This window comes from Nonomuraea sp. GTA35, from assembly GCF_041950525.1.
Classification (GTDB): Bacteria; Actinomycetota; Actinomycetes; order Streptosporangiales; family Streptosporangiaceae; genus Nonomuraea.
On the sequence record NZ_JBGNUV010000020.1, the window covers coordinates 110,470 to 165,713 of the forward strand.

Sequence of the window (55,244 nt, forward strand, 5' to 3'; positions counted from 1 at the left end):
CCGTTGCTGCCATATGGCCATTCTTGCGCGGATCACAGGTCAGGCAAAGGAAAGAGGAAACCAAGGAATCGAGGGATCAGGGGCGATCGGGATTTCTGTTCGGGCGGCCGGGGAAGAGGCCGGCGGTTCAGGGGCGAGGGCGACCGTGCCGATCAGTGGTAGAGGGCTGATTCGGCGTTCTCTCTGATCGTCTGTGCCACCCGGAGCGCGACCGTCTCGAGTTCCTTGTCGATCGCCGGGCCGTCGCCGACCGGCACCCGCCCCTCCGTGTACGGCAACGCGGCCACCCACTCCATCCGCAGGTACGTGGGCGGATGGGTGCGATCGACCCGGAGTTCCTCCAGGCGGGCGGCGCGGCGGCGGCGCTCCAGCTCCGAGGCGGGAACGGCGTCGACGGAGGTGCGCAGGGCCGTCCACAGGTGCTCGGGCTTGGCGGTGTGCGCGCTGGTCTCCAGGAAGCTGATGGCGGAAGGCGCTCGGGTGTTCGTGGCGTCCAGGAGCGAGGTCATGGCGGACGTGCCCGCGACGCGGGCGCCCAGCTCGTCGGCGCGGTACTCGGCGCGCTGGGACGAGCGGTACAGCAGGAGTTCCATCGCCACCATGAGGCCGCGGACGGGGAGACCGAGCACGGCGAGCAGGGATTCGGCGACGAGGCCGGCCAGGCCGTCCCCTACCCGCCAGTCGAAGCGGGTCACGTCGGCCAGCACGGCGAGGGAGTGGTAGGCGCTGCCCACGACGAATCCGTGGCGGCTGTCGCCGTTGCTCGAATGGGCCATTTCGTGGGCAAGGAGGCCGATGCGTTCCTGCGGGGTGAGGATCAGCCACATCGGGTAGCCGATCTCGATCACCGGGCGGCGGCGCCAGCCGTACGTGCGGGATGAGGCGTTCACCTCGCCGCTGACGGCCACCACGTCGGTACGCGGGGCGCCCACCTCGGCGCCGATGCGGTCGAGCAGGGCGAACAGGTGTGGGGCCGTCTCCCGGGTGAGGGGCCGGGTGTCCGGCGGGAAGGGGGCGGCGCGGGGGCGCAGGAGCCAGGCCAGGTCGAGCGCCACGAGGGCCGGGAGGATGGCGAAGAGGGAGCCGCGGGTCAGGAGGTAGATGCCGAGGAGGAGGAAGGCCGGGGTGAGGAGGTGGGTCAGGAGGGCGAGGGTGTAGACGGCGGCGCGAGCGATCCCGGGTGAAGCGGCGGGGTCGTTGTTGTCGAGGGCAGCGGTGACTCCGCCCGAAGTGGCGACGTCCTGGCTGGTGTGGGTCTCATCCGTGGCGTGGCCGGGCTCGGGGACGTGTGCGGCCTCGCGGAGGTGGCTGGTGACGGGGGCGTGCCGGGCGTCGGTCGTATGCCCGGTCTCGGAAATGTGGCCGGTGGCCGGAAGGTGGCCGGTCGCGGGGAGGCGACCGGTGGCCGGAAGATGACCGCTCGCGGGGAGGTGGCCGGGGGTCGGGAGGTGGCCGGCTGTGGGGAAGGGGTCGGCGGTGGCAGGGGGTGTGGGGTGGGAGCGGAGCACGTCCTCGTGCAGCCCTCGGACCAGGCGAGCCTGTAAGCGGGCGAATCGAGCCCTCCGGGGAGCGACGACACCGGACGAGCCCGGACGGACGACGTTCCAGTCGCAGGACGAGCACCACTCGGGATAGGGCGGCTCGGCCGTGAGCGGCTGGTCGCACTCGGGGCAGGCGGACATGGCACAGCAAGATAGCCAGCCCCCGAGCCGAGCCACTACGTCCAGGTGAGAACCCGCTTGCGCCAGGCGTACAGGATGCCCAGCGCGATGAACCCCAGGAACACGAACATCTCCACCAGCGTGGTCATCCCGTAGCCGGGCGCGTCGAAGACGGTGGCCCAGGGAAACAGGAAGACGGCGTCCACGGCGAAGACGACGTACAGGTACGTGAAGACGTAGTAACGCACCTGCGACTGTGCCCAGCCCTCCCCCACGGGATCGACCCCGCACTCGTACGTGGTCAGCTTCTCCGGGGTGGGGCGGCTCGGGCGGAGGAGACGGTTGGCGAACAGGGCGCCGGCCACGATGGCGACGCCGAGGGCGAGGAGCGCGGCGACGAGCACGTAGGACCCGTAGTAGCCGTCCATGAGGCGATGGTAACCCGAGTCCCTCGGAGTACCCAGTGTGGTCAAAGTGTCCGGAGCTTTCACACAAAATCGGGGTAAATCGTAAGATCGGAGCCATACCCTGACAGGCATGCACAAATCGCGATTCTTCTCCGGAATCGCTCTGCTGGCCCTCTCGGCCTCAGGGTGCGCTCTGGCCGCCGCCTCCCCCGGGAGAGACGTGGTGGTTCCGGCAGAGCCGACGGCGATCGACTTCGTCGACCCCGCGACCGTCATCGGCCTGTCCACCAGGACCCTGACCGAGGGAGACTCCCCCGGCAGCAGGTACGTGCACATCGACTACCCGGAGTTCGCCGGCGCCACCGCGCTCAACCGCGAGCTGCGCGCCCAGGCCGAGCGCCAGTTGCGTGACTTCAGGGCCAGGAACCGCGGGATCGAGCCGGTGAGCCCGCGCCCCGAGCTGAACGTGGACTGGCAGCTGGCCGCCGCCTCTCCCGAGGCCGTCGCGGTGCGGCTGCGCACCGGCGAGTTCCAGGGCGAGAGCTGGGCCAACTCCACGCGTACGTTCTGGTTCGACCCCCGCACCCGCGAAGCGGCCGGCTCCACCGGGCTGCTGGAGGGGCACCCCGCGCTGGTCCGGCTGGCGGCGCTGGTCAGGGAGCAGCTCAAGGAGCGCGGCAACCACGTCGAGCACGACAGCGTGACGGCAGCGGACGACGAGTTCGACTCGATGGCGTTCAACCGCCGCGGGGACCTCGTCGTCGAGTTCGACGACTGCCAGATCGGGCCGTGCTCGCTGGGCCGGGTGGCCGTTGCGGTGCCCGCCGAGCAGGTGGCGCCGTTGCTGTCGAGGCTGGGACGGCAGGCGCAGGAGAGCGCGCGGGAGCCACGCACCGGCAGCGTGGACAGCCCCGACTTCGCCCCCGCGCACAGCCCCGACGCCGTCAGCAACCGGGCCGGCAGCGTGGACTGCGCGAAGGTCAAGTGCGTGGCGCTGACGTTCGACGACGGGCCGGGGCCGTACACGGGCAGGCTGCTCGACCTGCTCAAGGAGGGGCGGGCACGGGCCACGTTCTTCACCGTGGGCAGCAACGCGACGGCGCAGCCGGCGCTGCTGCGGCGGATGAGCGTGGAGGGTCACCTCGTCGGGAACCACACCTGGGCCCATAGGGACCTGTCGAAACAGGGCAGTAGCAAAATCACTGAAACGATCGCCAAGACCGGGGACGCGGTGTCGGCGATCATCGGGCAGACGCCGAAGCTGGTGCGGCCGCCGTACGGGGCGGTGAGCCAGCAGGTGGGCAACGTCGCCCGCGAGATGGGGCTGGCCCTGGTCACCTGGGACGTGGACGCGAAGGATCAGGACGGGGACAAGGCGAAAGACATCGCGGACCGGACCGTGCGCGAAGCGCATCCAGGTGCGATCATTCTCATGCACGACATTCATCGGGAAACCGTGGATGCGGTTCCGGACATCCTCAAAAGGTTGCGCGGGAAGGGTTACAGCTTGGTGACCGTTCCTGAGTTGTACGGCTCTGCGGGGATGCAGGCCGGACGCCTGTACAGGTCAGGGAACGAGCTGCCGGGTAAGCAGCCCCTGACGTAGCGCACGTGTTGGGGGGACGTATAGTTGGCGCTCGTGACCCGAACCGTCCTGTTCGCCCGCCTGCATGTAGACCTCTGCAGGCTCGCGTCCGGACTGTGTCGTCGTTCTCGCACCTCACCCTGACTGAACTCCGATCGCGTTTACCCGCTTTTGGCGGCATGCAAACGCGTGACCTTCCGAGGATCTAGCATGGAAACAGAGAACGCGCCCGAAGCAACCGCGCATCGGCGCGTCGAGGAGGACTGAGCTGTGACGAAGCAGGTCCAGCAACTCGACCGCGTGATCATCAGATTCGCTGGGGACTCCGGCGACGGCATGCAGCTGACCGGCGACCGTTTCACCGCCGGCACGGCGGAGTTCGGCAACGACCTGTCGACGCTCCCCAACTTCCCAGCGGAGATCCGCGCGCCCGCAGGCACCCTGCCCGGCGTGTCGAGTTTCCAGTTGCACTTCGCCGACCACGACATCCTCACGCCCGGTGACGCGCCGAACGTGCTCGTGGCCATGAACCCCGCCGCGCTCAAGGCCAACCTGGGCGACCTGCCCAGGGGCGCGGACATCATCGCGAACACCGACGAGTTCACCAAGCGCAACCTGCAGAAGGTCGGCTACGACGCCAACCCGCTGGAGGACGACTCGCTCAGCGAGTGGCGCGTGCACGCGGTGCCGCTGACCTCGCTCACCGTCAAGGCTCTCGAGGGCTTCGACCTGTCCAAGAAGGACGCCGAGCGGTCGAAGAACATGTTCGCCCTCGGCCTGCTGTCGTGGCTCTACCACCGGCCGACCGAGCAGACGATCAAGTTCCTGGAGCAGAAGTTCGCCAAGAAGCCCGATCTCGCCAAGGCGAACATCGCGGCCTTCCAGGCAGGCTGGAACTACGGCGAGACGACCGAGTCGTTCTCGGTCTCGTACGAGGTCAAGCCCGCGCAGCTGGCACCGGGCGTCTACCGCAACATCTCCGGTAACCAGGCGCTGGCCTACGGTTTGATCGCCGCGAGCGTGCAGTCGAAGCTGCCGCTGTTCCTCGGGTCGTACCCGATCACGCCGGCCAGCGACATCCTGCACGAGTTGTCGAAGCACAAGCGGTTCGGAATTCGCACGTTCCAGGCGGAGGACGAGATCGCCGGCGTCGGGGCGGCGCTCGGGGCCGCGTTCGGCGGCGCGCTGGGTGTGACGACGACGAGCGGTCCGGGTGTGGTGCTGAAGGGTGAGACGGTCGGCCTGGCGGTCATGACCGAGCTGCCCTTGATCATCGTGGACGTGCAGCGGGCGGGGCCGAGCACGGGCATGCCGACCAAGACCGAGCAGACGGACCTGTTGATGGCCATGTTCGGGCGCAACGGCGAGTCGCCGGTGCCGATCGTGGCGCCGATGTCGCCGAGCGACTGCTTCGACGCGGCGGTCGAGGCGGCCAGGATCGCGGTCAAGTACCGCACGCCGGTCATGCTGCTCTCGGACGGCTACCTGGCCAACGGCTCGGAGCCCTGGCGCCTGCCCGAAGTTTCCGACTTGCCTGACATTTCGCAGGAGTTCACAGCCGAGCCGAACGGCGCCGACGGCGAGTTCCTGCCCTACAAGCGTGACACCGAGACGCTCGCCCGCCCGTGGGCCATCCCCGGCACTCCCGGGCTCGAGCACCGCATCGGCGGCATCGAGAAGGCCGACGGCACCGGCAACATCTCCTACGACCCGAACAACCACGACCTGATGGTCCGCACGCGGGCCGCCAAGATCGCCGGGATCGACGTCCCCGACCTCGTGGTGGACGACCCCGACGGCGACGCGAAGGTGCTCGTGCTCGGGTGGGGATCGACGTACGGGCCGATCGCCGCCGCCGCGCGGCGCATCAGGCGCGCGGGCGGCAAGGTCGCCCAGGCTCACCTGCGCCACCTCAACCCGCTGCCCGCCAACACCGGCGAGGTGCTCAAGCGCTACGACAAGGTGCTGCTGCCCGAGATCAACCTCGGCCAGCTCGCGCTGCTGCTGCGGGCCAGGTACCTCGTGGACGTGATCAGCTACAACCGTGTGCGCGGGCTCCCGTTCAAGGCCGAGGAGCTGGCCGGAGTCATCCAGGACGTGATCGACAGTGACTGAGCTCGTCAATGGGAAGGGCCTGTCGCTCGTCCCGAAGACCGACGTGAAGCAGGGCCTGAAGGACTTCAAGTCCGACCAGGAGGTGCGCTGGTGCCCGGGCTGCGGCGACTACGCGATCCTGGCCGCGGTGCAGAGCTTCCTGCCCGAGCTGGGGCTCAAGCGCGAGAACATCGTGTTCGTCTCCGGCATCGGGTGCTCCTCGCGGTTCCCGTACTACCTGAACACCTACGGCTTCCACTCCATCCACGGCCGGGCGCCGGCGATCGCCACCGGGCTGGCGGCGAGCAGGCCCGACCTGAGCGTGTGGGTGATCACCGGTGACGGTGACGCGCTGTCGATCGGCGGCAACCACCTGATCCACGCGCTGCGCCGCAACGTCAACCTGAACATCCTGCTGTTCAACAACCGGATCTACGGTCTGACGAAGGGCCAGTACTCGCCCACCTCCGAGGTCGGCAAGATCACCAAGTCGACGCCGATGGGCTCGCTGGACAAGCCGTTCAACCCGATCTCGCTGGCCATCGGCGCCGAGGCGTCGTTCGTGGCCAGGACCATCGACTCCGACCGCAAGCACCTGCAGTCGGTGCTGCGCGAGGCCACCGCGCACCGCGGCACGTCGCTGGTCGAGATCTACCAGAACTGCAACATCTTCAACGACAACGCCTTCGAGCAGCTCAAGGATCCCGAGGTCCGCGACGACATCACGCTGCGCCTGGAGCACGGGCAGCCGATCGTGAGCGCCTCGAAGGCCGTCGTGCGCGGCGCGAACGGCGGCGTCGAGGTCGTGGCCCGTGACAGCGTGAGCGAGGGCGAGATCCTCGTGCACGACGCGCACAACCCCGACCCGTCGGTGGCGTTCGCGCTCAGCAGGCTCGACGAGCCGGCCTTCGAGCACGTGCCGATCGGCATCTTCCGCAGCGTGGACCGGCCCTCGTACGAGTCGCTGATGTCCGAGCAGCTGGAGGAGTCCGTGGCGCAGAAGGGCCCCGGCGACCTGAGCGAGCTGCTGCTGGGTGGCGACACCTGGCGTATCGGCTGATTTTTCGCGACTATGCCGGGGTGGCGAAGACGTGGTGGTATGTCATAGCCGCGGTCGCCGCCCTGGCACTGGTCGTGACCGCCGCGCAGCAGCTCGGCACCCCGAGCCGGCAGGCGGCCGAATCGGCCATCGCGCCTTCCGAGCAAGCGAGCACGCCTTCCGTACAGGCGAGCGCCCCTTCCGTACAGGTCCCCGCGAGCTTTCCCGGCGCTGACACGACCGGCGTGCCGCCCGGCACCCCGCTCACCGAGGTCGTCGGCGACCAGACCTTCGCCGAGGACGGCGAGGTCGTCGAGGGCAGGGTCTTCTACGGCTTCGTCGTGGTGACCGCCAGGAACGTGACCTTCAGGAAGTGCGTCTTCCGCGGCGGCCCCACCCAGGACGTACGCCCGCTGCTCGACACCGAGCACGCCCGCGGCACCGTGGTGGAGGACTCCGAGTTCCACCCCACCCACCCGTCCGCCTCGATCGACGGCATCTGGGCCGCGCACACGAAGATCTACCGCTCGGAGTTCCGCGGCACCGTGGACGGGATCAAGGCCCACACCGGCACCCTCGTGCAGGACTCCTGGATCCACGACCTGAGCTGGTTCGCCAGCGACCCCGACCAGGGCGGGGAGCCCACGCACAACGACGGCGTGCAGGCCTTCGCCGACCAGACCGGCGTCACGCTGCGGCACAACACGATCGACCTGTCCACCACGACGGACCCGAACGCGGCCGTGCAGTCCTCGGCCGACGAGCTGCGCGTGGAGGGCAACTATCTCGACGGCGGCGGCTGCGTCGTCAACATCGACCACACGCCGCTGGGCCGCCCGCTGACCGGCCAGCGCGTGACGGGCAACCGGTTCGGGCGCAACTCGGCGCACGACTGCCCGATCCTGCTGAGCACCCGGTCGCAGCTCAGGGCGACGGAGGGAAACGTCTGGCACGACACCGGCGATCCCATACCGGCACCCGAACGACACGACTGAAGGCAGGCCGTATGTGGCAGGGGACGCGGGCCCTGGTGACGGGCGCGACCGGTTTCATCGGAGCTCATCTCGTCCGGCGCCTCGACGACCTGGGCGCGCAGGTGCACGCGGTCAGCCGCGGGAGCACGGCCCGGGAGCGGTGGCACCAGGTGGATCTGAGCGACGCCGCCGCCACCGCCGAGCTGGTCGGGCGGGTCCGCCCCGAGGTGGTCTTCCACCTGGCCAGCGAGGTCACCGGGGTCCGCGAGCCGGCGGTCGTGGCCCCGACCCTGGCCGCCAACCTGGGCGCCGCGGTGAACCTGCTGACGGCGGTGACCGGCACCGGCGTGCGCAGCGTGGTGCTGGCGGGCTCGGTGGAGGAGCCACGCGACGGCGCGGCCCCCGGCTCGCCGTACGCGGCGGCCAAGGCGGCCGCGACCGGCTACGCCCGCATGTACCACGCCCTGTGGCAGGTCCCGGTTTCCGTGCTGCGCGTGGCCATGGTGTACGGGCCCGGCGAGCCGAACCTGCGCAGGCTGGTGCCGTACGTGACGGCGGCCCTGCTGCGCGGCGAGTCGCCCGAGCTGACCTCCGGCACCAGGCTCGTCACCTGGGTGTACGTCGAGGACGTCGTGGACGCGTTCGTCAGGGCGGGGGCGGGCGGCGAGGCGGCCGGGCACGTCCTGGACATCGGCACCCCCGAGCCCGTCTCCATCCGCCACACCGCGGACCTGATCGCCGGGATCGTCGGGGGCCCCGGCCGTCCGGTGTACGGGGCGGTGGCGGCCAGGCCGCTGGACCGCACGCAGCGCTCGGACATCGAGCCGGCCGCGCGGGTCCTGGGCTGGCGGCCCGTCACCTCTCTGACCGAGGGGCTCACAAAAACCGTCGAATGGCATTCAAAGCGCGTGTAACGGTCCATCCGGGACGGCGATAACACTCCTGGCGGCACTCTGATCGGGGGGCGGGATGCGTGCGGTGACGAATCTGACCGTGCACGGCATCGGAGAGACGACCCGGGAGCTGGATCGGGGCGAGGACACGACGTGGGTGTCGGTCGAGCAGTTCGAGCGGGTGGTGGACGCGGTGGCCGGCCGGCCGGACGTACGCCTCACCTTCGACGACGGCAACGCCTCCGACGTGGAGATCGCACTCCCCCGGCTGCTGGAGCGCGGGTTGAAGGCGGAGTTCTTCGTGCTGGCCGGACTGCTCGGCGAGCCGGGCAGGCTGGACGCCGACGGCGTGCGCGAGCTGGTCGGCAAGGGCATGCGCGTCGGCTCGCACGGCTGGGCGCACCGCGACTGGCGGACGATCAGCGCGAGCCAGGCCGCCGAGGAGCTGGAGCGGGCCCATGAGGTGCTCGGCGAGCTGACCGGCGCGCCGGTGTCGCGGGTGGCGATCCCGTTCGGCTCGTACGACAGGCGCGTGCTGCGCCGGTTACGCCACGCCGGCGTGACCAGGGCCTACACCAGCGACGGCGGCAAGGCCAGGCCCGGCTCCTGGCTGCAGGCGCGCAACAGCCTCAGGCACGACCTCGACGCCTCCTGGATCGGCCGGGTGCTGGACGGGCCCTCGCTCGGCCGCCGGGCGGGCAAGCTGGGCATGCGGCTGTACAAGCGGGTGCGTTGATGCGCAGGGCCGCGGTCGTCATCGTCACCTACAACAGCGCCGACGTGCTGCCGGGTTGCCTGGACTCGCTGCCCCGGGGGGCGGAGGGCGTGGAGCTGGCCGAGGTCGTGGTGGCCGACAACGCCTCCAGGGACGACTCCGCCGCCATCGCGGAGAAGGCCGGAGTCACCGTGGTGCGGGTGGGCAGGAACGCCGGGTACGCGGCGGCGATCAACGCCGGGATCGCCGCGCTCGATCTGGACCGCCTCGACGGCGTCTACGTGCTCAACCCGGACTGCCGCCTGCGGGCCGGGGCGATCGCGCCGCTGCTGGACTGCCTGCGGGAGCCGGGCAGGGGCATCGCGGTGCCGTACATGGTCAATCCCGACGGCACCTTGCAACCGTCGCTGCGCCGGATGCCGACCGTGGGCCGGGCGCTGGCCGAGGCCGTGGTCGGTGGCGGGCTGGCCGGGCGGATCGGGAAGCTGGGCGAGCTGGTGACCGATCCGCGCGACTACGCGGAGCCGGGCGCGTTCGCCTGGGCGACGGGGGCGGCCATGCTGATCTCGCCCCGGGTCATCCGCGAGGTGGGGCCGTGGGACGAGTCGTTCCTGCTCTACAGCGAGGAGACGGACTACTGCCTGCGGGCCGCCGACCTGGGCTACGCCACCTGGTACGAGCCCGCGTCGGTGATCGAGCACATCGGCGGCGACTCAGGGGTGAATCCGATGCTGGCCTCCATGCTCGTCGTGAACAAGGTCCGCCTGTACCGGCGGCGGCACGGGCCGGTGCCGGGGACGGCGTACTTCCTGGCGGTGCTGGCCGGTGAGGCCGTGCGGGCGCTGGCGGGCCGGCGTACGTCCAGGGCCAGCGTGGCGGCGCTGCTGCGGCCCTCCCGGCGGGTCACGGTGCTCCCCCGATGAACGTCAGGAGCTTCGACGCGCTCACCATGGGCGAGCTGGACACCTGGGAGGAGGTGCGGGCCGGCAATCCGGCGCTGGACAGCCCGTACTTCCATCCCGGCTTCTCGGCGGCCGTGCACGCCTGCGGCCGGACCGTGCACGTGGCGGTGGGCGACGGCGTGTTCGTGCCGCACCACAGGGACGGGCGGCTGCTGCGGCCGGTCGGCTGGCCCGGCGCGGACTTCCAGGGGCCGATCCTGGCCGCGGGCGCCCCGTTCCAGCCGCTGGACCTGCTGGGGAACGGCGCGAGCGGCTACGCGTTCGACCATCTGATCGAGCAGGCGCCCGGGTTCGAGCGGTGGGTGGTCACGCGCAGGCCGTCGCCGTACCTGGACGTCACCGGCGGGCTGGACGGCTATCTGGGCCGGGCCTCCAAGAGCGGCAAGGACAACATGGGGCAGGCCAGGCGGCGGGCCGCCAGGGCCGGGCGGGAGCTCGGCGAGGTGCGGTTCGAGGCCGACTCGACCGACGCGGAGGCGCTGGCGCGGGTGATCGAGCTCAAGCGCGCCCAGTACGCCGCGACCGGCGCGCAGGACTACTTCGCCGAGCCGGGGCGCGTCCGGCTGCTGGAGAGTCTGCTGAAGACCCGCGACCCGGGCTTCGGCGGCGTGCTGTCCACCGTGCACGCCGGCTCGCGGCTGCTGGCGGCGCACTTCGGGCTGCGGTCCGGCGGGGTGCTGCACTGGTGGTTCCCGGTCTACGACCCGGAGCTGGCGAAGCTGTCGCCCGGCTGGATCCTGCTGCGCGAGCTGGTCGCCGCCTCGCCGGCGCTCGGGGTCACCAGGATCGATCTGGGCCGGGGCGAGGACGAGTACAAGCGGCGCGCCAGGACCGGCGAGAGCGTGGTGTGCCAGGGGATCGTGACCCGCAACCCGCTGCGCCGCGCCGCGGTGACAGCCGTCGCCCGGGCCAGGGCGATGGCAAGAAACGGACGTTTACCGAGAAGTCGGTAACGTTCCAATACGCATGCCCGACATATCCCTTGGAGGCGGGGGGAATCACGCGCTGCCCTCCAAAGACGGTCCACGGTAGACGGTCCAACACGGAGGGCAGCTCATGCGGATCAGTGTCTTCGGGCTCGGTTACGTGGGGTGCGTCTCGGCGGCCTGCCTGGCCTCCATGGGACATCAGGTGACCGGGGTGGACGTGAATCCGGACAAGGTCGATCTGATCAACCACGGGCAGGCGACGATCGTCGAGGAGCGCATCGGCGAGCTGATCGCCAAGACGACCGCCGACGGCCTGTTGCGGGCCACCACCGACGCGGCCGAGGCGGTCGCGGGCAGCGAGGTGTCGCTGGTCTGCGTGGGCACCCCGTCGGCGCCGAACGGCAGCCTGTCCACGACGTACCTGGAGCGGGTGGCCGAGCAGATCGGCCGGGCGCTGCGGCCCGGGCACGTGGTGGTCTTCCGCAGCACGATGTTGCCCGGCACCTGCGCCGAGCTGCTGGTGCCGATCCTGGAGCTGTCGTCGGGCATGCGGGCGGGGGTGGACTTCGGGGTGGCGGTCAACCCGGAGTTCCTGCGCGAGGGCACCAGCGTGCGCGACTTCTTCGCGCCGCCCAAGACGGTGATCGGCGAGTCGGACGAGGTCTCGGGGGGCGTGGTGGCGGCCCTGTACGAGGGCCTGCCCGGCGAGGTCTTCCGGGTGCCGATCCCGATAGCCGAAATGACGAAATATGCGGACAACGCCTTTCATGCGGTCAAGATCGGCTTCGCCAACGAGATCGGCGCCATCTGCCAGGCCATGGGGCTCGACTCGCACCGCGTCATGGACGTCTTCCTGGCCGACCGCAAGCTCAACATCAGCCCCGCCTACCTGCGGCCCGGCTTCGCCTTCGGCGGCTCCTGCCTGCCCAAGGACCTGCGCGGCCTGGTCTACGCGGCCAGGAAGGCCGACGTGTCCGTCCCGCTGCTGTCGCACGTGCTGCCCGCCAACGACGCCCACCTGCAGCGCGCCTTCGAGCTGGTCACCGCGCCGGGCAGGCGCCGGATCGGCGTCTTCGGCCTGTCGTTCAAGCCCGGCACCGACGACCTGCGCGAGAGCCCGCTGGTCGAGCTGGCGGAACGGCTCCTCGGCAAGGGCTACGACCTGCGCATCTACGACGCGAACGTGTCCCTGTCGCGCCTCGTCGGCGCCAACAGGGCCTACATCGCCGAGCGCCTGCCCCACCTGGGCGACCTGCTCGCCGACTCGGTGGAGGAGGTGCTGGAGCACGCCGAGGTGTGCGTGGTCGGGTCCAAGGACGCGCCGGTGCTGGAGGCGCTGGCCCGCGCGGGCGACCGCGTGATCGTCGACCTCGTACGCCTTCCCGACGCGGAAACCCAACGGGGCAGAAGGGACTACACAGGCATTGGCTGGTAGAGCTGGTAGAGCGCTCATCCTCGTCGAGAACCTCTCCGTACCGCTCGACCGGCGGGTCTGGCAGGAGAGCACCGCCCTGCGCCAGGCCGGTTGGGAGGTGCACGTCATCTGCCCGAAGGGCAGCAAGCAGGACACCGAGGCGGAGGTCGTCCTCGACGGCGTCCACATCCACCGCTACCCGCTGCGCGCGGCCACCGGCGGGCCGATCGGGTTCGTCAAGGAGTACGGCTCCGCGCTGTGGCACACCTTCCGCCTCGCCAGGAGGCTGGGACGGTTCGACGTCGTGCACGGCTGCAACCCGCCCGATCTGTTCTTCCTGGTCGCGCTGGCCATGCGGCGGCGCGGCACGCGGTTCGTCTTCGACCAGCACGACCTGGTGCCCGAGCTGTACCTGTCGCGGTTCGGGCGGGGCAGGGACGTGCTGTACCGGGGGGTGCTGCTGGCGGAGCGGCTGACGTACCGGGCGGCGCACGTCGTCATCGCGACCAACGAGAGTTACCGGCAGATCGCGCTGAGCAGGGGCGGCAAGCGGCCGGAGGACGTGTTCGTGGTGCGCAGCGCGCCCGTGGTCGAGCGTTTCCACCAGGTGCCGCCCGACGAGTCGGTCCGGCGCGGGAAGCCGTACCTGCTGTGCTACCTCGGTGTGATGGGCCCGCAGGACGGCGTGGACTACGCGCTGCGCAGCCTCGCCAGGTTGCGGGAGGAGCACGGCAGGACGGACTGGCACGCCGTGTTCGTCGGCGGCGGCGACACGTTCGACGCGATGGTGGCGCTCTCGCGGGAGCTGGGCCTGGGCGACTGCGTCGAGTTCACCGGCCGCATCCCGGACGAGGACCTGATGCGCTACCTCTCGACGGCCGACGTGTGCCTGTCGCCCGACCCGCTCAACCCGCTCAACGACGTCTCCACCATGAACAAGGTCATGGAGTACATGGCCATGTCCAGGCCCATCGTCTCCTTCGAGTTACGCGAGGCCCGCGTCTCGGCGGGCGAGGCGGCGCTGTACGCGCCCGCCAACGACGAGTCGGAGTTCGCCAAGCTGATCGTCCGGTTGCTGGACGACCCGGACGAGCGGCGGCGGATGGGCGAGATCGGCCGCGAGCGCGTGGCGGGCCCGCTGTCCTGGGAGCACTCGAAGACAGCCCTGCTGGCGGCCTACGAGGCTGCCGTGGGGTCGCGGTGACGGCTGCCCGCGTCGGTGCCCCAGCCGGCCGGGCCGCGGCGGAGCCTGGTCAGCAGCCGGTCCATCGCGAGCACGGCCAGGTAGCAGGCGGCGTCGAGCGGGCCGACCTCGCGCGCTACCAGCAGCCGGCCGAGCGCCCCGAGCCGCAGGGGGCGCCCCTGCCTGCCGAGCGCCGCGAGTTGCCGGTTGCCCTGGCGGACCCGGATCCGCCTGCGCAGGTGGGCCCTGACCGTACGCGGGGGCCGCACCACGGACCTGGCCCCGGTCACGACGACGCGTTCGGAGCCGGTGAAGCAACCGTCCACCCAGCCGTCGTCGGAGATCACGTCGGGCACCGGGAAGGCCCGCTCGTGTCCCCGCTCGTTGAGCACGTACACGCCCACTCCGGCCAGCGCCCGGGTGGGCGCGATGAGCCGGTCGTGCACCCGGTGCACCCGGCGGATCACCGGCCCGGTGCCGCGCAGGTCCCACTCCGGCACCGGCGCGCAGGCCAGCACGCCCGGCCGGCCCGCCGCCCGCGCCAGCGCCCGTACGGAGTCCGCGTCGAGGCGCACGTCGGCGTCCAGGTAGACGCGCGGGAAGGCGCGGCAGGCGGCGTCGCCCAGGCGCAGCGCGCCGGCCTTGCCCGCGGCCGGCGTCTCCAGCACGCGCACGCCGGGCCGCGCCGCGGCCGTCGCCGTGCCGTCGGAGCAGCCGTTGGCCACCACCACGACGTCGAACTCCCCCGGCTCGGTCCCCGCGAGCAGCAGGTCCAGCCCCGCCGGGACCACGGCCTCCTCGTTGTGCGCCGGGATCACGACGCTGACCACAGGCTTCATCGGACGACGCCTTCCAGGAGGGACGGGACATGAAAGTGGAGCAGGGCGAGCTCGACGGGGTACTGCTGTTCACCCCGGTGCCGCACCGCGACAGCCGCGGCCTGTTCACCAGGACCTTCGACGCGGCCGTGGCCGCCGGCGCGGGCCTGGACCCCTGCGCGTTCATCCAGGACAGCCAGTCCAGGTCGCGCAAGGGCGTGATCCGCGGCCTGCACGGGCGCTCCGGCAGGGGCGAGGCCAAGCTGGTGCGGTGCGCGCGGGGCGCGGTGCACGACGTGCTGGTGGACGCCAGGCCGCACTCGCCCACGTTCGGCCGCAGCATGGCGGTGCGCCTGGACGACGAGGACTTCGTCACGCTCTACGTGCCCCCGGGCCTGCTGCACGGCTTCCAGGCGCTCACCGAGCAGGCCGACACGTGCTACCGCATCGACAGGGAGCACGATCCGAGCGAGGATCTGGCGGTGCGCCACGACGATCCGGACCTGGCGATAGCCTGGCCGCTCGCGGCGGCGGAGGTCAGCCGGCGCGATCTGGACGCGGGCTCCTGGGCCGAGCTGCTGCCCAGGCTGGGCGCCTGAGAGGTGGCGGCAATGCGCGGACGTGCTCTCCTGCTCCTCGTGGCGGCGATGACGCCGGTGGCCTGCCAGGCCGCCCCGGCCGATCCGCCGCCTGCGCCGCCGACCCGGTCGTCCCCGCCGCCCGCGATCGTCCGGCCCGACGGCTCCTCCTGCCCCGACCATCCGACGCCCGCCTGCACGGGCGCGCTGCGCGGGACCGCGCTGACCAAGGTCACGCTCAACACGGAGGACGTCGCCCTCCGCGTACGCAGGCCCGGCGCCGTGCTCGACGGCGTGCACGTCCCCGGCCACCTGCTGATCCACGCCGACGACGTGACGGTCAGGAACAGCGTGATCGACGGGGACGTGATCAACGCCGACGGGCCGCAGTCGTTCCGGTTCACGATCACCGACTCCACGGTGGGCACCACGGACAAGTGCGAGCCGCTGCCCGGGATCGGCCACGACAAGTACAAGGCGACCAGGGTGCTGGTGCAGGGGCACAGCGACGGCTTCCGCGTCTCGGGCGACGACGTGGAGATCCGCGACTCCTACGTCAAGCTCTGCTCGCGGCCGGGCGACCACTCCGACGGCATCCAGGCCTACAACGGCGGCAAGGGCCTGCTGTTCCACCACAACACCGTCGACCAGCGGGAGGCCAAGGACATCACCGCGCCGATCTTCCTGGTGGACGGGAAGTCGCGGGACGTGGTGGTGACCGACAACCTCGTCATGGGCGGCACGTACAGCATCCAGGTGCGCAACGCGGGCGGCAAGCAGGTGGTGCGCGGCAACAAGCTGGTGGACAAGTCGTGGGTGTACGGGCCGGTGGACTCCGAGTGCGCCAGGACGGAGTGGGCCGGCAACGAGCTGGTCATCATCGACGAGAACTATCGGGTCACCTCGATCGTCGGCCCGCTGGCCTGCGCGGGAGAGAGCTGACCCGGCTCGGCCCTGGCCGCGCGCAGCAGCGCGCCCGCCGCGCCGGCCAGGACGAACGCCAGGCCGGTGACGGTGTGGAAGGACAGCAGGTCGAAGGTGAACGACCCGACGAGCGGCACGAGCATGACGGCGGCGATGGTCAGGCCGAGGTCGCGGTCGCCGGCGTCGGTGCTGAGGTGCCGGGCCCGCAGGGCGGCGTAGCAGGCCACCGCGAAGATCGCGGCGAACGTGACGGTGCCGAACAGTCCGGTCTCGACCATCGACAGGATGTACTGGTTGTCGAAGATCTGGTGCTTGGGGGCGTACCAGGTGCCCAGGCCGCGGCCGAGCCAGAAGTGCCGGCCGATCTCCTGGCCCGCGACGGCGTAGTCGTGCGTGCGGTACTGGATGCTCTCGTCGTTGCCGATGTTGGAGAAGAGCCCGGTGATCGCCCCGAGCAGGCCCGGCACCGTGATCCTGATGACCACCAGGAACGCGGCGGCGATCAGCAGCGTGTACCCCCGCCGCCGCCACGACCACCCCGCGAACAGCACCGCCCCCACCACGGCGAGGCTGAGCATGGCCGAGCGCGACACGGAGAACATCAGGCCGCACCCGATCAGCGCCGTGCACACCCACCAGCGCAGCGCGGGCTCGCCCCGCAGCCGCGCCTGGCCGGCGTAGTGCACGGCCAGCGGCAGCAGGATGGCGCAGGTGACGCCGAACTCGATGGGATGCCCGGTGGTCGCGGCCACGCGGCGCAGGTCGGCCCGCTCCAGCACGAACGAGTCACCCTCGCTGGTGTAGCGCAGGATCGGCAGCTCCAGGAACCTGGTCAGGTCGATGGAGAGCAGGAACTGGAAGGCCGCGATCACGGAGATCACCGCGCCGCCGACCACCAGTGTCTGCAGCAGGAAGTCCAGCCGCCGCCGGTCGCGCACCCCGTCGCAGACCGCCAGCGCGATGCCGACCAGGGCGATCACCAGGACGAACGCGTGATCGCTCAGGTTCAGCTCGTCGGAGTCCAGGTATCCCCAGGTGGAGAACCCGTAGGTGGCCACCATCGAGGTGAAGTACGCGAACAGCGCCGTACGCACGGGGTTGCGCCCCTTGGCCACGCCCAGCGTGAGGGTGAACTGCGCGCACAACCACAGCAGCGCCGCGCCCAGGCTCACCACGTTGGCCGGGGTGAGCGAGAGCGGCAGCCCCTTCAGCACCAGCCGCGCGGGCACGATCAGCAGCACCGCCGCGAAGATCGCGGCGACCGTGGCCCCGTCGGCGCGGCCGGGCAGCGGCGGCGCGCCCGCGACGGCCATCGTCTACTCCCCCGTCTTCGACGAGGTGACCAGCTCCCGCTCCGGAGCCGGTGGCTGCCCGCGCCTGCGCAGGCGAGCCAGAGCGCCGCTCAGCGGCCCTGACAGGCTCTCCGCGGCGAACGCCCCGCACAGCGAGGCGATGACCCCAAGGCCCAGCGCCGAGGCGGCGGAGCGCAGCTTCCTGCCCTGCTGGGGGGCCGGCGTGGTCGGCGGCACGGCCTCGCTGATCGTGATGTACGTGCCCTCGGGCGCCTGCACCTGCCGCTGGCGCACGTTCAGCTCCTGCTCGATGCGGTCGATGGCCTTGCGCGCGATCCGCGTGGCCTCCTCCGGCGTCCGGCTCTCCCCCTCGACGAACACCAGCGGCCCCGTGGCCAGCGACTCCAGGTTGTTGGTGCCGTTCGTGACCGCGTACGTGGTGGGGCCGCCGCTCGTGACCCCCATCGCGGCCACCATGTCCGGCGTGCTCATGACGCTGATCAGGATGGAGGCGGCCACGTCGAGCCCGTGGTCGAAGTTCAGCAGCGGGTTGACCCTGGGGATGGGCTGGTCGGGGTCGGGCGGCAGGATGCCGCCGCTGGTGGGCGCGGTGAGCACGAGGACGGCGGTCGTGGTGTAGGTGACCGGGATCGTGGAGTAGGCGTAGAAGGCGGCTCCGACGGCCGCCAGGAAGGCGGGCAGGGCGACGTACCATCGCCGGAACAGCACGAGGATGGTCCCCCAGAAATCCACGCGCCCTCCCTCGCGAGTCCCGCCTCATACATGTCGCCCGGCTGGTGTGGAGCGTTACACAAAACCCTGTAACACCACCCATTACGGGGCGATATGGAGTACGAGGGGCGTCCTTACACCCGGCGGGGGACGGAGATCACTTTTCATGAGCGCACTGGCCGTGGTCACGCCCACGTACGCCCCTGACGCCGAGCTCTTCGCCCACCTGCACCGATCCGTGCTCGCGCACACCTCCGACGACACGGTGCACCACGTGGTCGTGCCCGGCTCTGACCGCCGGCTGTTCGCCCGGTACGCGGGCCCCCGCTGCCGGATCTGGACCTACGCCGAGATCCTGCCCCGCCGGATCGTCCGGGTGCCCGTGGCCGGCGTGTGGATCGATCCCGGACGGCCGTGGCCGCCGCTGCGCGGCTGGGTGGCGCAGCAGGCCGTGAAGATGGCGGTGACGGCGCGGCTCGACGCGAAGGTGGTGCTGGTCGCCGACTCCGACGTGGTCCTGGTCCGCGAGGCCACGCCCGACCTGTTCATCAAGGACGGCCGGGTCTGCATGTTCCGGATGGACGGCGGCGTGCACGACCTCATGACCGACCACGTCACCTGGCACCGGGTGGCCCGCGAGCTGCTGGGCCTGCCGGCGCCCGCGTCGCCGCCCCTGCCGGACTACGTCAGCTCGCTGGCGTGCTGGGATCCGGCCGTGGTGCGCGAGATGCAGCGGCGGATCACCGAGGCGACAGGGCGGGACTGGTTGTCCGCCTTCATCTCGCACCTGCAGGTCTCGGAGTTCATCGTCTACGGCGTGTTCGTGGACGAGGTGCTCGGGGCCGTACCTCCGGTCAACACCGCGATCTGCCACAACCGGTGGGATCGCACCCCTCTCGACCCTGCCGGAGCCATCGCCTTCGCCGACCTGCTGCCTCACGACGCGGTGGGGATGATGATCTCGGCCAAGTCGGACACGCCCATGGCGGCCAGGTTGGCGGCGATCGAGCGATGCTCCCAGATCACCGGACCCGACGGGAGTCATCCGTGAGCAAGCTGGCGGTCATCACGCCCTCCTACGCCCTGGACGCCGAGCTGTTCGCCGACCTGCACCGATCCGTGCTCGAGTACACCTCACAGGACACCATCCACCACGTCTTCGTGCCGCCCGGCGACCGCGAGGCGTTCGCCAGGTTCGAGGGGCCGCGCTGCCACGTGTGGGTGCGCTCGGAGCTGCTGCCGCGCAGGTACCTGCGCATGCCGGGCACCGACGTGTACGTCAACTACCGCCGCCCGTGGCCGCCGCTGCGCGGCTGGGTGATGCAGCAGACGGTCAAGATCGCCTCGGTGGGGCTGATCGACGCCGACGCCCTGCTCATCGTGGACTCCGACGCCGTGCTGGTCCGCCCGACCAGCGCCGAGTCCTTCACCAGAGACGGGCGGCTGTGCCTGTACCGGCTGGAGAACGGCGTGACGGCCGGGATGGAGCGGCACGTCATCTGGCACCAGGTGGCCCGCGAACTGCTCGGCCTGCCTCCGGCGCCGCCACCGCCGCTGCCCGACTACGTGACCGCGCTGACGTTCTGGGACCCGGAGATCGTCCGGGCCATGCAGCGGCGGATCTCCCAGGTGACCGGCCGCGACTGGCTCGACGCGTTCAACGCGCGGCTGCACGTCTCGGAGTTCATCCTGTACGGCGTCTTCGTGGACGAGGTGCTGAAGGCCGACCCGCCGATCAACACCTCGATCTGCCACCTGAGCTACAACCACGAGCCGTGGGACGAGGCCCAGGCCGTCGCCTTCGCCGACCGGCTGCCGCAGGAGGCGGTCGGGATGATGATCTCGGCCAAGTCGCACACCCCGATGGAGGCCAGGCAGGCCGCCATCAGGAGGTGCGCTCAGGTCGTCGAGTCGAGCTGACCGTCGCCGTCCTCGCCCTTCCCGGCCGGCTCGTCCTCGTCCTTGACCACTTGGATCGGTCCCGTCTGCTCCTGCGCCAGCTCCTCCACCGTCAGGGGGAAGCCCGCGGCGGTGGCCGGCGGGTGCGGCCGGGAGCCGTTGAGCGCCTGCCCGGGTTTCTCCCCGGGCACGCTCTCCGTTCCCGGCTGCTCGGCGACGACCTCGGCCCAGATCTCCGGCTCGGACCTGGGGCCGGTCTCGGGGCCTGGCCCTGCCTCAGGCCCCGGCCCTGGCCCTGTCTCGGGTCCAGGCCCTGTCCCTGACTCGGGCGCCGTCTCGGGCTGGGCGCGTGCCCAGCGCACCCGCTGGACGCCGTAGGCCACGCCGATCCCGGCGATCAGACCGAACACGCCGCCGGATACCGCGTACACCAGGCGGTCGCCGAGGGCGGCCCTGGGGCCCGAGGCGGGCATCACGTCCATGATCCCGATGTGCGTGCTGATCGGCGCGTCCAGCGCCGTCTGCCGCCTGGCCAGCTCCAGCCGCACCCGCACCTGGGCCTTGCGCATGACCTCGCGCACCGTGGCGGGATCGTCGCCCTCCACCTCGACGTAGATGAAGGGCCCGTTGGTGCTGATGCTCAGCAGGTCGGGGTTGGTCCGGCCGTCGTTGATGGTCACGACGGTGGGCCCGCTCTCGGGCGCGCCGATCTCCTTGTAGACGTCGGCCGTGTTGGTGGCCAGGATCAGGATGCCCGCGGTGGTCCGCAACGCGTCGTTGAACTGCAGCAGCGGGTTGGTCAGGCCGGGCTTGCTCGCCGGCTCGGTCTCCAGCGTGCCGCCGGTGGCGGGCACGGTGAGCACCATGGAGGCGGTCGAGACGTACCGGCTCGGCATCAGGAGGTACGCCGCCAGGGCGAGGCCGATGGCCGCGACGGCGACAGGCGGCCCCACGAACTTCTTCCGGGCCAGACCAAGGATGGCCTTCCAGAAGCGCACTATTTCCGCCCCCGTCGACTTTTGTATCGATGCAAACGGGAAATCGCTCTGCTCATCGGACGTGTTACACCAAACCGACCAGTGCCAGCAGTTTGCGGCTGCGGTGCGCCAGCGTGCGGCGCTGGCGCCGCGCGTACATGCGCATCACCTCGGTCCGCGCCCGCCGCCGCTGCTCCTCGGTCAGGTCCGCGTCGCGCACCCATCTCAGCAACTCCCTGCACTGCAGCGTGTTGGCCAGGTGGGACTGCCAGGACGGCACGTCCAGGCGGCGGGCGATCCGGCCGATCCGCTCCAGCCGCCAGTTGCGGTGCGAGAGCACCTCGGGGACGTGCGCCCACGGCCCCGCCAGCGCCAGCTTGGCCGCGAACACCTCGTCCTCGCGCAGCATGTTGCGCCGCGGGATGCCGATGGCGGGCCCGCGCCGCAGCAGCCCGTAGAGCGGGTCGATCAGGTACGGGCTCTCGTTGAGCAGCCTGAGCATCTCGGCGAAGCGCACGACCGGGTCGTCCGAGCCCAGGTCCGTGCCCGTGTAGGCAACCGTGCTGACCCGGCCGTCGGAGCCGGTGTAGGAGACCTGGTTGGTCACCAGGATCAGCCGCTCGTCCGCGGCGAAGGCGGCCAGGGCCGCCGAGACGCAGTGGGGCTCCAGCCGGTCGTCGTCGCCGATCCAGCGCACGTAGGCGCCCTTGGAGACGCGGGCGGCGTGCATGAAGTTGCCGAGCAGGCCGATGTTCTGCGGGTGCCGGTGGTAGACGATCCTGGGGTCGCCGGCCGCCAGGTCACGGCACAGCTCCTCGGTGCCGTCCGTGGAGGCGTTGTCGGAGATGACCAGCTCCAGGTGCGGGTGGTCCTGGGCCAGCACCGAGCGGACCACGGCCGCCAGGCGGCCGGCCCCGTTGCGCACCGGCAGCGCGATCGAAACGAGCTCAGAGTCGTGCATGCGCCCTCCCTTGGCGTACGAGCCGCTTGAGCACCGCGCGCGGCACCACGACCAGCACGAACAGCAGCAACCCCGCGCCTCCGGCCACGCAGAGCTCGAAGAAGGCCCCCTCGATCACCGTGGCCAGCCCGGCCATGACCAGGCCGGCCGCCGCCGCGCCCAGCAGTGGCCTGGCCAGCCCGGCGGCGAACAGCCCCACGGGCACCCCGGAACGGTGCAGGGCCACGCCCAGCAGCGGCAGCGCCACCACCACGGCGACGACCGCGTGCGCCACGGCCGCGCCCTGGATGCCGTCGAGGCGGGCGCCCACCAGGAGCGTGGGCACCAGCGCGACGGCCCAGCACAGGTTCACCCACATGGTCGCCTTGGTCCTGCCGAGCGCGGCCAGGATGTCGGTGACGAGCAGCGTCAGCATGCGCACGGCCATCACGATCGCCAGGAAGCGCAGCACCTGGGCGGCGGGCAGCCAGTTCGCGCCGTACAGGAACTCCACGACCGCGGGGGCGAGCGTGCCCATCAGCACCGCGATCGGCAGGACCATGCCGCCGAGCAGCGGGACGGCCTGCCGCACGCCTTCCCGTATCGCCTCGCCGCCCTCCTCGGCCAGGCGCGAGAAGCTGGGCAGCGCGACGTAGCGGATGGCGGTGCCGATCAGGCCGGGCACCCAGCTCGAGATGTTGAAGGCGAGCAGGTAGAAACCCAGCCAGGCCGGGCCGAGCACGTCGCCGACGATCACCGAGTCCACGTTGAGCAGCAGGCCCTCGATGCCGAGGCTGACGCACAGCGGCAGGCCGAACCGCAGCAGCCGCGCGGCCTGCGCGCGGTCGAAGCCGAGCTCGATCTTCACCCGCGCCAGCGCCACCACCAGCACGCCGGTGAGCACGCCGCCGCTGAGCTGCCCCCAGGCGAAGCTGTAGGCCCCGGCGCCGTTCGCGGCCAGGGTGATGGAGACGCAGGCGTTGGCGACGAACCCGCCCAGGTTGGCCCAGGCCAGCTTGTCCTGCTCGAACCGCCGCATGAGCGCGGCGCTGCGCACCGCGGTCAGCCCGTAGACGAGGTTGGTGGCCATGAGGATGCGGATCACCCAGATGGCGTCCTCGCTCCCGGCCAGCCGCGCGTAGAACGGCGCGATCACCCAGAACAGCGCGTAGAGGGCGAGGCTCGACAGGATCGCCACGACGGTGGCCGTGGGCGCGATCTCCTCCAGCCTGCCCCGCCACTGCACGGTCGCCGCGATCACCCCGGCGTCGTTGATGTAGATGACGAACTGGGTGGCCGCCAGCGCGATCGCGAACACACCGAAGTCCTCGGGCACCAGCAGCCTGGCCAGGACGAGGCTCATCACGAACGAGCCGGCCTTCATCACCAGGTTGCCCAGCAGGCTCCAGCGCAGGCCGCGACCGGCCTTGCGGCCGATGTCGCCGGCCTCACTCACGAAGTCTCGACCCTCTCCAGCCAGATCTCCCGCCAGAACGGCACGAACTCGCGCGGACAGTTGGCGTTGTAGACGCCCTCGCAGACGAGATCGTCGAGGATGATGCACGGGCTCTTCATGGTCAGCATCCGGCCCGTCTTCTCGTCCAGGCAGCGCTCGACCCTGGCCCGTACGCGCGCGGTCCTGCCGCAGTAGCGGGCCATCTCCTCCTCGAAGCCCATCCCGCGGTTGAGCAGGTCGTCGTTGAGCGTGTCGAGGATCTCCTCCTTGGACCTGATCCTGACCAGCTCGCCCACCTGGAGGTCCAGCGTGGCCGTCGGCGTCCTCTTGCCTGCCCGGCCCTCGATGAAGCCCCAGCGCAGCCCGCGCCTGATCCACAGGCGGCGCGGCAGCACCTTCTTGCTGAGGCCCTGGAAGCGGTTGAACAGCCCGACCAGGAAGGTGCCGACGGTCCGGCCGACGCCCACGTTGCCGCTGCGCACGTCGGTGACGTACTGGCCGAGGTCACGGAACGGCAGGCAGGTCGGCGCGGCCCGCAGCAGCTCGGTGGCCTGGCAGGAGTAGCCGTCCGGGCCCTTGCGCGTGTTGGCGTCGAGCAGCTTCAGCAGCCGCTCCTCCGGGATCCGGCGGGTGGCGGGCTCGTCCGGATCGACCCGCTTGAGCCAGTCCTCCTTCCAGTAGAGCGAGCAGGCCGTCTGGCAGCCGCCGTGCCCGCCGCCGTCGCACCGCGCGCCGGTCAGGTGCACCGCGCTGTCCATGCGCCGCATGCCGCTGCGGCTGATGGTGTCGCACAGCTTGTGCGCGACCTTGTGCACGGTGAGCCGCTGCCCGCAGAAGGCCAGCATCTCCGGCATGAACGGGAGGTTCTCCAGCTCGCCCCGCTCGTCCAGCGTGGCCAGGATCTCCGCCGCGCTCCGCACCTCGACGAGGTCCCCCACCCGCAGATTCATGCGCCCTCTCCCACCCGTTTGAGCAGGCCCGCGCCCTCCAGAGCGGCGGCCGCCTCGGCGACCGCGCGGAAGGGCAGGCCCGATCGGCCGGCAATGTCCAGCAGGCTGTGCTCGCCGTCCGACAGGTTCAACACCCATAACATCGCCAGCTGCGCCTGTTTCGTGTCACTGCGGCCGCCGAGAGATCCGTACAGGCCGCGCCTGCCGAGCTGCGGCTCGCCGTACGGACTCAGGTTCTGGTAACGGCCGTCGTGCTCCAGCACCTCCACCGCCGACCACAGCGTCTCCAGCGTGTCGGCCATGGCCTGCGGCGAGACGAAGCCGAGGTCGTCTCCCGAGGTGTGGTACTCGGGGTAGCCCGCGTACGGCGTCCTGGTCAGGCTGCCGACCGGCAGGTCGAAGCCGGGCGAGCAGAACTGCCGCTCGTCGTAGCCGTACGGCGAGAAGTCCACGATCGTGTGCGGCCGGTCGCGCAGCACGGCCGCCATCGCCCGGTCGACGGGCGCGTCGCCGCGCCTGCTCCGCTTGTACGTCAGCGCGCCCCGGTCGCCGGCGCAGGCCAGCGTGAGCCCGTGCCTGATGCGCCCGGTGCTCTCGCGGTTGCGCGCCAGCCAGGTGATCGCGCCGATCGTGCCGGGCGCGAACAGGAACCGGTAGGTGTGGCGCGGCCGGTCGAGCCGCCGGGCCAGCGCCGTGGCCACCGCGATCCCGGCCAGGTTGTCGTTGGCCAGCGACGGATGGCAGACGTGGCAGGAGATCAGCACCTCCTCCTCGGTACGCCCCGGCACGACGTGCTCGGCGTACGTCAGGTGTCCGTCGGCCAGCGTCGAGTCGATCACCACCTCGTACGGCCCCTCGCCCATCCCGTCGAGCGTGTCCTGGCTCAGGCAGAACCCCCACGTCCGCGCGTAGTACGAGGTCCGGTACGGCACCAGGTCCGGCTGGTCGGGCAGCGTGTGCAGGTGGGGCCGCAGCTCGGCCAGGGTCATCGTGGCCGACACCGGCACGCTGTAGCCCACGACGTGCAGGTTCGACCGCTGGAAGTCCACCACCCGGTTCCCCGCCGGATCCTTGATGTAGGCGTCGCGGACGTTCCACTCCTGGGGGATGGTCCAGTCGAGCACCTGGGTCCCGGTCGGCACCTCGTGCACGTCCAGCTCCAGCAGCTCCCCCACGATCCCCAGCGTGGCGCGCACGCCGTCGCCCGTGATGGAGCGGCACAGCGGGTAGAGCCGCTCCACCAGGGCGTGCATCTCCTCCCCGGTCACGTGCGCAGCTCGTCGGAGACGGTCCCGGCCTTGCGGCGGTCGGCCAGCCAGGCCAGCCGGGTGAACCGCTGGCGGAAGTCCTCGGCGGTCAGCCCGTGGTAGCGGTAGGCGTCGGCCAGCTCGACGGCGCCCGCCTTCACCGTCCAGCGGGCGTGGTAGCCGGGCAGCGCCTCGCGGATCCGCGAGAACGAGACCCGGTAGGAGCGCGGGTCGGCGCCGGTCTCGCCGGTGATCAGCAGCTCGGAGCCGGGCACCGCCTCGACGACGTGCTCGGCGATCTCGGCCACGGTCAGGTTGTTCAGCTCGCCGCCCACGTTGAACGCCCTGGCGTGCACGGCCTCGCGCGGCGCGGCCAGCGCGGCCAGGAACGCGTCGGCGATGTCGGCCACGTGCACCAGGGGCCGCCACGGGGTGCCGTCCGACAGCACGCGGACCTGGCCGGTCAGGTGGGCGTGGCCGACGAGATTGTTCAGCACGATGTCGGCCCGCAGCCGGGGCGAGAACCCGAACGCGGTCGCGTTGCGCAGGAACACCGGGGTGAAGTGGTCGTCGGCCAGGTCGACGAGCTCGTCCTCGACGCGCACCTTCGACTCGGCGTACGGGGTGACGGGCCGCAGCGGGGCGTCCTCGTCGAGCAGGTCGTCGCCCCCGGAGGCGCCGTAGACGGAGCAGGTGGAGGCGTACAGGAACCGGCGCACGCCGGCCTCCCTGGCCAGCCTGGCCAGCCGGACGGAGGCGTGGTGGTTGATGTCGTAGGTCAGCTCGGGCGCGAGCGCGCCGAGCGGGTCGTTGGAGAGCGCGGCCAGGTGGATCACCGCATCGCAGCCTTCGAGCAGGCTCGCCGGCACGTCCCGCAGGTCCACGCGGTGGCCTGGCGGGTCGTCCGGCACCGGGCCGAGCACGCACGCGGCGAACAGCCCCGAGTCCAGGCCCACCACCTCGTGGCCGGCCTTGGCGAGCATGGGTGCCATGACCGTGCCGAGATAGCCCTGGTGCCCCGTGAGTAAGACACGCATGTCGATCAGCCTCCAGCTAGATCTAGAGCGAGTTTGTGCAGGTGGAACGCCTCCGCGTAGCGTGCCTGGCACTCGATGCCGCGGATCCTGGCCAGCCCGAGGAACGCCTCCCTGTCGAACCAGGGGCGGTGCCGCTGTGAGGGGTAGTGCTCCCAGAGCAGGGAGACCTTGCGCTCGGCCAGCGCGAGGTCGAGCGGCTGGTACGCGTTGGGCCGGCCGAGGTCGCCGTCCCACTTGACGATCTCGTACCCGAGCGTGAGGTGGTCGCGGAACGCGGTGGGCACCAGCCGCGCCAGGCCCCGGTGGTCCTGGTGCGCGTCGCCGGCCTGCGGCGCCAGGATCAGGTCGGGCTCGGTACGCATCCGCAGCTCCTCGACCGCGTTCTTGGCCTCGTCCCAGTGGGCGGGAAGCCGCCCGTCGGGCACCTTGGCCACGGTCACCCGCAGGTCCGCGCCGGGGCAGAAGGCGGCCAGCGCGTTGCGCTCCTCCTCCTCGCGTGCCGTCCCGCCGCCGGAGAGCACCAGGGCGTCCGCCTGGAGGCCCGGGTGCGCGGTGCACATGACCAGGAGGGTGCCGCCTGCCCCGATCGCCAGGTCGTCGCAGTGGGCGGCGAGCAGCGCGATGCGGCTCAGGCCGCTGGGGAAGAGCCGGTTCACGCCCGCTCCCACAGGGCCCAGGGGCGGTCGCCGCGGGAGTAGGCCTGATCCAGCTCCATGCGCTGGTTGATGGTGTCGGTGGGCCGCCAGTAGCCGCGGTAGGGGTAGGCCATCAGCCGCCCGCGCTTGGCCAGCTCCTTGCAGCCGTCAACGAGCAGGTCCCCGTTCTCGGGGATGTGGTCGAAGATTTCCTGACGTAAGACGAAATATCCCCCGTTTACCCACAGCGGCATCTCGGTGACGGCGGTGATCTGGCCGACCAGCCCGTCCTCGGCGATCTCCACGCAGTGGAAGGTCCCGGGCGGCGGCACGGCCATCAGCGCACCGCCGGCGTCCGACTTCTCGAACCTGCCGATGATCTCCGGCAGCGGCGCGTCCGTGAGCACGTCGGCGTAGTTGGCCAGGAACATCTCCTCGCCCTGGAGATGGTCGCGGACCCGGCGCAGCCGCTCCCCGATCGACGACTCGACGCCGGTGTGGACGAACGAGATCGTCCAGTCGGAGATGTCGGCGCCCAGCAGCTCGACGTTGCCGCCGCGCAGGACGAAGTCGTTGGAGGCGGTCTCCTCGTACCGGAGGAAGAAGTCCTTGATCTGCTCGGCCCCGTAGCCGAGGCAGAGGATGAACTCCCTGTGGCCGAAGTGCGCGTAGTAGCGCATGACATGCCAGATCAACGGCCTGGGGCCGACGAGCTGCATCGGCTTCGGCGCGTCGCCGGCGGCGCCCGTACGCATGCGGGTGCCGTAACCCCCGCAGAAGAGCACGACCTTCACACGACCTCCAGCGTGGGGATGGGGAAGACCAGCCGGCCGCCCCAGTCGCGGATGTAGGAGAGCTGGTCGATCAGCTCGTCGCGCAGGTTCCACGGCAGGACGAGCACGTAGTCCGGCCTGTCGGCGGCGATGCGCTCGGGCTCGAAGATCGGGATGCGGGCGCCGGGGGTGAACTTGCCGTGCTTGTACGGGTTGCGGTCCACGGTGTACGCCAGCAGGTCCGGCCGGATGCCGCAGTGGTTGAGCAGCGTGTTGCCCTTGCCCGGAGCCCCGTACCCGACCACCGTGCTGCCCTCCTCGGCGGCGGTGATCAGGAAGCTCAGCAGGTCGCGCCGGACCTTGGCCACCCGCTCGGTGAAGTCGATGTAGCCGGAGATCTCGTGCAGCCCGGCCGCCTTCTCCATCGCCAGCACGTCCGACACCCGCCGCGACGGGGCCCCGGACGGCGCGGCCCAGAGCCGGATCGAGCCGCCGTGCGTCGTCAGCAGCTCCACGTCCACCAGCGTGAGCCCGCCACTGGCCAGCGCGCGCTGCGCGGAGGCGACCGTGTAGTACTGGAAGTGCTCGTGGTAGATCGTGTCGTACTGGTTGAGCTGCATCAGCGTGAGCAGGTGCTGCACCTCGACCGAGACCAGCCCGTCGTCGGCGACCAGCGTGCGCAGCCCGTGGGTGAAGCCGATGACGTCGGGGATGTGCGCGTAGACGTTGTTGGCCACCACGTGGTCGGCCTTGCCGTGCTCCGCCACGACCGCCCGCGCGCTCTCGGGCGTCAGGAACGCCGTCACCGTCGGCACGCCGCGCTCCCTGGCGGCCTGGCCGACGTTGACCGACGGCTCGATGCCCAGGCAGCGCACCCCGCGCTCCACCACGTGCCGCAGCAGGTAGCCGTCGTTGCTGGCCACCTCCACCACGAACGAGTCCGGCCGCAGGTCGAGGTCCGCCACGAAGGCGCGGGCGTGCTCCACCCAGGAGGCGGAGTAGGAGGAGAAATAGGCGTAGTCCGTGAAAGTCTCCTCGGGGGTGATCAACGGCGGGATCTGCGCGAGCCAGCACGACGTGCACACGCGCAGGTGCAGCGGGTAGGTCACCTCGGGCTCGTCGAGCTGATCGGCCGTGAGGATCCGCTCGCAGGGCGGCGTCGCCCCCAGGTCCACCACTCCGGTGAGATCGTCCGAGCCGCATAACCGGCAAGTCATCATTTGCACGCTCCAAGAGATTGATATTTCGCGAGGGCCGGTGATCTCGTTACTGTCAGCCCATGGATCCCCTCGGCATCGATGGCGTCTGGCGCCACACGCCGCCTGTCCACTCCGATCCCCGCGGCTCGTTCTACGAGGCCTTCCGCGCCACCGACCTGCCCGGGCGGCGGTTCGACCTGGCGCAGGTCAACTGCTCCGTCTCGGCCCGCGGCGTGCTGCGCGGCGTGCACTTCGCCGACGTGCCGCCCGGGCAGGCCAAGTACGTGATGTGCCTGTCCGGCAGCGTCATGGACGTCGTCGTGGACCTGCGTACGGGCTCGCCCACCTTCGGCCGGTGGGAGGGCGTGACGCTGGACGACGTGACCAGGAGCGCCGTCCTGGTGGCCGAGGGCCTCGGGCACGGGTTCATGGCGCTCAGCGAGCGCGCCACGGTGATGTACCTGTGCTCCGAGCCGTACGCGCCGGCCCGCGAGCACGGGGTGCACCCGCTCGACCCGGCGATCGGGATCGCCTGGCCGGCCGGCATCGAGCCCGTGCTGTCGGAGAAGGACGCCAAGGCCCCCACGCTCGACGAGGCGCTCAGGGCCGGGCTGCTGCCGGACTACCGGGCGTGCCAGGAGTTCTACGCGACGCTGCGCTGACGGCCGGCGCCTCACGCGACGCTGCACTGACGGCTCCTCGACAGGACGGGCCAGGCCGCGTGCAGCGCCGTGCGCCAGTGCCGGATCGGCTCCCACCGGGTGTGCGCCAGCACGCTGTTGGCCGGGCGCCGGGCCGGGCGCGGGAAGGCCGAGGTCGGCACCGGGCGCACCCGCTCCGGGTCCTGGCCCAGCAGCGTGAAGATCTCCCTGGCGAACCCGCACCAGGTCGTCTCCCCCGCGCTCGTGCCGTGGTAGACGCCTGGCGGCAGGTCCGACTGCGCCAGCCGGACGAGGTAGTCGGCCAGGTCCGCGGTCCAGGTGGGCTGGCCGCGCTGGTCGTCCACCACGTCCAGGGCGGGCCGCTCCCCGGCCAGCCTGATCATGGTGGTGGCGAAGTTCGGGCCGTGCGCGCCGTACAGCCAGGCGGTGCGCACCACGTAGTGGCCGTGCTCCAGCACCGCGAGCTCGCCCGCCAGCTTGGTCCTGCCGTAGGCGTTCACCGGCCCCGTCGGCGCGTCCTCGGCGTAGGGCGGGCCCGCCGCCCCGTCGAAGACGTAGTCGGTGGACACGTGCACCAGCCGGGCGCCGACGCGGTCGCACGCCTCCGCCAGCCAGCGGGCGGCGTCCCCGTTGACCGCCAGCGCCTCGGCCTCGTGCGTCTCGGCGTCGTCCACCGCGGTCCAGGCCGCGCAGTTCAGCACGGCCCTGGGCCGGTAGGCGGAGACGAAGTCGTGCACCGCCCGCCTGTCGCGCACGTCCAGGTCGGCCCGGCCGAGCGCGAGCACCGGCTCGCCCGTCAGCGCGGTCCTGCCGAGGACGTCGGCGGCCAGCATGCCGCCCGCCCCCGTGATGAGCCACCTCATGCGGCCTCCCGGCCTAAGCGGGTGATCAATGACTCCACCAGTCGCGGTGCGTGGCGTACCAGCGGACGGTGTCCTTCAGCCCCTGCTCGAACGGGATCTCGGGGCGGTAGCCCAACGCCCGCAGCTTCGAGTCGTCCAGCGAGTACCTGCGGTCGTGGCCCTTGCGGTCGGCCACGTGCGCGACCATGTCCCAGTCCCTGCCGCAGGCTTCGAGCAGGCGCGCGGTGAGCTCCTTGTTGGTCAGCTCGGCCGTGCCCGCGATGTGGTAGATCTCGCCCGGCTCGCCCTTCTCGGCCACCAGGCGGATGCCCGCGCAGTGGTCCTCGACGTGGATCCAGTCCCGCACGTTGCCGCCGTCGCCGTACAGCGGCACCTTCCTGCCGCGCAGCAGGTTCGTGACGAACAGCGGGATGAGCTTCTCGGGGTACTGCCTGGGCCCGTAGTTGTTGCCGCAGCGGGTGATCGAGACGTTCAGCCCGTACGTGATCGCGTACGCGCGGGCGATCAGGTCGCCGCTCGCCTTCGACGCCGCGTACGGCGACCGGGGCCGCACCGGCGCGGCCTCGTCCCAGGACCCGATGTCGATCGAGCCGTACACCTCGTCGGTCGAGACCTGCACCACCTTCGGCACCCCGGCCTCCAGGCACGCCTGCAGCAACGTCTGCGTGCCGAGCGCGTTGGTGCGCATGAACTCGGCGGCGCCCTCGATCGACCGGTCCACGTGCGACTCGGCGGCGAAGTTGACCACGAGGTCGTGGCCGGGGACGACCCGTTCGAGCAGCTCGGCGTCGCAGATGTCCCCGTGCACGAACTCGTGCGGCACCCCGTCGAGGTTGGCGCGGTTGCCGGCGTAGGTGAGCTTGTCGAGCACGGTCACGTACGCGTCGTGGAGGTTCCGGACGTAGTGGGAGCCGATGAATCCCGCGCCGCCGGTGACCAGAATTCTTGTCATGAACTGATCTGTACCTTGCTGTGATCGCCCAGTACGAGACGGTGGGCTCTGGGCGTGTTGGGCGCCGGGGTGACCTCGACGTCGTGGCCGATCAGCGACGACTCGATGCGGCCCACCCCGGCGATGGAAGCGCGGGGCAGCACGATCGAGTACTCGATCTCGCTGCCGGTGACGGCGCAGGAGGCGCCGATGGAGGTGTACGGGCCCACGTAGCTGTCCTGGATGCGGGCCCCGGCGCCGATGATCGCCGGGCCTACCACGCGCGAGCGCTCGACCACCGCGCCCGGCTCGATCGCGACCCGGCCGATGAGCTCGCTGGCCTCGTCCACCCGCCCGTCGATCCTGGGCTCGACCGACTCCAGCACGAGCCGGTTGACCTCCAGCATGTCGGTGACGTTGCCGGTGTCCTTCCAGTAGCCGGAGATCACCGAGGACTCGACGCGCTGCCCCGACTCGATCAGCCACTGGATGGCGTCGGTGATCTCCAGCTCGCCCCGCCACGACGGCTTGAGCTCCGCCACCGCCGCGTGGATGGCCGGGCTGAACAGGTAGACGCCCACCAGGGCCAGATCGCTCTTGGGCCGCTCGGGCTTCTCCTCCAGGCCGATCACGCGCCCTTCTTCGTCCAGCTCGGCCACCCCGAACTGGCGCGGGTCGCCGACCCTGGTCAGCATGATCTGCGCGGCGGGCCGTTCCCTGGCGAACCGGTCGACCAGGCCGTTGATGCCGCCCACGACGAAGTTGTCGCCGAGGTACATGACGAAGTCGTCGTCGCCCAGGTAGTCGCGGGCGATCAGCACGCCGTGGGCCAGCCCGAGCGGGGCCTCCTGCCGCAGGTACGTCACCTGCAGCCCGAACGCCGAGCCGTCGCCCACGGCCGCCTCGATCTCCGCGTGCGTGTCCCCGACCACCAGGCCGAGCTCCTGGACCCCGGACTCCGCGATGGCCTCCAGTCCGTAGAACAGGACCGGCTTGTTGGCGACGGGGACCAGTTGCTTGGCCGACGTGTGCGTGATGGGGCGTAGCCGGGTGCCCGACCCCCCGGCGAGCACGAGTGCTTTCACCGCTAGTAAGCCCCTTCTCCACGGGTGACGACGGACCAGGTCTTCCACAGGATCTGCAGGTCGAGGATGAGCGACCAGTTCTCCACATAACGCAGGTCGAGGCGTACGGACTCCTCCCACGTCAGGTCGGAGCGCCCGCTGACCTGCCACAGCCCGGTCATCCCCGGCTTGACCACCAGGCGGCGGCGCACGTCGGCGCCGTACGCGGCGACCTCTTCGGGCAGCGGCGGGCGCGGGCCGACGAGGGACATCTCGCCGCGCAGGACGTTCAGCAGCTGAGGCAGCTCGTCGAGGGAGTATTTCCGGAGAAAAGCCCCTGCCCTGGTGATCCTTGGATCGTTCCTAATCTTGAAGAGCACTCCGTCGAACTCGTTCGCCTCGAGCAACGTGCCCTTGAGCCGCTCCGCGTCCACCACCATGGTCCTGAACTTCACCAGACGGAACTCTCTGCCGCTCTTGCCGACTCTTGTCTGGTAGAAGAACGCGGGGCCGGGGCTGGTCAGCCGGATCACCAGCGCGATCGCCAGCAGCGGCAGCGCCAGCACCAGCAGCGCGAGCCCCGCCCCCAGGCGGTCGAAGACGGTCTTCACGAACTGCCGCATCCCGTCGAACTCGGGGTGCTCCACGTGGAGCAGCGGCATGCCCGCGACCGGCCTGATGCTGATCCGCGGCCCGGCCACGTCGAGGAGCGCGGGCGCCACGAACAGGTCCGTGCGCGCGGTCTCCAGGCTCCACGCCAGCCGGCGCAGCGCGGCGCCGTCCAGCTCCGGGCAGGCCAGCACGGCCACGGCGTCGGCCCGCTCCCGCTCGACCACGGTGGCCACGTCGCCGAAGTCGCCCAGCACCGGGATGCCGTCGAGGTCCACGTCCATGGCGTTGCCGGGCAGGCAGGCTCCCACCACCCGCATCCCGTGGTACGGCTGGCGCCTGAACTGCATCACGAGGTCGAGGATCGACTCCCGGTGCCCGACCGCGATCACCTGGCGCATGTAGTCGCCCACCGCTCTGCGCCGGTGCAGCCGCTTGCGCATGCGATAGCGGTAGTACAGCGTCGCGAGCAGGGCCAGCGGCAGCATCGCCATCACGAAACTGCGCGCGATGGCGGCCTGCGTGGCATAGGCCATGATGGCGACGGCCGCCATCAGCCCGACGCCGCCGTTGAAGACGGCCTTGAACTCCTCGGTTCCCTCGCCGTTGGCGCGCTGGCGGTACGCGCCCCCCATCCACAGTGCGATGGGCCAGGCGATGACCAGGCCGAATCCCAGCAGGAACTCGGCCGGCGGAATGTACGCGCCGGCGATCAGCCGGATGCCCAGCACACACACGCATGCGAGCAGCGCGCACACCGTGTCGCCGGATAACAGAAGCCGTAAGTACGCACGCGTCCAGATGCTCGACGCGCGGCGCGGTACGGCCTCGAGGAGCACGACAGCGGACTCCCCAGTCCCCACCCTCATAGCACCACCCTGACAACTCTGTGCACCGCGATAACTTGACGTTCCTTGAACCACATGGGTTGACAAGTCCCACGCACAATCAAGGGCGGCGGCCCCCACTAAAGAGTAAAGATCAATTCCGGCATGAGGAATACCGGCAAATGTCCACATTCGGACGATTGTCAGACCCCGCAGGGGCTTGACGGAACGGTCCACAGGTGTCAGCAGTTGATCAGGGAAATGCCAGATTTACTGCGGTATTTCGGCAGGTTGCCGATTTATGAAGGACTAGTCGTACTCCAGGTCCGGCAGCGCCGACGGCGGGTCGGGGCTGCGCCAGACCACCACGACGCCGTCGTGCGCGGAGTCGGCGGCCAGGGTCAGCCGGTCGAGGTCGAAATCCGGAAGGTAACGCAGGCGGGCGAGAAACGTGGCGTCCGTGGCCGAGCGGGGCACGACGCAGCCCTCGCCGTCACGATCGAGCAGGATATAGAGGACGTCTTCCCCGGATTCGGTGACGACACGGACCTCCACCACGTCCTCCCACGCGAGGGCCTCGACACTACCGTCCGCATAGTGACGCGTGACGCCCTCTTCCGTGACATACACGTAGGAGTCCGGCATCGGATTGCCGTGCATGGCCGCGATTCTTGCGAGTTACGGGGCAGTCCCGCAAGGGTTCGCGCTCAAAGGTGCCGATGTACTCGGCCGTCGCCGCCCCACGAGTGGCTCAGATGCGCGGCGACCGCCGCCCGCGCGGCCTCCTCCGGGCCGTTCGCGAGGGCGTCGAGCAGCTCGCGATGCTCGGCGACGAGCACGTCCCTGTCCTGGTAGACCTCGCGCAGCCGCACCAGCCCGAGCCGCGTCTCCGCGGCCAGCACGCCGTAGAGCCGCTCCAGCCGCGGGCTGCCGACGGCCTCGACGAGCGCCTGGTGCAGCGCCATGTGCTCGGCCACGGTCTCCGACCAGGGCGCGTCCGCGGGCAGGGCGGCCATCCGGTGCAGCGCCGCCTCCGCCTCGGGCACCGTCCGGCCGACCACGGCCCGGGCCATGAGGTCCTCCAGGGGGCGGCGGACGTACATGAGATCTTCGAGGTCCGAAAGCGTCACTTCCGGGACATAGGCGCTGCGGTTGCGCTCACGTCTGAGCAGCCCTTCGTGGACCAGGCTCGCCAGCGCCTCCCGCACGGTCGGCCTGGCGACGCCGTACGACGCGGCGATCTCCTGCTCGGGCAGCGCGGTGCCGGGCGGGATCTCGCCGGACAACACCCTGCTGCGCAGGGCGTCGGCGAGCGCGCCGACGGTGGAGACAGGTCTGAGCGGCAACGTCACGGCTGCGACTCTAGCTCCCTTTCCGGCATGCGCTCCCTCTCGCGCCCCCTTTCCGGTACGGCCACCGCCACCAGGCTCAGCCCCAGCAGCACGAGCCCCGCGATCGAGACCGGAGCCAGCCGCTCGCCCAGCACCACCAGCCCGAGCAGCGCGGCGACGGCCGGCTCGGCCAGGGACAGCGTGGCGGCCGTGGCCACGGGCGTGGTGCGCAGGCCCCGGCCGTACAGGAAGTAGGACAGGGCCGTGGTGCCGAGCCCGAGGTAGAGCACGGCGAGCAGCGCCCGCGGCTCGCCCATCCAGGCGACGCCGCTGACGGCGAGCACCGGCAGCATGATCAGCGCGGCCCCGCCGAACATCACGCCCATCACCGCGTTCGACTGACCGCCCTGGCCGATCGCCCGGGCCGCCATGACGGCGTAGAACGCGTACAGCAGCCCGCCCAGCAGCGCGAGCGCGATGCCGGAGACCACCTGCGCGCCCGCCTCGGCGCCGCCGCCCACGATCAGCGCCGCGCACCCGCAGATGGCGGCCGCGGTGGCCGCGCTCCACCGCCTCGTCGGCCTGCGCCCGTGCAGCACCCAGGACAGCAGCCCGGTGAACACCGGCCCGCTGCCGATCGCGACCACCGTGCCGATGGCCACCCCGGTACGGCTGACGGCCGCGAAGAAGCAGAGCTGGTACGCGGCCACCGCCACGGCTCCCAGCAACAACCCCGGCCTGACGGCCTTGCCCAGCCCGGCCCCGGCCACGAGCGCCAGCGCGGCGCCTCCGATCACCAGCCGGGCGGCGGCCAGCGCCACCGAGTCGGCGGACACCAGCAACCCGGCCGTGCCCGCGGTCCCCCACAGCACGGAGGCGCCCACGACGGCAAGCGGTCCATTCCTCATGGACCCATTGTCAGACAATCAGACACGGTTCGTCTAGTTGTCAGACAATTCTTCCAGCAACTGCTCGATCAGCCGCTCCGCCGGCGCCGCCACCTCCCCCGCGTAGTCGTCGAACGCCGCCAGCCCCGTCTCGATGTCCGGGACGCTCCTGCGGGGCAGCTCCAGCAGCGTCTCCTCCTCGGCCTGGATGCCGCCCTCCACGTGAAAGGCCTTGCCGGACGCGGCGATGGAGACCTCGAACCTGACCTCGCGCCCGTCGGGCAGCATGAACGTGGTGCCGACGCGGACACCCGCCGGCGGGAAGAAAAAGGAGAAGTGCTCGCTTCTCACGAACGGATGGCGTAACTCGGCGAGAATCTCCGACGCCCGGCTCAGAGCCTCCAACAGCCCGGCCGCGGCCAGACTCTCGCTGTCCACCCGCCACAGCGTAGTTCAGCCCGCACAGGCCACGCCAGGTGACCGGCCCTCCCGATCAACCGGCCACCCCAATCAGCCGGCCCTCCCGATCAGTCGGTGGCCAGGCGCGCGTGCCGCTCCACGTCGTACCGGACGCCCTCGTAGCAGAGCTTGCCCCGCTCGATGCCCTCCGGCAGGAACCCGGCCTTCGTGGCGACCCGGCACGACGCCGGGTTGTTCGTCCGGTGCCCCAGCTCCAGCCGGTAGAGCCCGCGCTTGTCGAACGCCCACCGGGCCAGCAGCTCGGTGGCCGCCACCGCGACGCCTTTCCCTCTGGCCTCGGGCACGACCCAGTAGGACACCCATCCGTTGCCGTGGGAGTCGAGCCTGGTCACGGCCACGTTTCCGACCACCCGCTCGTCCTCGACCACGGCGAAGGCGTGCCCGACCCCGTCCCAGGAGGCGATCCAGCCGGAGGCGTCCTTGAGCGTCACGACGGGCCAGGGGGCCTGGTTGCGCAGGTCGGGGGCTTGGAAGGCACGCAGCACGGCGGGCGCGTCGGCCTCGCGCCACTCCCGCAGCCGGACGTTCACAGGGATCACAACGTCGGAGATTACCCGGATTGCACCTTCTTCCCGATCGGGTGGGTCGCCTCGAAGTCGGCCACGAGCTGCTTGGGCGCGGTCAGGCACCACGCCTCGGCCATCAGCTCGAACAGCTCCTCCGCGTCGATCCGGTCGAGGTGGACCACCACCCAGCCGAACCGCCCGGCCGTGAACTGCACCTCGAACACCTCGGGCCGCTCGTTGACCAGCGCGATCTGCTCCTCGATCGTCGCCTTCAGCCCGACCGTCTCGGTCGCCTCCCACAGGTAGCCGAACCCCTTGTCGTGCACCTTGAGGCCGATCCACTCGCCGCCGTGATTCATCCGCACGTCGGGCAGCTCGTCCAGCAGCTTCAGGAACTCATCGACGCTGACACCCATGCCGCCTGTGTACCAGAACCCACCGACACTTCCGACCGTCTTGAGCGATCGCTCAAACACGCCTATATTCGTTTTAAGCGATCGCTCAAATCGAACGTGACGAGGGGTCATGCGGCTGTACATCGAGATCCTGATCAGGGCCGACATGGAGGCGCTGTGGCAGGCCACCCAGCACCCGGCCCGGCACGAGCGCTGGGACCTGCGCTTCGGCAGCATCAAGCCCCTCTCCGGCGGGAGGTTCCGCTACTCGACCCTCGGCATCAGCGGCGTCGGCGTCCACACGGGCGACCGGCACGCCGCCGGCGGCACGTGCACCTCGGCACTGCGCTTCGGCTCGGACCACCCGCTCTCGCCGATCCGCGCCGGCTCCGGCTACTGGCGCTACCTGCCCACGCCGGCCGGGATCCGCTTCCTGACCTCCTACGACTACCGCCCGCACGTCCTGCCGCCCCGGCTCATGTGGTGGGCCACCGCCTGGTCGTTCGACCGGCTGCGCCTGTGGCTGGAGACCGGCAGATCGCCCGTGCGCACCCTCCTCCAGGCCCTGGCGGAAGCAGCGACCAGAACGGCCGCCGTCGCCGTCGCCGCCTGGCTGCTCGGACCGCTGCCCGCCCTGGCGGCGGCGGCGCTCGCCGTCGCCCTCCCGCCCCTGCCGGGCACCCCCGCGGCCCGCCGCTGCCTACGCCACCCCATCGAGCATCCACGGGAGCGACCATGCCCTCGATCTTCCAGCGCGCGCTCGGCCCCGACTTCGCCCGCCTCCACCCCCAGCTCCAGCGCCGCTTCGGCGTCGGGCTCGACAGCGGCGAGGCCTGCATAGGAGAGGGGGTCATGCACCGCGTCTGGAACGCCGGCCTCGCCGTCCGCCCGTTCCTGACGCTCGGCAGCCTCAGGAACATCCTCGTCACGGACACCGGCCGCGACGTCCCCTTCCGGATCGAGAACTACCCGTACACCGACTCGTACGGCCGCGAGACCGTCACCTTCGTGCGCACCTTCCCGCTCAGCCGCTTCGACGCGACCATGATCTACGACGAGGCCGGCGCCCGGGTCGTCGACTACCTGGGCACCCACCAGCACCTCGCCACCCCGCTCGCCCTGTCGGTGGACGAGCGCGGCAGCCTGGTCATCCGCTCGGGCCCGCAACGCCTGCTGGAGGGCCCGCTCGCCGTCCGCATCCCGGCCGCCGCCACCGGCACGGCCCTGGTCACCGAGCAGTACGACGACAGGGCCGGGCGCTTCAGGATCGCGGTCACCGTGTCGAACCCGCTGCTCGGCCGGATCTTCGGCTACTGGGGCAGCTTCACCGCCTCCTACGTGGACGTCGCGGCGCACGGCGTTCCCGCTAGCGTGAGGCCCAGGCGGGAGGTGGCCCGCCTGTGAACGCTTGAGGGAGCCCGGTGGCCGACACCCGTACGAAGCTGCTCGACGCGGCGCTCGAAACGCTCAAGAAGCAGGGGATGGCCGGCGCCTCCGCCCGTACGATCGCCGCGACCGCGGGCGTCAACCAGGCTCTGGTCTTCTACCACTTCGGCAGCGTCGACCAGCTGCTGGCCGCCGCCTGCGAGCACGGCGCCCAGCAGCGCATCCCCCTCTACCGCGACCGCTTCGCCGCCGTGACCTCGCTGCGCGAGCTGCTCGACCTCGGTCGCGAGCTGCACGCGCAGGAGCGCGCGGAAGGCAGCGTCGCGGCGCTGGCCCAGCTCCTGGCGGGCAGCCAGACCGACGAGAAGCTGGCCGCGGCGGTCGTCAAGGGGCTCGAGCTGTGGATGGCCGAGGTGGAGCAGGCGCTGGGCCGGGTGCTGGCGAGCTCGCCGCTGGCGGAGTTCGTGGACGTGACCGGGCTGGCCAAGGCGACGGCGGCGGCGTTCGTGGGGCTGGAGCTGTACGAGGGCGTGGACGCCGACGGCGCGGCCCAGGCACTGGACGCGCTGGAGGAGCTGGCCGCGCTGGTGACGGTCCTGGACGACCTGGGGCCGGTGCTGCGCAGGACCGTGCGGGCCAGGCTCACTCGTAGTATCGGACCTCGATCACGTTCCCGTCCGGGTCAGGAAAGAACATAGTCTCCGGCGCGATGCCCCGGGCGCCGAACGAGTTCGCGCCGCCGCCGGTGATCTCCACGCCGTGCTGCTTCAGCCGCACCTGCAGCGCGTCGTAGTCCTCCTTGCCGACCGCCAGGCAGAAGTGGTTGATCGGGTGCCCGGCGCTGCCCTTCACCCCGGTGCCCTCGTCCACGCCGCGCATCGCCTCGTACGCCATCAGGTCGAGGATGCTCTCGGGCGAGATCCGGACGCTGGGGAACGGCGCCTTCCCGTCGCGGAACTCCTCGGCCCGGACCCCGGGCAGGCCGACCACCTGCTCGTAGAAGTCCAGGGACGCGCGGGGGTCGGAGACCCAGCAGACGAGATGGTCAAGGCGTGCGTGCATACAACACCTTCCTTCGCGTTCCCTCCAATATCTGATGGCCGAATCCTTGTTGTCCACCTAATGCCTCATCGCCCGGCAAATAGCTACCTGACGGAAAGGGCTGGTTCACACCGCGTTCGAGGCCCTCACCACGGCTCCACGTCGAGCCCGGTGGCGGTGATCCAGAGGGCGCGGAACGCGTAGCTCGCCCGCCCGTTGAAGTCGTCCTCCGGCAGCCGCGCGATCAGGTCCAGCGCGGCGGCCACGTGGCCGCACTCGGCCGCCTGCACGACCAGCAGCTCCGTCGGGTGCTCGCGCTGCGTCCGGGGCGTCTTCAGCAGCGTGGCGTAGGCGTCGGCGAGCGCCGCCAGCTCCCCCTCGCCCGGCCGGGCACGCGACGGGTCCCGCCTGGCGTTCGCCTCGGCCTGGGCGAGGTGGTCCTCGTAGGCGTAACCGTCGCCGTAGACCCGCGCCCACTCGCGCACCAGATCCGGCCGGCCCAGGCGGGTGAACACCTCCACCGCCTCCCAGCCGTCGAACCAGCCCTGCGACTGCCACTCCTCCGCCGACGGATCCCGCAAGGGGATGAGCTCGCGGGCGAAGTGATCCCGCCGGGTGAGGATCAGGTAGGCCAGCAGCGGCACGCTGTAGAAGGTGGAGGGGGCGCCGGTGCCCTCCAGCAGCAGCGCGCGGGCCTCCTGCTCCCGCCCGCACTCCAGCAACGCCCACGCCACCGCCAGGCGGTGCTGGCCCGGGTTCGACTCGGGCTCGATCGCCGCACGCGCGCGCCCGAACCACGCCTCGGCACGGGGATCCCCCATCGCCGCGTACGCGCCGGCCACGGACGAGGCCACGAACGCCCCGTTGTACTCGTCGAGCACCGCCTCGACCTTGGCCTCGTCGCCGTCGAAGAACGTGCGCGCCTCGTCCCGCCTCCCGGCGGCGGCCAGGATCATCGCCACGTCGGCCCGCCCGCGTACCTGCTCGTCCGATGACGGGATCGCGTCGAGCAGCGGCCGCGCCCCGGCAGCCTGGCCCAGGCGCGCCCTGAGCCGGGCCGCGTGCCGCAGGTTCTGGCTCACGTGGTGGTCCCAGCCGCCGTGCAGCGGCGTGACCGAGGTGAGCGCGAGCTGGAAGAGGTCCTCCAGCGTGGCGGTGTTCGGCGGCGGCCAGGCCGTGTCCGCCTGCGGCGTGTGGCCGCGGAAGCGCTCCAGGTACTCCTCCAGCGGCGGGCCGAACCGCTCGGCGGCAGTGGCGGCGTCCGGCGCGACGTCGAGCCCGCCCCAGCGCGTCGGCCAGCCGAACCGGCGCTCGACCGTCCAGGCCAGGGCGCCGTCGAGGGCATGCGCGCGGTCGGGCGGGGCGATGACGGGCCCCGGTTCGAAGGCCACGGCCCACGTCTCGTCGTCGAGCGCGAACGTCGGATCGATGCTCGCCCCCTCCTCGTCGCGCACCTCCTCCCCGACGTCCTCGCCGTCGAGCTCCAGCGGGCGCGGCCCGGGCGGCGTGCGCAGGAACGCGAAGTCCCCGGTGATCAGGCCGGTGTCCGCCTGGAAGAAGCGCAGGCCGGTGGCGCCGACCGTGACGATCACACCGTCGGCGCCCCACAACACGCTGCGGGCGTCCGCCGTCGCCTCCACGGCCCCGATCCGGCTCGGCGCGTCCGCGAGGCTCCAGACCTCGACCTGCCCGCCAGCCGTCAGCGCCGCCGCGTGGAGCCCGTCGGGCGACCACGCCCACGCCTCGCCGTCCGTCTCCGGGTCGCTCTGCAGCAGCGCGAGGTCGAGGTCGTAACGGTGCCGGCCCTGGTCGTAGACGGTGACACGGGGACGGGCGTACGCGTCGTTGCCCTCCGGCACCACGACCGCCAGCCGCGTCACGGCGCCGTGGACGCCCCAGGACAGCTCCGACGCGCCCGGATGCCCCGGCAGCTTCGCCACCGTCCAGCCCGTCATGGCGTCACCGATCAGCAACTGCCCGCGGAGCTGGTGGGCGAAGTACCGCTCGTCCCGGCTCCAGGCGGGGGCGTCGCTGCCGACGCCGGCCTCGGCGAACCACAGGACCCGCCCGTCGGAGGCGTCGAGGGCGCAGACCCAGCCGCGCGCGTGCCCGTGGAGCCGCCGCCCGTCGCGTGACCAGAAGGCCTCACGGAGAAAGAGCTCGTCACCTCCGAGCAGCGCCTTGACCGTCTCCGGCAAGGGCTCGGCCAGCAGCACCACGCCCAGGTCGGTCTCGTCCTCGCCGTAGTCCCAGAACACCTCCCCCTCGGCCAGCGGCGCGACGCACCCCTGCACCTCGCGCGGGGAGCCGGTGGCGATGTAGGCGCGCGTGCCGTCGGGCGCGAAGGCGAAGCCGGGCGGGCGCGAACCCCCGTCCGTCACGTACGCCTCGCCGAGCGGATCCGAGCCCTCCGCGAACGCGTCCCACGCCCCCACACCGTTGGTGTTGTACGCCAGCGCGAGCCGCTGCCCGTCGGCCGACCACTGCAGCGTGCGCCTGTACCCGGGCCAGCCCACCCCGCCCATGATCGCGTCGAGCACGTTGACGCACCGGGCGCTGGCCAGCTCCCAGACCTGCAGCACCCCGCCCCGGTCGTAGTCGTCGCCGCACCAGCTGCCGATCGCCAGGTAACGCCCGCACGGGCTGAGCGCGTGCCCGCTGAGCTCGGCGGGGTGCCCATCGGGGTGCCGCAGCACCGCGCCCAGCTCCTTGACCCGCTCGGTCGCGAACCGGTGCGCCTCGGTGATCCCGCTCGTCTGCTCCAGCCGGGTGAGCGCGGTGCGGAGGGGCGGGAGGTCGCGAGCCGGCTCGAACGCCGACCAGTCCGTGGCATGCAGCGCCGCCAGGAACGCGTCCGGATTGTCCGATGGGTTCGTGATCGCCATAGCGGGCGACCTTACTGAAAGATCTTCTCATTGTCCGGAGTTCCGGTGGATCGCCTGCCGCGCACGGGACGCGGGCCGCGCGGACCGCGAGTCGGACGGACCGCGAGTCGCGGACGAACCCCGAGTCGCCCGCCGGACCGGGCATCGCAATCGGACCACGAACCCAGGTGGACCATGCATCCCAGGGGGACCGTGTATCCCAGGGGGACCATGAATCCCAGGGGGACCAAGCATCCCGGGCGGACCCGCATCCCAGGCGGACCACGCATCGCCGGCAGATCACCCCGGCCGCGGGCCGGCCGCCGGTCGCGCACGAGACTCAGGTGGGCGGGACGGCGGGCGGCGGGCGGCGGGCGGCGGGCCGGCGAGGCGGCGCGTTACGAGCCCGGCGGGCGGCGGTGCTGCGGGTTACGAGTCCTGCGGGCCTGCCAGCTTGGCGAGCGCCCGCACCCCTTCCAGGACCTCGGCAGCGGTAGGCGCGTTCGCCGGGTTGCCGAGGCTCTGGATCATCACACCCGACATCAACGCCGTCTGGACCATGCCGAGAGTGCGGGCGGTGTGCTCGGACACGGTCTCCTCCGGCACGCTCTGCAGGATCGCCCCCATGCCCCGCCAGCCCTCCGCCATCCCCTCGGCCACCCTGGCGCGCAGCTCGGGCTGCCGCTGCCCTTGCAGGAACAGCTCCACCGTGGCCAGCCAGAGATCCGGATGCTCGGCGAACTGCCGCACGAGCCCTTCCCACATGCGCTCATACGCGCGAACCGCGTCGTCCCCCGCCTCGGGGGCCAGCGCGCGGCCGAGGCTGTCGCCCCACTCGTCCAGCAGGCCGAACAGCGCCTGAGTGAGCAGCGCCTCCCGCGAGCCGAAGTGGTAGCCGATCGCCGCCGTGCTCACGCCGGCCGCGGCGGCGATGTCGCGGACGCTGGTGCGGTCGTAACCCTGCTCGCGCAGGCACCGCTTGGCGCCCGCGAGCAGGTCTTCGCGGTTTCCCATGGGGCACACCGTACCAACAGATTAGCACGAACGTTTGATGCGCTCGTTTTGCGCGTTCGTTTTGCTCGTTCGTGCAAATCTGGGTTATGGTCCTGCCATCGCTCGATCGACAGGGAGAACGACCATGAAGAAGCAGATGATCGCCTCGGCGGGCCTCGGCCTGGCGCTGCTCACCCCGTACGGCACCCCGGCCACCGCCCAAGCAGCCGCCTCAGCCCCCGCCGTCGTGGTCACCACCGACGGCGCCGTCCGCGGCACCACCGGTCCGCAGGTGCGCACCTTCCAGGGCATCCCGTACGCCACCGCCGCCCGATTCGCCGCACCGGCCCCGATCGCCGCGTGGAAGGGCACCCGAGACGCCACCAAGCCCGGCAACGTGTGCGCCCAACCGGCCGGCTACCCCATCGGCAAGCCCAGCACCGACGAGAACTGCCTCAACCTCAACGTCACCACACCTGCGGGCAAGCGCGGCAAGCTCCCGGTCATCGTGTGGATCCACGGCGGCAGCCTCATGTACGGCATGGGCGACCTGTACCGGGCGGACCGGCTGGCGGCCGGCGGGGCCGTCGTGGTGTCGCTGAACTACCGCCTGGGCGTCACCAGCTTCCTGACCCACCCGTCGCTGCCGGAGTCCGGCGGCCTGGCCCTGGACGATCAGCGTGCGGCGCTGCGCTGGGTGCGCGAGAACATCGCGGCGTTCGGCGGCGACCCCCGCAATGTGACGATCATGGGCCAGTCCGGCGGCGGCTTCGCCGTCTGCGGCCACCTGGCCTCCCCCGCCTCCGCGGGCCTGTTCCAGCGGGCGATCATCCAGAGCGCGCCCTGCGGAGAGGCCTCCCGTACCAGGGCGGAGGCGGAGGCCGAGAGCACCGAGGTCATCGAGAAGGCAGGCTGCGCCGACGCCACCGACGTGGCGAGCTGCCTGCGCGAGCTCCCCATGGCCAAGCTCCTGGACGCCTACGGCACCCAGCGGGAGCCGCGCCCCTACAGTGGCACGCCCTCCCTGCCACTCCCGGTCGACCAGGCCCTGCGCACGGGCCGCTTCAACCGCGTGCCCGTCCTCGTCGGCGTCAACCACGACGAGGAGAACGGCATGATCCTCGGCCTGGAGCTGGCCACCGGCAAGCCCATGGCCGCCCGCGACTACCGGCCCGCCGTCGAGCAGGCGTACGGCGAGAACGCCGCCGCCGTGCTGCGGCGCTATCCGCTGGGCAAGTCGGCGGGCAGGACCCTGGCGACGGTCAAGACCGACTCGACCTGGTCGGCACCGACCCTCGACACCGCCCGCGCCCTGTCCCGCTGGACCTCCACGCGCATGTTCGAGTTCGCCGAGCAGCAGACCCCCTGGTACGCGGGCTACCCGAAGCCGAGCTTCCCCGCCGCCGCCCAGCACATGGCCGAACTGCCCTACCTGTTCGACCTGGCCCTGTTCGAGAAGCTGTCGCCCCGGCAGGCCGGCCTCGGCGACCGGCTGATCGCCACCTGGACGCGCTTCGCCCGCACCGGCGACCCCAACGGTGCCGGCGCGCAGCCCTGGCCCGTGCTGCGGGATGATCGCGGCCAGGCGGGGTGGCACGTGCAGTCCCTGACGAGTGGAGCCTGGAAGCGCGCCGACTTCGTCAACGACCACCAGTACCGCTTCTGGAGCACCGTCAAGAGGTGACGCCCGCGACTCACGTACGGGATGGCGGCGCACATGCATGACAGCGACGCCCGTACCAGCGCAGGAAGGCACGCACCCTCAGGTCATCGCGCCGATCGGCGAGCCTCGCACCAGGTGTCCCATGCCAGCTCGGCCGGCAACTCGCCCTCATCACCATCCGGATCGAGCCCTCTGGCGCGGACCTCCTCCTCCCACTCCTCATCGAGCCGCTGCGGCAGCCGCGCCCCGCACCACGGGCAGTACCGGATGGAGATGGAGCTGCTTCCCCCGTCATGGATCGGCAGCCCGTAGGCCCGGTACCCGGCGAAATGGACCACCACCGCGTCCGGGCAGTCGAAGGGGTCCGGATGCAGGTCGCACCCGTGCTCCAGGTGTGTCGCCATTTCCGCGCAGCAATGCTCCACCGAGCCGTCCCTCCTCACCGCAGCCGCCTGCGCCCGTGCAGTCCGATCGCCCTCATCCGCGAACCGCCGCATCCAGCAGAGCAACACATCCAGCAGAGCACCGCATCCGGCGGACCGCCTCATCCGGCACAGCGCTACAACCTAGACCGACCCGGCTTCCAGGGCGAACAAATTCATGCCGCCGACGTGTAGAGGACGGCCGGGCGGCTCCGACCTCATGGTGAAGGCGGCGCCAGGCAGGCGCCCGAACAGCAGGAGGCAGTGAGATGAGCAAGGTCACTTGTGACATGGCGATGTCCGTCGACGGCTTCGTGGCTGGATTGCACCAGAGCCTGGAAGAGCCCTTCGGCGAGGGCGTGGGCGATCGCCTGCACCTGTGGATGTTCGAGGAGCCCGAGCAGCACGCCGCAGTGCTCGAGAACATCACGGCGGCCGGGGCGTTCATCATGGGCCGCAACATGTTCAGCCCCGGCCGCGGCGCCTGGGACCTGGACTGGAGCGGCTGGTGGGGCGACGAGCCGCCGTACCACGCGCCGGTCTTCGTCCTCACTCACCATCCGCGCGAGCCGTTGCCGAAGAAGGGCGGCACGACGTTCCATTTCGTCACCGACGGGATCGAGTCGGCGATGGCCCAGGCCCGCGAGGCCGCCGGCGACCGCGACGTCTCCATCGCGGGCGGCGCGGAGACAGTGAACCAGTACCTGGCGGCAGGCCTCATCGACGAGCTGCGCCTGCACGTCGCCCCGGTGATCCTCGGCAGAGGCGAACGCCTGCTCCACAACGTCGGCGACATCACCCTCGAACCCCTCGGCACCCCCTCCGGCACCAGCCTCGTCACTCACCTGACCTACCGAGTGGTCCGGTAGCACCGAACCCCGCAACCCAGCCCGAGGACCGAGCCCCTACCTACCCTCCGCCCATCCCTCGACGTACCGGATGGATGATCCGGCGGCGCAGAAACCCGCCGGCCAGTCTGAGGACCGAGCCCCCGCCTCCCCCACCCATCACCTTCCGCTCGCCCGCTCCCGACGCGAGACGTCGTCACGGGATCCCGCATCACCGCCGATCGCTCCGAGAAGGGCTGGTCACGAGCCCGGCGTCATATGCCGCGATCACGAGCTGCGCCCGATCGCGGGCCTGCAGTTTGGCCAGTAGATGACCGATGTGCGTCTTCACCGTCCCGACGGTGAGGTGGAGGCGCTCGGCGATGTCGCGATTGGACAGCCCCGTGGCCACGAGCGTGAGCACCTCGCGCTCCCGGGGAGTGACCCCGTCGAGGGGGCGTGGTGGCGGAACCTGTTCGGCGCGCTGCAGGAACTCCGCGATGAGCCGGCGCGTGACGGTCGGCGCCAGCAGGGCTTCCCCGCCGGCCACCACCCGGATCGCGCTCAGGAGCTCGGCCGCCGTGGTGTTCTTGACGAGAAAGCCGCTCGCACCGGCTCGCAGCGCCGCGTACACGTATTCGTCCAGGTCGAAGGTGGTGAGGATCAGCACGCGGGTGCCGGAGTTCTGCGGTGAGCCGCAGATGCGCCTGGTCGCTTCGATCCCATCCATCTCCGGCATGCGCACGTCCATGAGAACGACGTCGGGACGTAACCGGCCGGCCAGCCGCACCGCCTCGTCCCCGGTGCCCGCCTCGCCCACGGTCACCATCCCCGGCGTGCTGTCGATGAGCATCTTGAAGCTGTCACGCACCAGCACCTGATCTTCAGCGAGCAGGACCTTGATGGACGGGCCCACACCCTCCTGCGACCCCAAGCGGCTCACTCCCTCACCCGCACCCAAGCTCACATCCATTGCCCCATCCGGACCAACCAGATCACACCATCCAGCCCAGAACCCGATCACACCGGCCTGTCCGGAGAAACCACACCGGCCGGCCGATGCACCCAGCTGGGCTTCAGGCTGCGGCACCCACCGGACCGTAGGGCAAGCGTGCCACCACGTGGAACCCGCCATCGGCCTGGGGCCCGGCGCTGAGCGTGCCGCCGAACATCACCGCCCGTTCCCGCATCCCGATGAGACCGTGCCCGCCCAGGAACGCCGATCGTGCTTCGCGCTGCGTCCGTGGGCCGCTGTCGCGGACTTCGATCACCGCTTGTCCGTCATCGAACTGCACGGTGATCGAGCATCGGGTGGGCGCCGCGTGCTTGATGACGTTGGTCAGGGCCTCCTGGACGATCCGGTACACCGACAGGGCCACCGCGGACGGCAACACCGCGTCCGCGTCCGCGGGCACGCTCAGCTCCACCTCGACCCCGGCCGACGTGGCCTGATCCACCAGCCCGGACAGGTCGGCCAGGCCAGGCACGGGCGCCAAGGAGTCGGGCGAGTCGCCGTCGGATCGCAGCAGGCCGAGCACCCGGCGGATCTCGGTGAGCGTGCTCTGGCTCGTCTGCTCGATGACCGCCATCGCGGCACGTACCTCCTGAGGGTGGAGGTCGGCCACGTGGTTGGCCACGGTGGCCTTGACGGCGATCACGCTCATGCTGTGCCCGATGATGTCGTGAAGCTCCCTGGCGATGCGCCTGCGTTCGTCGGCGACGGCGGCTTCGGCACGGTGGCGGGCGAGGCGGGCGACCAGGAACCGCTGGCGGCGGACCATCACGCCGAGCCCCCACGAGGCGCTCATGAAGACCCCGATCGCGCTGCCTTCCACCGGAAGGTACGGGGGTAACTCGGTGTGCTCCAGTGCGGGCGGCAGGGTCGGCAGCACCTGCGTGTAGAAGACCAGCACGGCGGCCGCCGCGCCACACAGGCATCCGGCCAGGTGCGCCGCCGAGCGGCCGAGCGGAACGGTGGAGGCGACCAGGTAGAGCGTGAGCGCGGCCGGGATGAAGGACACCCAGATCGCACCGGCGGCCACGGCACCGGCCGCGGTGGCCAGCACGGCCGCCGTGCCCGCGACGGCGAACATGGCCTGGGGCCATCGCCGCCGGAAGGCGACCGGCAGGCTCATGACCGCGGCGACCGGCCACGCCGCCCACGCCGGCAACCACGAGGACGGCCCCGGCGGATCGACGAGCGCGTAGCCGAGGAACAGGGTCAGGGCCACCGCCGCCCCGGCCTCGGCGACCGGTCGCCACACCATCCGTCGTGCTGGGCTCATCATGCGGAGAACGTACCGCGCGGGTGTCGTGCGAGGCATCTGACCTGGGTCGGAGATTTCGCGTCCGACCCAGGTCTTACCTGGGGTTTCTCACACCCCGTAGATCCGACTACAGCCTGACACAGCCCCACCCCGGTCCCCCGCGAACGGCCTTCCTCGGCTGCACCCGGAAGCAGCATCGCACGGCGCACAGGCCCAGCCTCCAGCACCGCACAGCACGAGAAACGAGCACGTCAGCTCAAACTCATCGCGGAACGGACACCCTCCGCGGGATCACCAGCCCGGCCAGCACCCCGGCCACCGCGATCCCCGCCGCGGCGAAGAACGCCCCCCGCAGCCCCTCCACCGTCGCCACCCGCAACGCCTCACCGGTCAGCCCCTCGCCCCCACGACCGGCCACGGCCACCAGCACGGCCAGCCCCACACCACTACCGGCCTGCAGAACCGTGGACGAGAGCCCGGACACGGCCCCCTGCTCGTGCGCGGCCACCCCGGTAGAAGCCAGGATGAACATGGTGGTGAACGACAACCCCGACCCCACCCCGAAGCCGACGGCTCCCGCGAGCAGCCCGAGGTACGTACCGTCCACGGACAAGCTGAACGCCAGCACACCGGTACCGGCCGCCCCCACCAGCACGCTGAGGAGCAGCGTGCCGCGCAGCCCGAGGCGCGGGATCAGCCGCTCCCCGGCCAGGTTGCCCAGGGCGATCCCCAGCGTCGGCCCGAGAAAGGCCAGGCCCGACTGCATGGCGTCGTAGCCGAGCACGTCCTGGAAGTGCAGGGTGAGGAAGTACGGCACGCACTGCAGGGTCATGCCGTACACCAGGATGGCCCCGACGGCGGCGCTCGTGTGCCGGTTGGCCAGCAACCGCAGCGGCATGAGCGGGCTGCGGCTGCGCGCCTCGATCACGACGAACGCGACGAGCAGCCCCATCGCCACCACCAGCGGCACCAGGACGCCGGCGGAGCCCCACCCCCACTCGGCGCCGCGCGAGATCGCGAACACCAGACCGGTGACGCCCGCGGTGCCGGTCAGCGCCCCGGGCAGGTCGAACCCGCCCGCACGCCGCACCCCGTCCGACGGCAGTACGCCCGCACACCGCGCCTCATCCGGCGCGAGCACGCCGAACGCCGCCACGACGCCGAGCGCCGCCAGCGGCACGTTCACGAAGAACACCGCCTCCCAGCCGAACGCGCCGGTCAGCACGCCGCCGAGCAGCGCCCCGACGCTCATCCCGCTGGCGCCGCACACCGCCCACACCGTCATCGCCCGGTTCCGCGCCCGCCCCTCCTCGAACATGGTGACCACCAGCGACAGGGTCGCCGGCATCAACACCGCGCCGCCGAGCCCTTGGAGCGCCCGCGCGCCGATCAGCGGCCCGGGCGCGCCGGCCAGCCCGCCGAGCAGCGAGGCGACGCCGTACAGGAGCATGCCGAGCACGAACATGCGCCGCCTGCCGAGCAGGTCCGACAGCCGGCCGCCGAGCAGCAGGAAACCGCCGAACGGCACGGCGTACGCGCTGACCACCCACTGCAGGTCGGAGGGGCCGAACCCGACCTCCCTGCCGATCTGCGGCAACGCGACGTACACGATGGTGAAATCGAGGGCAGTGATCATGCTGCCCAGCCCCAGCAGGACAAGAGGGATCAGGGATCTCATGCCGGACAGCCTGCTGGCGTCCCGGAACCGCAACCAGCCCCGCGTGTTGGCTAGCCAAATTTTGCCTAGGCTGGGCGGATGTGGATCGAAGCGTTGAGCTGAGCGAGTTCCTCAAGTCGCGGCGGGCTCGGCTGCGGCCCGAGGAGGTCGGCGTGCCGTACCGGAGCAACGGCACGCGGCGGGTGCGCGGGTTGCGCCGCGAGGAGCTGGCGCTGCTCGCCGGCGTGAGCGTCACCCACTACACCCGCCTGGAGCAGGGACGCAGCCAGAACGTCTCGGCCGAGGTGCTGGACGCCATCGCCGACGTGCTGCGGCTCACCGGGGACGAGCGGGCGTACCTGCACGCGCTGGCCCACCCGGCCCACCGCTGCCGCGACTTCCCGCGGACGCCGGTACGGCCGGGGCTGCAACGGCTGCTCGACTCCCTCGTGCTCACCCCGGCCTTCGTCCTGGGCCGCCACGCCGACATCGTGGCCTGGAACAGGCTCGCCGCCGCCGTCTTCGCCGACTTCGCCGCGATCCCCGACGAACGCAGGACCATCGCCCACCTGATCTTCCTGGACGAGGGCATCAGGCGCCTGCACGGTGAGCGCTGGCCGCGCCTGGCCAGGGAGCACGTGGCCCAGCTCCGCATCCTGGCCGCGCGCTTCCCGGAGAACCCGCACGTCACGGCCCATGTCAACGCCCTGCGCCAGGAGAGCCCCGAGTTCCGCGACCTGTGGCGGGAGCATCACGTGGCCGCCGCGACGCACCGCGACTACGTGCTCGACCATCCGGTCGTGGGCGAGCTGCGGCTGTCGGCCGAGCTCGTCACCCTGCCGGGGGACCCTGAGCTGCAGGGCATGGACCTGTTCGCGGCCGAGGCCGGCTCGGAGTCGGAGGCCGGGCTCCGCCACCTGGCCGCCACGACCACGCTCATGCCGTCGGCCCAAGGGGGAATGCCGCACCCTCCCCAGCAGTTGGGGCGGTCATGACGACAATCGCCTTCATCGGCAGTGGACACATCGGCGGCACGGTCGCCCGGCTCTCCGTCGAAGCCGGTTACGACGTCGTGCTCAGCAACTCCCGCGGCCCGGAGACGCTCAAGGACCTGGTCGCCGAGCTCGGCCCCAGGGCTCGCGCGGCGACCCCGGCGGAGGCGGCGGCGGCCGGCGACCTGGTCGTCGTCAGCATCCCGCTGCGGGCCTACCGCGACGTCCCGGTGGAGCCGCTCGCCGGCAAGCCCGTCCTCGACACCAACAACTACTACTCGCAGCGGGACGGGGACTTCCCCCAGCTCGACGACGGGTCGCTCACGTCGAGCGAGCTGCTGCAGCAGCACCTTCCGGCGTCGAGGGTGGTCAAGGTCTTCAACAACATCTTCTTCGTGCACCTGAGGGCACTGCCTCGCCCGAGCGGCGCCCCCGACCGCACCGCCCTGCCGATCGCGGGTGACGACGCCGCCGCGAAGGACGCGGTGACCGCCTTCCTGGACGCGATCGGCTACGACGCCGTCGACGCGGGCCCGCTGGCGGAGGGGTGGCGGTTCCAGCCCGGGACCCCGGTGTACGGCAACCCGTACGCGGGAGACAACCCGAACTTCTCCGAGTCGCCAGGAGTGCCGGCCGGCGCCACGAAGATCCGGACCGCCCTGGACGCCGCCAAGCGCTGACAGGAGCAACAGGCCGTCATCCGCACCGCCGACCCCGGCTCCCCCGCCCGTCGGGCACTCCAGCTCTTGAAGGTCACCGGTGCTCAGCGAACCAAGTCGCTCGCACCGGTGTCCAACCCATCATGATCAGTGCGACGCTCGCCTTGCTGCTGGCCCTCTCTCCCGTGGCCGCGACCGAGATCCCGAAAAACTTCCTGCTCATCGAACGCGACGCACGCAAGAAGCTGGGCCCCATGCAGGTGGACGAGGAGGGTTACACGATCAGCGACAAGCTGACCGCCCCGCTGGAGCTGAACCCGTGCCACCGCAGGCGCGCGACCGACCTCGGCCGGGTGGCGGCCCGCACGATCACCCACTGGACCAGCGCCCCGAGCGGCTCCTCCGAGCAGCTCGTCCTCTACAAGAGCCCCCGCGCCGCCCACACGGCCCTGACCAGCCTGCGCGCCGACGTCAAGCGGTGCGCGCGCAGGAGCAGCCCGTCGCAGCCGCGACTCAGGATCCAGTGGCGGACGAGCCAGGCCAAGGCGGGGGACGAGGCCGTGGGGATGGGATACCAGACCCGGCAGGGCGGCAGCGTGAACCAGACGATCACCGGCATCGTCGCGCGCCGGGGCAGCGCGCTGATGATCTACACGACGGACGAGGGCTTCTACGACCCCGGCCGGCTGACCAAGAACGCCAGGAAGATGGCCGTCAAGGTGTGCCAGTTGCCGGGGGTCTGCTAGGGAACGTCCCAGGAGCGGCATCGAACGGCCGCGCGCCCAGGCCGCCACAGCTCACCGAACACCACTCGCCATGCTGACGGCCGGACCTTGCCGGCCTGGCCGCACCTGTACGGCCATCACCGCGGACACACCGCCCTGGGCGGCCGGCCACCCGCCGGCCTCACGGGACAGAACACCTAGGACGGCGGGTCGTTGGAGAGATTGATGCGGATCTCCGTGTTGCGATATCCCGCGCGCCGGAACGCGGCCGCCATCGGCACGTTCCCCATATCGGTGGTGGCGGTGATCCGCGACTCACCGTTGCCCGCGTGAATCCGGGTGATCTCGCCGAGCATCTCGTCCACGTACCCCCGTCCACGGAACTCCGGGACCACCCCGAGATAGCCCACGTTCACGCTGTACGGCGTCGCCGAGGGAATGGCCATCCCCGCCACCTCGCCCTCGGGCGTCCAGGCGATCCGCCACCACTCCCGCTTGCCAGGCGCGCCGAGATAGAACTCCATCTCCTCGCGCGCGGCCGCCTCCACACCCTTGGCCGCCACGCTCGCCCGGGTTTGCGCGTCCAGGCTGCCCTCGGCGACCCTCCGGAACACCGCCAGGAACTCCTCGTCGGACGCCCCGGCGAACCGCAACGTCCCCGCCGCCGCGGGCACCCCGTCGGCGGGCGCCCACTCGAACTGCAGCCGCTCCACCTCCCGGTGGAACCCGGCCGCACGCGCCGCCTCCCGCCGCCATCCCACGGCCGCCGAGGTCACCGGATCCTCGCGCCAGCCCCCGGCCACCTTGATCGCGTACTGCACCGGTCGCGGGAACCCGGCCACCCCCGCCTTGATCAGCCCGGCGGCGACGGCGGCCCGCTCCGCCACGGCCGGGTCCACGTCGAGGCAGTCGAGCGCGACCGGGTACGCGCTGTCCCTCGGCCCCCACCACAGAGCCCGCCCCACGACGCGCCCGCCGGCCTCGGCGATCCACGTCCACTCCGGCCGGTACATGTTCTCGGCCATGGTCTTCACCATGGATCGCAACAGATCCGGATCACCGGTCTCGATCTGCTGCGCCAGCCACTGCGCGGGCGTCACACTGTTGTCTGCGGCCATCGTCTGGTTCCCTTCGATCTTGATCTAGCTACTCGAAGGATCGCTCGATGGCCGTCTTCATTTCACGACGCCACGCCTGTGACCAGGCCAAACTCGTACACCACTCCCGTGGACGCAACCGCAGCAGATCACCGCCGTACGCGCAACCGTACGCAGCCGCGTCGAAACAGTCGGTGCCGTAGCAGCGGCTGGGATCTTGTGCAGTCGTAGTCGTAGCGGTAACGCTTCGCTTCAGGCAACAGATGTGCGACCTAATGAAGCTTGGACCGGTACTCAGCCCACAGGTCGACCGCCTCTTGGAGATCAAGAGCAGCAACGTCCTCGCGGGCCATCCCGACCGTGTGGATCAACCGGTCCGCGAGCCAATCTGGAACCGGTTCTCTAGGAGGTGCCTTCTCCGCCCGAATACGATCGGCCAGCGTGCCAAGGCGTTCGATCACCTGGCCGAACTGGACGATCTCGGGACGGGCGGCACCCGCCTCGCGAACCCTCGCCGTCGCCTCCGCGTACACTTCGGCGCCGGCCCGCTCACCGACAGCCCAGACCTCGCAGATCTCCACCGACCTGTCCCCGGTGATGCGGCAGACGACACGCCAGGTGTTGACCAGCTACCGGAAACCGGTCAGCTCCCCGCCGAGCGGGTAACCAGCCTCAGGGTTGTCCAGCAGGAGAAGAATCTTCTCGAGCACCTCGGGGACCGCATGGTTTCTCCCTCGGAGGGTTGTGTGCCAGGGCCGGGTGCGAGGTCCACGTCCACCGGGC

The 55,244-nt window shown here is 71.1% G+C and carries 57 protein-coding genes; 24 read left to right on the forward strand and 33 right to left on the reverse strand.

Translation table 11 applies throughout. The features are described from left to right. Positions 1-152: 152 nt before the first annotated feature. A complete protein-coding gene (locus tag ACBJ32_RS52795) occupies positions 153-1,682 on the reverse strand; it encodes a M48 family metallopeptidase (protein WP_375133318.1) in 1,530 nt (509 codons plus the stop codon). A gap of 35 nt (positions 1,683-1,717) precedes the next feature. Beyond that, positions 1,718-2,089, reverse strand: a complete 372-nt coding sequence (locus ACBJ32_RS52800; RefSeq protein ID WP_357888639.1) for an NADH-quinone oxidoreductase subunit A — start codon at positions 2,087-2,089, stop codon at positions 1,718-1,720. 109 nt (positions 2,090-2,198) lie between these two features. Here ACBJ32_RS52800 and ACBJ32_RS52805 point away from each other — a divergent pair, with 109 nt between their 5' ends. The 11 genes from ACBJ32_RS52805 (at position 2,199) to ACBJ32_RS52855 (ending at position 13,877) form a co-directional block, all read left to right on the forward strand. Then, the gene (locus ACBJ32_RS52805) at positions 2,199-3,674 is read left to right on the forward strand and encodes a polysaccharide deacetylase family protein (protein WP_375133319.1); all 1,476 of its coding nucleotides are present in this window, start codon (positions 2,199-2,201) and stop codon (positions 3,672-3,674) included. Positions 3,675-3,707: 33 nt separating this feature from the next. After that, positions 3,708-3,797 carry a putative leader peptide gene (locus ACBJ32_RS52810; protein ID WP_350669203.1) on the forward strand — a complete coding sequence of 30 codons (90 nt, stop codon included), beginning with the start codon at positions 3,708-3,710 and terminating at the stop codon, positions 3,795-3,797. 126 nt (positions 3,798-3,923) lie between these two features. Next, a complete protein-coding gene (locus ACBJ32_RS52815) occupies positions 3,924-5,768 on the forward strand; it encodes a 2-oxoacid:acceptor oxidoreductase subunit alpha (RefSeq protein WP_375133320.1) in 1,845 nt (614 codons plus the stop codon). Continuing rightward, the gene (locus tag ACBJ32_RS52820) at positions 5,761-6,807 is read left to right on the forward strand and encodes a 2-oxoacid:ferredoxin oxidoreductase subunit beta (protein WP_357888630.1); all 1,047 of its coding nucleotides are present in this window, start codon (positions 5,761-5,763) and stop codon (positions 6,805-6,807) included. Before ACBJ32_RS52815 ends, ACBJ32_RS52820 begins: the two co-directional genes overlap by 8 nt. A 20-nt stretch (positions 6,808-6,827) precedes the next feature. Continuing rightward, entirely contained in the window at positions 6,828-7,781 is a 954-nt protein-coding gene (locus ACBJ32_RS52825; RefSeq protein WP_375133321.1) for a hypothetical protein, read from the forward strand. Between the two features lie 11 nt (positions 7,782-7,792). After that, positions 7,793-8,674 carry an NAD-dependent epimerase/dehydratase family protein gene (locus tag ACBJ32_RS52830; RefSeq protein WP_375133322.1) on the forward strand — a complete coding sequence of 294 codons (882 nt, stop codon included), beginning with the start codon at positions 7,793-7,795 and terminating at the stop codon, positions 8,672-8,674. 55 nt (positions 8,675-8,729) lie between these two features. Then, positions 8,730-9,389, forward strand: coding sequence for a polysaccharide deacetylase family protein (locus ACBJ32_RS52835; protein ID WP_375133323.1), 660 nt, complete (start codon positions 8,730-8,732; stop codon positions 9,387-9,389). Further along, the gene (locus ACBJ32_RS52840) at positions 9,389-10,291 is read left to right on the forward strand and encodes a glycosyltransferase family 2 protein (RefSeq protein WP_375133324.1); all 903 of its coding nucleotides are present in this window, start codon (positions 9,389-9,391) and stop codon (positions 10,289-10,291) included. Before ACBJ32_RS52835 ends, ACBJ32_RS52840 begins: the two co-directional genes overlap by 1 nt. After that, positions 10,288-11,283, forward strand: coding sequence for a GNAT family N-acetyltransferase (locus tag ACBJ32_RS52845; protein WP_375133325.1), 996 nt, complete (start codon positions 10,288-10,290; stop codon positions 11,281-11,283). The genes ACBJ32_RS52840 and ACBJ32_RS52845 overlap by 4 nt, the downstream gene beginning before the upstream one ends. A gap of 103 nt (positions 11,284-11,386) precedes the next feature. Further along, positions 11,387-12,694: a nucleotide sugar dehydrogenase gene (locus tag ACBJ32_RS52850; RefSeq protein ID WP_357888612.1), complete on the forward strand. Its 1,308-nt coding sequence runs from the start codon at positions 11,387-11,389 to the stop codon at positions 12,692-12,694. After that, positions 12,684-13,877 carry a glycosyltransferase family 4 protein gene (locus tag ACBJ32_RS52855; protein ID WP_375133326.1) on the forward strand — a complete coding sequence of 398 codons (1,194 nt, stop codon included), beginning with the start codon at positions 12,684-12,686 and terminating at the stop codon, positions 13,875-13,877. Before ACBJ32_RS52850 ends, ACBJ32_RS52855 begins: the two co-directional genes overlap by 11 nt. Here the strand turns inward: ACBJ32_RS52855 and ACBJ32_RS52860 are convergent. Beyond that, positions 13,850-14,695 carry a glycosyltransferase gene (locus ACBJ32_RS52860; protein WP_375133327.1) on the reverse strand — a complete coding sequence of 282 codons (846 nt, stop codon included), beginning with the start codon at positions 14,693-14,695 and terminating at the stop codon, positions 13,850-13,852. The two genes, ACBJ32_RS52855 and ACBJ32_RS52860, sit on opposite strands and share 28 nt — an antisense overlap. A gap of 29 nt (positions 14,696-14,724) precedes the next feature. On the opposite strand from ACBJ32_RS52860, the gene ACBJ32_RS52865 reads away from it, so the two are divergent. Further along, a complete protein-coding gene (locus tag ACBJ32_RS52865; RefSeq protein ID WP_375133328.1) occupies positions 14,725-15,273 on the forward strand; it encodes a dTDP-4-dehydrorhamnose 3,5-epimerase family protein in 549 nt (182 codons plus the stop codon). A 12-nt stretch (positions 15,274-15,285) separates the two neighbouring features. After that, the gene (locus ACBJ32_RS52870) at positions 15,286-16,194 is read left to right on the forward strand and encodes a hypothetical protein (protein ID WP_375133329.1); all 909 of its coding nucleotides are present in this window, start codon (positions 15,286-15,288) and stop codon (positions 16,192-16,194) included. On the opposite strand, the gene ACBJ32_RS52875 is transcribed toward ACBJ32_RS52870, so the two are convergent. Both ACBJ32_RS52875 and ACBJ32_RS52880 read right to left on the reverse strand, forming a co-directional pair. Then, complete coding sequence (locus ACBJ32_RS52875; protein ID WP_375133330.1) at positions 16,143-17,489, reverse strand: O-antigen ligase family protein; 1,347 nt, start codon at positions 17,487-17,489, stop codon at positions 16,143-16,145. The two genes, ACBJ32_RS52870 and ACBJ32_RS52875, sit on opposite strands and share 52 nt — an antisense overlap. A gap of 3 nt (positions 17,490-17,492) precedes the next feature. Next, on the reverse strand, positions 17,493-18,221 hold the full coding sequence (locus ACBJ32_RS52880; RefSeq protein WP_375133331.1) for a hypothetical protein: 729 nt from the start codon (positions 18,219-18,221) through the stop codon (positions 17,493-17,495). 145 nt (positions 18,222-18,366) lie between these two features. Between ACBJ32_RS52880 and ACBJ32_RS52885 the strand changes: the two genes are divergently transcribed. Together ACBJ32_RS52885 and ACBJ32_RS52890 are read left to right on the forward strand one after the other, a co-directional pair. Next, on the forward strand, positions 18,367-19,251 hold the full coding sequence (locus tag ACBJ32_RS52885) for a DUF6492 family protein (protein ID WP_357888592.1): 885 nt from the start codon (positions 18,367-18,369) through the stop codon (positions 19,249-19,251). Further along, complete coding sequence (locus ACBJ32_RS52890) at positions 19,248-20,120, forward strand: DUF6492 family protein (protein WP_375133332.1); 873 nt, start codon at positions 19,248-19,250, stop codon at positions 20,118-20,120. Before ACBJ32_RS52885 ends, ACBJ32_RS52890 begins: the two co-directional genes overlap by 4 nt. Here ACBJ32_RS52890 and ACBJ32_RS52895 read toward each other — a convergent pair. The 9 genes from ACBJ32_RS52895 to ACBJ32_RS52935 all read right to left on the reverse strand — a co-directional run bounded on the left by ACBJ32_RS52895 (position 20,099) and on the right by ACBJ32_RS52935 (position 29,331). Then, the gene (locus ACBJ32_RS52895; RefSeq protein WP_375133333.1) at positions 20,099-21,097 is read right to left on the reverse strand and encodes a hypothetical protein; all 999 of its coding nucleotides are present in this window, start codon (positions 21,095-21,097) and stop codon (positions 20,099-20,101) included. The two genes, ACBJ32_RS52890 and ACBJ32_RS52895, sit on opposite strands and share 22 nt — an antisense overlap. Positions 21,098-21,161: 64 nt before the next feature. Continuing rightward, positions 21,162-22,037 (reverse strand): glycosyltransferase family 2 protein, encoded by an 876-nt coding sequence (locus ACBJ32_RS52900; RefSeq protein WP_375133334.1) that lies wholly within the window; start codon positions 22,035-22,037, stop codon positions 21,162-21,164. Further along, positions 22,024-23,472, reverse strand: a complete 1,449-nt coding sequence (locus ACBJ32_RS52905) for an oligosaccharide flippase family protein (RefSeq protein WP_375133335.1) — start codon at positions 23,470-23,472, stop codon at positions 22,024-22,026. The genes ACBJ32_RS52900 and ACBJ32_RS52905 overlap by 14 nt, the downstream gene beginning before the upstream one ends. Next, the gene (locus ACBJ32_RS52910; protein ID WP_375133336.1) at positions 23,469-24,422 is read right to left on the reverse strand and encodes a hypothetical protein; all 954 of its coding nucleotides are present in this window, start codon (positions 24,420-24,422) and stop codon (positions 23,469-23,471) included. The genes ACBJ32_RS52905 and ACBJ32_RS52910 overlap by 4 nt, the downstream gene beginning before the upstream one ends. Continuing rightward, positions 24,419-25,690, reverse strand: a complete 1,272-nt coding sequence (locus ACBJ32_RS52915; RefSeq protein WP_375133337.1) for a DUF4910 domain-containing protein — start codon at positions 25,688-25,690, stop codon at positions 24,419-24,421. The genes ACBJ32_RS52910 and ACBJ32_RS52915 overlap by 4 nt, the downstream gene beginning before the upstream one ends. Continuing rightward, on the reverse strand, positions 25,687-26,706 hold the full coding sequence (locus tag ACBJ32_RS52920; protein ID WP_375133338.1) for an NAD-dependent epimerase/dehydratase family protein: 1,020 nt from the start codon (positions 26,704-26,706) through the stop codon (positions 25,687-25,689). Before ACBJ32_RS52920 ends, ACBJ32_RS52915 begins: the two co-directional genes overlap by 4 nt. A 5-nt stretch (positions 26,707-26,711) precedes the next feature. Then, the gene (locus ACBJ32_RS52925) at positions 26,712-27,362 is read right to left on the reverse strand and encodes a PIG-L deacetylase family protein (RefSeq protein WP_375133339.1); all 651 of its coding nucleotides are present in this window, start codon (positions 27,360-27,362) and stop codon (positions 26,712-26,714) included. Then, complete coding sequence (locus tag ACBJ32_RS52930; protein WP_375133340.1) at positions 27,359-28,135, reverse strand: glucose-1-phosphate cytidylyltransferase; 777 nt, start codon at positions 28,133-28,135, stop codon at positions 27,359-27,361. The genes ACBJ32_RS52925 and ACBJ32_RS52930 overlap by 4 nt, the downstream gene beginning before the upstream one ends. After that, positions 28,132-29,331, reverse strand: a complete 1,200-nt coding sequence (locus ACBJ32_RS52935) for a class I SAM-dependent methyltransferase (protein ID WP_375133341.1) — start codon at positions 29,329-29,331, stop codon at positions 28,132-28,134. Before ACBJ32_RS52935 ends, ACBJ32_RS52930 begins: the two co-directional genes overlap by 4 nt. A 62-nt stretch (positions 29,332-29,393) precedes the next feature. Here ACBJ32_RS52935 and ACBJ32_RS52940 point away from each other — a divergent pair, with 62 nt between their 5' ends. Further along, the gene (locus ACBJ32_RS52940) at positions 29,394-29,975 is read left to right on the forward strand and encodes a dTDP-4-dehydrorhamnose 3,5-epimerase family protein (RefSeq protein WP_375133342.1); all 582 of its coding nucleotides are present in this window, start codon (positions 29,394-29,396) and stop codon (positions 29,973-29,975) included. Between the two features lie 11 nt (positions 29,976-29,986). On the opposite strand, the gene rfbD is transcribed toward ACBJ32_RS52940, so the two are convergent. The 10 genes from rfbD to ACBJ32_RS52990 form a co-directional block, all read right to left on the reverse strand. Further along, a complete protein-coding gene (gene rfbD, locus ACBJ32_RS52945) occupies positions 29,987-30,838 on the reverse strand; it encodes a dTDP-4-dehydrorhamnose reductase (RefSeq protein WP_375133343.1) in 852 nt (283 codons plus the stop codon). Positions 30,839-30,863: 25 nt separating this feature from the next. Next, entirely contained in the window at positions 30,864-31,790 is a 927-nt protein-coding gene (gene rfbB / locus ACBJ32_RS52950) for a dTDP-glucose 4,6-dehydratase (RefSeq protein ID WP_357888557.1), read from the reverse strand. After that, complete coding sequence (locus ACBJ32_RS52955; protein WP_357888554.1) at positions 31,787-32,854, reverse strand: glucose-1-phosphate thymidylyltransferase; 1,068 nt, start codon at positions 32,852-32,854, stop codon at positions 31,787-31,789. The genes rfbB and ACBJ32_RS52955 overlap by 4 nt, the downstream gene beginning before the upstream one ends. Before the next feature lie 2 nt (positions 32,855-32,856). Then, a complete protein-coding gene (locus tag ACBJ32_RS52960; protein ID WP_375133344.1) occupies positions 32,857-34,311 on the reverse strand; it encodes a sugar transferase in 1,455 nt (484 codons plus the stop codon). A 267-nt stretch (positions 34,312-34,578) separates the two neighbouring features. Then, positions 34,579-34,929: a hypothetical protein gene (locus ACBJ32_RS52965; protein ID WP_148433120.1), complete on the reverse strand. Its 351-nt coding sequence runs from the start codon at positions 34,927-34,929 to the stop codon at positions 34,579-34,581. 47 nt (positions 34,930-34,976) lie between these two features. Continuing rightward, a complete protein-coding gene (locus ACBJ32_RS52970; protein ID WP_375133345.1) occupies positions 34,977-35,621 on the reverse strand; it encodes a GntR family transcriptional regulator in 645 nt (214 codons plus the stop codon). Further along, entirely contained in the window at positions 35,618-36,508 is an 891-nt protein-coding gene (locus ACBJ32_RS52975) for an EamA family transporter (RefSeq protein WP_375133346.1), read from the reverse strand. The genes ACBJ32_RS52970 and ACBJ32_RS52975 overlap by 4 nt, the downstream gene beginning before the upstream one ends. Before the next feature lie 33 nt (positions 36,509-36,541). Beyond that, complete coding sequence (locus ACBJ32_RS52980; RefSeq protein ID WP_375133347.1) at positions 36,542-36,925, reverse strand: hypothetical protein; 384 nt, start codon at positions 36,923-36,925, stop codon at positions 36,542-36,544. 89 nt (positions 36,926-37,014) lie between these two features. Beyond that, positions 37,015-37,506, reverse strand: coding sequence for a GNAT family N-acetyltransferase (locus tag ACBJ32_RS52985; RefSeq protein WP_375133348.1), 492 nt, complete (start codon positions 37,504-37,506; stop codon positions 37,015-37,017). Between the two features lie 11 nt (positions 37,507-37,517). Continuing rightward, positions 37,518-37,832, reverse strand: coding sequence for an MmcQ/YjbR family DNA-binding protein (locus ACBJ32_RS52990; RefSeq protein WP_375133377.1), 315 nt, complete (start codon positions 37,830-37,832; stop codon positions 37,518-37,520). Between the two features lie 166 nt (positions 37,833-37,998). Here ACBJ32_RS52990 and ACBJ32_RS52995 point away from each other — a divergent pair, with 166 nt between their 5' ends. The 3 genes from ACBJ32_RS52995 to ACBJ32_RS53005 are packed head-to-tail and all read left to right on the forward strand — an operon-like array spanning position 37,999 to position 39,952. Beyond that, positions 37,999-38,709 (forward strand): hypothetical protein, encoded by a 711-nt coding sequence (locus ACBJ32_RS52995; RefSeq protein WP_375133349.1) that lies wholly within the window; start codon positions 37,999-38,001, stop codon positions 38,707-38,709. Beyond that, positions 38,604-39,272, forward strand: coding sequence for a DUF4166 domain-containing protein (locus ACBJ32_RS53000; protein WP_375133350.1), 669 nt, complete (start codon positions 38,604-38,606; stop codon positions 39,270-39,272). Before ACBJ32_RS52995 ends, ACBJ32_RS53000 begins: the two co-directional genes overlap by 106 nt. A 17-nt stretch (positions 39,273-39,289) precedes the next feature. After that, on the forward strand, positions 39,290-39,952 hold the full coding sequence (locus ACBJ32_RS53005; protein WP_375133351.1) for a TetR/AcrR family transcriptional regulator: 663 nt from the start codon (positions 39,290-39,292) through the stop codon (positions 39,950-39,952). On the opposite strand, the gene ACBJ32_RS53010 is transcribed toward ACBJ32_RS53005, so the two are convergent. From ACBJ32_RS53010 to ACBJ32_RS53020, 3 genes are all read right to left on the reverse strand, one after another. Continuing rightward, the gene (locus tag ACBJ32_RS53010) at positions 39,897-40,316 is read right to left on the reverse strand and encodes a VOC family protein (RefSeq protein ID WP_375133352.1); all 420 of its coding nucleotides are present in this window, start codon (positions 40,314-40,316) and stop codon (positions 39,897-39,899) included. The two genes, ACBJ32_RS53005 and ACBJ32_RS53010, sit on opposite strands and share 56 nt — an antisense overlap. 125 nt (positions 40,317-40,441) lie before the next feature. Beyond that, complete coding sequence (locus ACBJ32_RS53015; protein WP_375133353.1) at positions 40,442-43,180, reverse strand: WD40 repeat domain-containing protein; 2,739 nt, start codon at positions 43,178-43,180, stop codon at positions 40,442-40,444. A gap of 408 nt (positions 43,181-43,588) precedes the next feature. Then, on the reverse strand, positions 43,589-44,173 hold the full coding sequence (locus ACBJ32_RS53020) for a TetR/AcrR family transcriptional regulator (protein ID WP_375133354.1): 585 nt from the start codon (positions 44,171-44,173) through the stop codon (positions 43,589-43,591). Between the two features lie 124 nt (positions 44,174-44,297). On the opposite strand from ACBJ32_RS53020, the gene ACBJ32_RS53025 reads away from it, so the two are divergent. Next, positions 44,298-45,836 (forward strand): carboxylesterase/lipase family protein, encoded by a 1,539-nt coding sequence (locus ACBJ32_RS53025; protein ID WP_375133355.1) that lies wholly within the window; start codon positions 44,298-44,300, stop codon positions 45,834-45,836. Between the two features lie 83 nt (positions 45,837-45,919). Here the strand turns inward: ACBJ32_RS53025 and ACBJ32_RS53030 are convergent, their stop codons facing one another. Then, positions 45,920-46,258 (reverse strand): hypothetical protein, encoded by a 339-nt coding sequence (locus ACBJ32_RS53030; protein WP_375133378.1) that lies wholly within the window; start codon positions 46,256-46,258, stop codon positions 45,920-45,922. 248 nt (positions 46,259-46,506) lie between these two features. Here ACBJ32_RS53030 and ACBJ32_RS53035 point away from each other — a divergent pair, with 248 nt between their 5' ends. Further along, positions 46,507-47,106, forward strand: a complete 600-nt coding sequence (locus tag ACBJ32_RS53035) for a dihydrofolate reductase family protein (RefSeq protein WP_375133356.1) — start codon at positions 46,507-46,509, stop codon at positions 47,104-47,106. A 190-nt stretch (positions 47,107-47,296) separates the two neighbouring features. Here ACBJ32_RS53035 and ACBJ32_RS53040 read toward each other — a convergent pair whose 3' ends face one another. From ACBJ32_RS53040 to ACBJ32_RS53050, 3 genes are all read right to left on the reverse strand, one after another. Continuing rightward, entirely contained in the window at positions 47,297-48,037 is a 741-nt protein-coding gene (locus ACBJ32_RS53040; protein ID WP_375133379.1) for a response regulator, read from the reverse strand. Between the two features lie 103 nt (positions 48,038-48,140). Beyond that, positions 48,141-49,352 (reverse strand): sensor histidine kinase, encoded by a 1,212-nt coding sequence (locus ACBJ32_RS53045; RefSeq protein ID WP_375133357.1) that lies wholly within the window; start codon positions 49,350-49,352, stop codon positions 48,141-48,143. A 241-nt stretch (positions 49,353-49,593) separates the two neighbouring features. After that, positions 49,594-51,009 carry an MFS transporter gene (locus tag ACBJ32_RS53050; protein ID WP_375133358.1) on the reverse strand — a complete coding sequence of 472 codons (1,416 nt, stop codon included), beginning with the start codon at positions 51,007-51,009 and terminating at the stop codon, positions 49,594-49,596. Positions 51,010-51,089: 80 nt separating this feature from the next. Here ACBJ32_RS53050 and ACBJ32_RS53055 point away from each other — a divergent pair, with 80 nt between their 5' ends. The 3 genes from ACBJ32_RS53055 (at position 51,090) to ACBJ32_RS53065 (ending at position 53,385) form a co-directional block, all read left to right on the forward strand. Beyond that, positions 51,090-51,983, forward strand: a complete 894-nt coding sequence (locus ACBJ32_RS53055) for a helix-turn-helix transcriptional regulator (RefSeq protein WP_357888498.1) — start codon at positions 51,090-51,092, stop codon at positions 51,981-51,983. After that, positions 51,980-52,660: an NADPH-dependent F420 reductase gene (locus ACBJ32_RS53060; protein WP_375133359.1), complete on the forward strand. Its 681-nt coding sequence runs from the start codon at positions 51,980-51,982 to the stop codon at positions 52,658-52,660. Before ACBJ32_RS53055 ends, ACBJ32_RS53060 begins: the two co-directional genes overlap by 4 nt. Positions 52,661-52,782: 122 nt before the next feature. Beyond that, positions 52,783-53,385, forward strand: coding sequence for a hypothetical protein (locus tag ACBJ32_RS53065; RefSeq protein WP_375133360.1), 603 nt, complete (start codon positions 52,783-52,785; stop codon positions 53,383-53,385). 176 nt (positions 53,386-53,561) lie between these two features. Here the strand turns inward: ACBJ32_RS53065 and ACBJ32_RS53070 are convergent, their stop codons facing one another. Together ACBJ32_RS53070 and ACBJ32_RS53075 are read right to left on the reverse strand one after the other, a co-directional pair. Continuing rightward, positions 53,562-54,482 (reverse strand): GNAT family N-acetyltransferase, encoded by a 921-nt coding sequence (locus ACBJ32_RS53070; protein WP_375133361.1) that lies wholly within the window; start codon positions 54,480-54,482, stop codon positions 53,562-53,564. Between the two features lie 251 nt (positions 54,483-54,733). Further along, on the reverse strand, positions 54,734-55,042 hold the full coding sequence (locus tag ACBJ32_RS53075) for a hypothetical protein (RefSeq protein WP_375133362.1): 309 nt from the start codon (positions 55,040-55,042) through the stop codon (positions 54,734-54,736). Positions 55,043-55,244: the final 202 nt, after the last annotated feature.

Bases quoted from the DNA above. Each gene is read 5' to 3' on its own strand.
- ACBJ32_RS52795 (WP_375133318.1), bottom strand. From the start codon at position 1,682: ATGTCCGCCTGCCCCGAGTGCGACCAGCCGCTCACGGCCGAGCCGCCC.
- ACBJ32_RS52800 (WP_357888639.1), bottom strand. From the start codon at position 2,089: ATGGACGGCTACTACGGGTCCTACGTGCTCGTCGCCGCGCTCCTCGCC.
- ACBJ32_RS52805 (WP_375133319.1), top strand. From the start codon at position 2,199: ATGCACAAATCGCGATTCTTCTCCGGAATCGCTCTGCTGGCCCTCTCG.
- ACBJ32_RS52830 (WP_375133322.1), top strand. From the start codon at position 7,793: ATGTGGCAGGGGACGCGGGCCCTGGTGACGGGCGCGACCGGTTTCATC.
- ACBJ32_RS52835 (WP_375133323.1), top strand. From the start codon at position 8,730: ATGCGTGCGGTGACGAATCTGACCGTGCACGGCATCGGAGAGACGACC.
- ACBJ32_RS52840 (WP_375133324.1), top strand. From the start codon at position 9,389: ATGCGCAGGGCCGCGGTCGTCATCGTCACCTACAACAGCGCCGACGTG.
- ACBJ32_RS52845 (WP_375133325.1), top strand. From the start codon at position 10,288: ATGAACGTCAGGAGCTTCGACGCGCTCACCATGGGCGAGCTGGACACC.
- ACBJ32_RS52850 (WP_357888612.1), top strand. From the start codon at position 11,387: ATGCGGATCAGTGTCTTCGGGCTCGGTTACGTGGGGTGCGTCTCGGCG.
- ACBJ32_RS52860 (WP_375133327.1), bottom strand. From the start codon at position 14,695: ATGAAGCCTGTGGTCAGCGTCGTGATCCCGGCGCACAACGAGGAGGCC.
- ACBJ32_RS52865 (WP_375133328.1), top strand. From the start codon at position 14,725: ATGAAAGTGGAGCAGGGCGAGCTCGACGGGGTACTGCTGTTCACCCCG.
- ACBJ32_RS52870 (WP_375133329.1), top strand. From the start codon at position 15,286: ATGCGCGGACGTGCTCTCCTGCTCCTCGTGGCGGCGATGACGCCGGTG.
- ACBJ32_RS52875 (WP_375133330.1), bottom strand. From the start codon at position 17,489: ATGGCCGTCGCGGGCGCGCCGCCGCTGCCCGGCCGCGCCGACGGGGCC.
- ACBJ32_RS52885 (WP_357888592.1), top strand. From the start codon at position 18,367: ATGAGCGCACTGGCCGTGGTCACGCCCACGTACGCCCCTGACGCCGAG.
- ACBJ32_RS52900 (WP_375133334.1), bottom strand. From the start codon at position 22,037: ATGCACGACTCTGAGCTCGTTTCGATCGCGCTGCCGGTGCGCAACGGG.
- ACBJ32_RS52910 (WP_375133336.1), bottom strand. From the start codon at position 24,422: ATGAATCTGCGGGTGGGGGACCTCGTCGAGGTGCGGAGCGCGGCGGAG.
- ACBJ32_RS52920 (WP_375133338.1), bottom strand. From the start codon at position 26,706: ATGCGTGTCTTACTCACGGGGCACCAGGGCTATCTCGGCACGGTCATG.
- ACBJ32_RS52935 (WP_375133341.1), bottom strand. From the start codon at position 29,331: ATGACTTGCCGGTTATGCGGCTCGGACGATCTCACCGGAGTGGTGGAC.
- ACBJ32_RS52940 (WP_375133342.1), top strand. From the start codon at position 29,394: ATGGATCCCCTCGGCATCGATGGCGTCTGGCGCCACACGCCGCCTGTC.
- rfbD (WP_375133343.1), bottom strand. From the start codon at position 30,838: ATGAGGTGGCTCATCACGGGGGCGGGCGGCATGCTGGCCGCCGACGTC.
- rfbB (WP_357888557.1), bottom strand. From the start codon at position 31,790: ATGACAAGAATTCTGGTCACCGGCGGCGCGGGATTCATCGGCTCCCAC.
- ACBJ32_RS52960 (WP_375133344.1), bottom strand. From the start codon at position 34,311: ATGAGGGTGGGGACTGGGGAGTCCGCTGTCGTGCTCCTCGAGGCCGTA.
- ACBJ32_RS52965 (WP_148433120.1), bottom strand. From the start codon at position 34,929: ATGCACGGCAATCCGATGCCGGACTCCTACGTGTATGTCACGGAAGAG.
- ACBJ32_RS52975 (WP_375133346.1), bottom strand. From the start codon at position 36,508: ATGAGGAATGGACCGCTTGCCGTCGTGGGCGCCTCCGTGCTGTGGGGG.
- ACBJ32_RS52990 (WP_375133377.1), bottom strand. From the start codon at position 37,832: ATGAATCACGGCGGCGAGTGGATCGGCCTCAAGGTGCACGACAAGGGG.
- ACBJ32_RS52995 (WP_375133349.1), top strand. From the start codon at position 37,999: ATGCGGCTGTACATCGAGATCCTGATCAGGGCCGACATGGAGGCGCTG.
- ACBJ32_RS53000 (WP_375133350.1), top strand. From the start codon at position 38,604: ATGCCCTCGATCTTCCAGCGCGCGCTCGGCCCCGACTTCGCCCGCCTC.
- ACBJ32_RS53010 (WP_375133352.1), bottom strand. From the start codon at position 40,316: ATGCACGCACGCCTTGACCATCTCGTCTGCTGGGTCTCCGACCCCCGC.
- ACBJ32_RS53015 (WP_375133353.1), bottom strand. From the start codon at position 43,180: ATGGCGATCACGAACCCATCGGACAATCCGGACGCGTTCCTGGCGGCG.
- ACBJ32_RS53020 (WP_375133354.1), bottom strand. From the start codon at position 44,173: ATGGGAAACCGCGAAGACCTGCTCGCGGGCGCCAAGCGGTGCCTGCGC.
- ACBJ32_RS53025 (WP_375133355.1), top strand. From the start codon at position 44,298: ATGAAGAAGCAGATGATCGCCTCGGCGGGCCTCGGCCTGGCGCTGCTC.
- ACBJ32_RS53035 (WP_375133356.1), top strand. From the start codon at position 46,507: ATGAGCAAGGTCACTTGTGACATGGCGATGTCCGTCGACGGCTTCGTG.
- ACBJ32_RS53040 (WP_375133379.1), bottom strand. From the start codon at position 48,037: ATGGATGTGAGCTTGGGTGCGGGTGAGGGAGTGAGCCGCTTGGGGTCG.
- ACBJ32_RS53045 (WP_375133357.1), bottom strand. From the start codon at position 49,352: ATGATGAGCCCAGCACGACGGATGGTGTGGCGACCGGTCGCCGAGGCC.
- ACBJ32_RS53050 (WP_375133358.1), bottom strand. From the start codon at position 51,009: ATGAGATCCCTGATCCCTCTTGTCCTGCTGGGGCTGGGCAGCATGATC.
- ACBJ32_RS53060 (WP_375133359.1), top strand. From the start codon at position 51,980: ATGACGACAATCGCCTTCATCGGCAGTGGACACATCGGCGGCACGGTC.
- ACBJ32_RS53065 (WP_375133360.1), top strand. From the start codon at position 52,783: ATGATCAGTGCGACGCTCGCCTTGCTGCTGGCCCTCTCTCCCGTGGCC.
- ACBJ32_RS53070 (WP_375133361.1), bottom strand. From the start codon at position 54,482: ATGGCCGCAGACAACAGTGTGACGCCCGCGCAGTGGCTGGCGCAGCAG.